52 protein-coding genes and 1 tRNA gene (2 of these 53 running past the window's edge) are annotated in these 57671 nt (G+C 63.9%); 28 read left to right on the top strand and 25 right to left on the bottom strand.

Annotation, left to right across the window (positions count from 1 at the left end; all coding sequences use genetic code 11):
• Both LB564_RS08690 and LB564_RS08685 read right to left on the bottom strand, forming a co-directional pair.
• A protein-coding gene (locus LB564_RS08690) for a caspase family protein (protein WP_224536623.1) crosses the window boundary here: on the bottom strand, positions 1-2241 show its 5' portion. Its footprint begins 378 nt before the window's first position; only the first 2241 of its 2619 coding nucleotides appear in the window; its start codon is at positions 2239-2241; its stop codon lies off the left edge, out of view.
• A gap of 81 nt (positions 2242-2322) precedes the next feature.
• Complete coding sequence (locus LB564_RS08685; RefSeq protein WP_224536622.1) at positions 2323-2892, bottom strand: NADPH-dependent FMN reductase; 570 nt, start codon at positions 2890-2892, stop codon at positions 2323-2325.
• A gap of 209 nt (positions 2893-3101) precedes the next feature.
• On the opposite strand from LB564_RS08685, the gene LB564_RS08680 reads away from it, so the two are divergent.
• Positions 3102-4475: a cytochrome P450 gene (locus LB564_RS08680; protein ID WP_224536621.1), complete on the top strand. Its 1374-nt coding sequence runs from the start codon at positions 3102-3104 to the stop codon at positions 4473-4475.
• 20 nt (positions 4476-4495) lie between these two features.
• Here the strand turns inward: LB564_RS08680 and LB564_RS08675 are convergent, their stop codons facing one another.
• From LB564_RS08675 to LB564_RS08640, 8 genes are all read right to left on the bottom strand, one after another.
• Entirely contained in the window at positions 4496-5473 is a 978-nt protein-coding gene (locus LB564_RS08675; protein ID WP_224536620.1) for a complex I NDUFA9 subunit family protein, read from the bottom strand.
• A 223-nt stretch (positions 5474-5696) separates the two neighbouring features.
• Positions 5697-6149 carry a DoxX family protein gene (locus tag LB564_RS08670; RefSeq protein WP_224536619.1) on the bottom strand — a complete coding sequence of 151 codons (453 nt, stop codon included), beginning with the start codon at positions 6147-6149 and terminating at the stop codon, positions 5697-5699.
• A gap of 196 nt (positions 6150-6345) precedes the next feature.
• Positions 6346-6627: a hypothetical protein gene (locus LB564_RS08665; RefSeq protein WP_140702781.1), complete on the bottom strand. Its 282-nt coding sequence runs from the start codon at positions 6625-6627 to the stop codon at positions 6346-6348.
• A 244-nt stretch (positions 6628-6871) separates the two neighbouring features.
• On the bottom strand, positions 6872-7873 hold the full coding sequence (locus tag LB564_RS08660; protein ID WP_224536724.1) for an Ldh family oxidoreductase: 1002 nt from the start codon (positions 7871-7873) through the stop codon (positions 6872-6874).
• A 145-nt stretch (positions 7874-8018) separates the two neighbouring features.
• Positions 8019-8828, bottom strand: a complete 810-nt coding sequence (locus tag LB564_RS08655; protein WP_224536618.1) for an ABC transporter permease — start codon at positions 8826-8828, stop codon at positions 8019-8021.
• Entirely contained in the window at positions 8828-9493 is a 666-nt protein-coding gene (locus LB564_RS08650) for an ABC transporter permease (protein ID WP_224536721.1), read from the bottom strand. The genes LB564_RS08655 and LB564_RS08650 overlap by 1 nt, the downstream gene beginning before the upstream one ends.
• A gap of 204 nt (positions 9494-9697) precedes the next feature.
• Entirely contained in the window at positions 9698-10495 is a 798-nt protein-coding gene (locus LB564_RS08645; protein WP_224536617.1) for a transporter substrate-binding domain-containing protein, read from the bottom strand.
• A 57-nt stretch (positions 10496-10552) separates the two neighbouring features.
• The gene (locus LB564_RS08640; RefSeq protein WP_140709361.1) at positions 10553-11368 is read right to left on the bottom strand and encodes an ABC transporter ATP-binding protein; all 816 of its coding nucleotides are present in this window, start codon (positions 11366-11368) and stop codon (positions 10553-10555) included.
• Positions 11369-11581: 213 nt separating this feature from the next.
• Here LB564_RS08640 and LB564_RS08635 point away from each other — a divergent pair, with 213 nt between their 5' ends.
• From LB564_RS08635 to LB564_RS08620, 4 genes are all read left to right on the top strand, one after another.
• On the top strand, positions 11582-12454 hold the full coding sequence (locus LB564_RS08635) for a dimethylarginine dimethylaminohydrolase family protein (RefSeq protein WP_224536616.1): 873 nt from the start codon (positions 11582-11584) through the stop codon (positions 12452-12454).
• A complete protein-coding gene (locus LB564_RS08630; protein WP_140709363.1) occupies positions 12424-13095 on the top strand; it encodes a TetR family transcriptional regulator C-terminal domain-containing protein in 672 nt (223 codons plus the stop codon). The genes LB564_RS08635 and LB564_RS08630 overlap by 31 nt, the downstream gene beginning before the upstream one ends.
• 15 nt (positions 13096-13110) lie before the next feature.
• Positions 13111-14691 (top strand): 5-guanidino-2-oxopentanoate decarboxylase, encoded by a 1581-nt coding sequence (locus LB564_RS08625; RefSeq protein ID WP_224536615.1) that lies wholly within the window; start codon positions 13111-13113, stop codon positions 14689-14691.
• Positions 14692-14925: 234 nt separating this feature from the next.
• On the top strand, positions 14926-15633 hold the full coding sequence (locus LB564_RS08620) for an SDR family NAD(P)-dependent oxidoreductase (protein ID WP_140709365.1): 708 nt from the start codon (positions 14926-14928) through the stop codon (positions 15631-15633).
• On the opposite strand, the gene LB564_RS08615 is transcribed toward LB564_RS08620, so the two are convergent.
• The 4 genes from LB564_RS08615 to aroA all read right to left on the bottom strand — a co-directional run bounded on the left by LB564_RS08615 (position 15618) and on the right by aroA (position 21790).
• Positions 15618-17588, bottom strand: coding sequence for a hypothetical protein (locus LB564_RS08615; protein ID WP_224536614.1), 1971 nt, complete (start codon positions 17586-17588; stop codon positions 15618-15620). The genes LB564_RS08620 and LB564_RS08615 overlap by 16 nt on opposite strands.
• A 28-nt stretch (positions 17589-17616) precedes the next feature.
• Positions 17617-19314 (bottom strand): 30S ribosomal protein S1, encoded by a 1698-nt coding sequence (rpsA, locus tag LB564_RS08610; RefSeq protein WP_008872513.1) that lies wholly within the window; start codon positions 19312-19314, stop codon positions 17617-17619.
• 206 nt (positions 19315-19520) lie between these two features.
• Positions 19521-20171, bottom strand: coding sequence for a (d)CMP kinase (cmk, locus tag LB564_RS08605; protein WP_224536613.1), 651 nt, complete (start codon positions 20169-20171; stop codon positions 19521-19523).
• Between the two features lie 260 nt (positions 20172-20431).
• Positions 20432-21790: a 3-phosphoshikimate 1-carboxyvinyltransferase gene (gene aroA, locus LB564_RS08600; RefSeq protein WP_224536612.1), complete on the bottom strand. Its 1359-nt coding sequence runs from the start codon at positions 21788-21790 to the stop codon at positions 20432-20434.
• 207 nt (positions 21791-21997) lie between these two features.
• Here aroA and LB564_RS08595 point away from each other — a divergent pair, with 207 nt between their 5' ends.
• Together LB564_RS08595 and LB564_RS08590 are read left to right on the top strand one after the other, a co-directional pair.
• Positions 21998-22390 carry a TIGR02300 family protein gene (locus tag LB564_RS08595; protein WP_224536611.1) on the top strand — a complete coding sequence of 131 codons (393 nt, stop codon included), beginning with the start codon at positions 21998-22000 and terminating at the stop codon, positions 22388-22390.
• A 172-nt stretch (positions 22391-22562) separates the two neighbouring features.
• Positions 22563-22638, top strand: a tRNA-Ala gene (locus LB564_RS08590).
• A 14-nt stretch (positions 22639-22652) separates the two neighbouring features.
• Here LB564_RS08590 and LB564_RS08585 read toward each other — a convergent pair.
• Complete coding sequence (locus LB564_RS08585; protein ID WP_224536610.1) at positions 22653-23699, bottom strand: hypothetical protein; 1047 nt, start codon at positions 23697-23699, stop codon at positions 22653-22655.
• A gap of 139 nt (positions 23700-23838) precedes the next feature.
• Positions 23839-24648: a competence protein CoiA gene (locus tag LB564_RS08580; protein ID WP_224536609.1), complete on the bottom strand. Its 810-nt coding sequence runs from the start codon at positions 24646-24648 to the stop codon at positions 23839-23841.
• Positions 24649-24791: 143 nt separating this feature from the next.
• Here LB564_RS08580 and LB564_RS08575 point away from each other — a divergent pair, with 143 nt between their 5' ends.
• A complete protein-coding gene (locus LB564_RS08575) occupies positions 24792-25181 on the top strand; it encodes a hypothetical protein (RefSeq protein WP_224536608.1) in 390 nt (129 codons plus the stop codon).
• Positions 25182-25431: 250 nt separating this feature from the next.
• On the opposite strand, the gene dgoD is transcribed toward LB564_RS08575, so the two are convergent.
• Positions 25432-26580 carry a galactonate dehydratase gene (gene dgoD, locus LB564_RS08570; RefSeq protein ID WP_224536605.1) on the bottom strand — a complete coding sequence of 383 codons (1149 nt, stop codon included), beginning with the start codon at positions 26578-26580 and terminating at the stop codon, positions 25432-25434.
• Between the two features lie 8 nt (positions 26581-26588).
• Complete coding sequence (locus LB564_RS08565; protein ID WP_140709541.1) at positions 26589-27278, bottom strand: FadR/GntR family transcriptional regulator; 690 nt, start codon at positions 27276-27278, stop codon at positions 26589-26591.
• A 252-nt stretch (positions 27279-27530) separates the two neighbouring features.
• Between LB564_RS08565 and LB564_RS08560 the strand changes: the two genes are divergently transcribed.
• The 6 genes from LB564_RS08560 to LB564_RS08535 all read left to right on the top strand — a co-directional run bounded on the left by LB564_RS08560 (position 27531) and on the right by LB564_RS08535 (position 34512).
• Positions 27531-28520 (top strand): arabinose ABC transporter substrate-binding protein, encoded by a 990-nt coding sequence (locus LB564_RS08560; protein WP_013891527.1) that lies wholly within the window; start codon positions 27531-27533, stop codon positions 28518-28520.
• Between the two features lie 71 nt (positions 28521-28591).
• Positions 28592-30103 (top strand): L-arabinose ABC transporter ATP-binding protein AraG, encoded by a 1512-nt coding sequence (araG, locus tag LB564_RS08555; protein ID WP_224536602.1) that lies wholly within the window; start codon positions 28592-28594, stop codon positions 30101-30103.
• A 9-nt stretch (positions 30104-30112) separates the two neighbouring features.
• Entirely contained in the window at positions 30113-31063 is a 951-nt protein-coding gene (gene araH, locus LB564_RS08550) for an L-arabinose ABC transporter permease AraH (RefSeq protein WP_224536600.1), read from the top strand.
• A 25-nt stretch (positions 31064-31088) separates the two neighbouring features.
• Positions 31089-31868 (top strand): SDR family oxidoreductase, encoded by a 780-nt coding sequence (locus LB564_RS08545; protein ID WP_224536598.1) that lies wholly within the window; start codon positions 31089-31091, stop codon positions 31866-31868.
• A gap of 14 nt (positions 31869-31882) precedes the next feature.
• Positions 31883-33595 carry an IlvD/Edd family dehydratase gene (locus tag LB564_RS08540; RefSeq protein ID WP_224536596.1) on the top strand — a complete coding sequence of 571 codons (1713 nt, stop codon included), beginning with the start codon at positions 31883-31885 and terminating at the stop codon, positions 33593-33595.
• Between the two features lie 11 nt (positions 33596-33606).
• The gene (locus LB564_RS08535) at positions 33607-34512 is read left to right on the top strand and encodes a dihydrodipicolinate synthase family protein (RefSeq protein WP_224536594.1); all 906 of its coding nucleotides are present in this window, start codon (positions 33607-33609) and stop codon (positions 34510-34512) included.
• A gap of 6 nt (positions 34513-34518) precedes the next feature.
• Here LB564_RS08535 and LB564_RS08530 read toward each other — a convergent pair whose 3' ends face one another.
• The 3 genes from LB564_RS08530 to LB564_RS08520 form a co-directional block, all read right to left on the bottom strand.
• The gene (locus LB564_RS08530; RefSeq protein WP_224536592.1) at positions 34519-35265 is read right to left on the bottom strand and encodes an SDR family NAD(P)-dependent oxidoreductase; all 747 of its coding nucleotides are present in this window, start codon (positions 35263-35265) and stop codon (positions 34519-34521) included.
• Positions 35266-35325: 60 nt separating this feature from the next.
• On the bottom strand, positions 35326-36837 hold the full coding sequence (locus LB564_RS08525) for a UxaA family hydrolase (RefSeq protein WP_224536590.1): 1512 nt from the start codon (positions 36835-36837) through the stop codon (positions 35326-35328).
• A 110-nt stretch (positions 36838-36947) separates the two neighbouring features.
• Positions 36948-37622, bottom strand: a complete 675-nt coding sequence (locus LB564_RS08520; protein WP_140709382.1) for a GntR family transcriptional regulator — start codon at positions 37620-37622, stop codon at positions 36948-36950.
• Between the two features lie 332 nt (positions 37623-37954).
• On the opposite strand from LB564_RS08520, the gene LB564_RS08515 reads away from it, so the two are divergent.
• The 14 genes from LB564_RS08515 to LB564_RS08450 all read left to right on the top strand — a co-directional run bounded on the left by LB564_RS08515 (position 37955) and on the right by LB564_RS08450 (position 53735).
• Positions 37955-39457 (top strand): sugar ABC transporter ATP-binding protein, encoded by a 1503-nt coding sequence (locus LB564_RS08515; protein WP_224536588.1) that lies wholly within the window; start codon positions 37955-37957, stop codon positions 39455-39457.
• Entirely contained in the window at positions 39454-40449 is a 996-nt protein-coding gene (locus LB564_RS08510; RefSeq protein WP_224536585.1) for an ABC transporter permease, read from the top strand. Before LB564_RS08515 ends, LB564_RS08510 begins: the two co-directional genes overlap by 4 nt.
• Positions 40449-41444 (top strand): ABC transporter permease, encoded by a 996-nt coding sequence (locus tag LB564_RS08505; protein WP_224536583.1) that lies wholly within the window; start codon positions 40449-40451, stop codon positions 41442-41444. Before LB564_RS08510 ends, LB564_RS08505 begins: the two co-directional genes overlap by 1 nt.
• Before the next feature lie 32 nt (positions 41445-41476).
• Complete coding sequence (locus LB564_RS08500; protein WP_224536581.1) at positions 41477-42412, top strand: sugar ABC transporter substrate-binding protein; 936 nt, start codon at positions 41477-41479, stop codon at positions 42410-42412.
• A gap of 229 nt (positions 42413-42641) precedes the next feature.
• A complete protein-coding gene (ssuD, locus tag LB564_RS08495) occupies positions 42642-43829 on the top strand; it encodes an FMNH2-dependent alkanesulfonate monooxygenase (protein WP_224536579.1) in 1188 nt (395 codons plus the stop codon).
• On the top strand, positions 43826-45274 hold the full coding sequence (locus tag LB564_RS08490) for an FAD/NAD(P)-binding protein (RefSeq protein WP_224536576.1): 1449 nt from the start codon (positions 43826-43828) through the stop codon (positions 45272-45274). Before ssuD ends, LB564_RS08490 begins: the two co-directional genes overlap by 4 nt.
• A 159-nt stretch (positions 45275-45433) precedes the next feature.
• The gene (gene sfnG, locus LB564_RS08485) at positions 45434-46537 is read left to right on the top strand and encodes a dimethylsulfone monooxygenase SfnG (RefSeq protein ID WP_224536574.1); all 1104 of its coding nucleotides are present in this window, start codon (positions 45434-45436) and stop codon (positions 46535-46537) included.
• 117 nt (positions 46538-46654) lie between these two features.
• Positions 46655-47608, top strand: coding sequence for an ABC transporter ATP-binding protein (locus LB564_RS08480; RefSeq protein ID WP_224536572.1), 954 nt, complete (start codon positions 46655-46657; stop codon positions 47606-47608).
• Positions 47605-48504 carry a branched-chain amino acid ABC transporter permease gene (locus LB564_RS08475; RefSeq protein ID WP_224536570.1) on the top strand — a complete coding sequence of 300 codons (900 nt, stop codon included), beginning with the start codon at positions 47605-47607 and terminating at the stop codon, positions 48502-48504. The genes LB564_RS08480 and LB564_RS08475 overlap by 4 nt, the downstream gene beginning before the upstream one ends.
• Positions 48505-48507: 3 nt before the next feature.
• A complete protein-coding gene (locus LB564_RS08470; protein WP_224536568.1) occupies positions 48508-49548 on the top strand; it encodes a branched-chain amino acid ABC transporter permease in 1041 nt (346 codons plus the stop codon).
• Between the two features lie 72 nt (positions 49549-49620).
• On the top strand, positions 49621-50958 hold the full coding sequence (locus LB564_RS08465; RefSeq protein WP_224536566.1) for an ABC transporter substrate-binding protein: 1338 nt from the start codon (positions 49621-49623) through the stop codon (positions 50956-50958).
• A gap of 66 nt (positions 50959-51024) precedes the next feature.
• Positions 51025-51816 carry an ABC transporter ATP-binding protein gene (locus LB564_RS08460; RefSeq protein ID WP_140709401.1) on the top strand — a complete coding sequence of 264 codons (792 nt, stop codon included), beginning with the start codon at positions 51025-51027 and terminating at the stop codon, positions 51814-51816.
• A gap of 24 nt (positions 51817-51840) precedes the next feature.
• Complete coding sequence (locus tag LB564_RS08455; RefSeq protein ID WP_224536564.1) at positions 51841-53088, top strand: SfnB family sulfur acquisition oxidoreductase; 1248 nt, start codon at positions 51841-51843, stop codon at positions 53086-53088.
• A gap of 161 nt (positions 53089-53249) precedes the next feature.
• Positions 53250-53735, top strand: a complete 486-nt coding sequence (locus LB564_RS08450) for a hypothetical protein (protein WP_224536561.1) — start codon at positions 53250-53252, stop codon at positions 53733-53735.
• A gap of 16 nt (positions 53736-53751) precedes the next feature.
• Here LB564_RS08450 and LB564_RS08445 read toward each other — a convergent pair whose 3' ends face one another.
• The 4 genes in view from LB564_RS08445 to LB564_RS08430 are tightly spaced (at most 27 nt apart) and all read right to left on the bottom strand, a layout consistent with a single transcriptional unit that may run on beyond the window.
• Positions 53752-54285: a hypothetical protein gene (locus tag LB564_RS08445; protein ID WP_224536558.1), complete on the bottom strand. Its 534-nt coding sequence runs from the start codon at positions 54283-54285 to the stop codon at positions 53752-53754.
• Positions 54278-57151, bottom strand: a complete 2874-nt coding sequence (locus tag LB564_RS08440; protein ID WP_224536557.1) for a sarcosine oxidase subunit alpha family protein — start codon at positions 57149-57151, stop codon at positions 54278-54280. Before LB564_RS08440 ends, LB564_RS08445 begins: the two co-directional genes overlap by 8 nt.
• Positions 57148-57414, bottom strand: coding sequence for a sarcosine oxidase subunit delta (locus LB564_RS08435; RefSeq protein ID WP_224536555.1), 267 nt, complete (start codon positions 57412-57414; stop codon positions 57148-57150). The genes LB564_RS08440 and LB564_RS08435 overlap by 4 nt, the downstream gene beginning before the upstream one ends.
• Positions 57415-57441: 27 nt before the next feature.
• Positions 57442-57671, bottom strand: the 3' end of a protein-coding gene (locus LB564_RS08430) for a sarcosine oxidase subunit beta family protein (protein ID WP_224536553.1). It continues 1024 nt past the right edge of the window; only the last 230 of its 1254 coding nucleotides appear in the window; its start codon lies beyond the right edge, outside the window; it ends in the stop codon at positions 57442-57444.

Here is a 57671-nt window from a genome sequence, read left to right as displayed (position 1 = left end):
ATAGATCTTGAGCGCTCCCTTGCGGTCGCCCTGGATGGCGAGCACGCCCGCGACCTTCTCCAGGCTGACCGACAGGTCGCGCTGCCAGTCGCTGTTGTCGGGATCGCTGTCGGCCAGCGCCTGCGCCTGAGACAGCGCCTTCCGGTAGGCCGAAAGGGCCGCCGGCCAGTTCTCCTGATCGCTGAGGGCGTTGCCGATCTTGGCGTTGCCGACCGACAGATCGCGTTTCAGTTCCGTATTGTCGGGATCGCGGCCTGCCAGCCCCTCGACGATCGCAAGCCCCTCCTGGTAGGCGGCGAGCGCGCCGGCGGGATCGTCGCGCTCGCGCTTGAGGTCGCCGATCGTGTCGTGGCTCACCGACACGTCGCGCTGCCGCTCCGCGTCGTCGGGCGCCTTGGCGGCCAGCGCAAGGCGGATCCGCAGGCTCTCGTCATAGGCTGTCTGCGCATCGTCCAATCGGCCGGAGGTACGGGCAAGGTTGGCGACCTCGTCATAGGCGATGGTCAGGTCGCGCTGCAGGTCGACGCGCTCCGGCTCGTTGGCGGCCAGCTGTTGCTTGACGTCGAGGCTCTCCTGATAGGCGCGCGCGGCGCCGGCCAGGTCGCCTTGTGTCGTCAGCACGTTGCCGATCTTGTCGTCGGCGCTGGCAAGATCGCCGAACCAGTTCAGGCGGTGGCGTTCGGCCACCACAAGGTCCCTCAGCATGGAGCGCGCCGTCTCGTAGTTCCGCAGCGCCGCCGGCAGGTCGCCCAGCGCCACCTTGATGTTGGCGAGCTTGGTGTGACTGACCGCGAGGTCGCGCTGCACGCTGGGGTCGCTCTCCCGCCTGACGCGCTGCTCCAGATTGGCTTGCAGCGCCTCGTAGGCGCGTCCGGCGGCGGTGATGGCACCCGTGGTGACGTAGAGCTTGCCGAGTTCGTCCAGCGTGCGGATCTGCCGGTCGGCATCGTCCAGCGTGAGCGAGGACTGCCCGGTCTCGCCATAGAGCGACAGCACCGTTTCATAGTCCTTGATGGCTGCGGCGTAGTCGAGATCGGCCCGCGCCGCGCCGCCCGACAGATAGAGCGTCGCCGCCTCCGACATGGTGCGGCGGACGAAATTGGCCTTCAGCGCCTGACGCGAGTCGTTGTCGATACTGGCAGCCTTGGCAAGGATGGCGCGCGCACCGTCGAACGTACCGAGCGACAGCTGTTCCTCGGCCTGCCGGCGCAGTTCCGTCACTTGCGGATCGTCGGAGCCGAGCGTCTTCATCTCGCCGCGCACCTTGACGAAGGCGTCCGCCGCCTCGCGAAGCTTGGCATCGAGGCTTTCCGCCGACAGATGGCTGGTATCGGTGCTGATCAGCGCGCCATAGAGCGGCGCCAGCGGCATGTCGGCATCGCTGGCGATCCGCTCGACCTCGACGCGCATGTCCGGCGTCACGTCGGCCATGGCCAGCAGCAGCCTTTCGCGCTCCGGCAATTGCTCCTTGGCCACGGCGGCGAAGAACAGTTTCGGCAGTCCGCTCTCGACATAGGGCAGTTGCTTGCCGCGGCTGAGGTCGTAGACTTCCTGCTGCACCAGCGTCAGCACCGAGCGGATTTCGAGCCCATCGGTGCCGAGATATTTGGTCAGCGCCGTGGTGAAGGGCGAGTTCTGGCCGCTTCCGTCGGCAGCCGTCTCTCCGGGGGCGGCCGAGAACGCGAACAGGATGTTTTCCGCCCGCCCGACGCGCCCGAGACCAGGCTTGACCTTGTCGGCGACATCCTTGGCCAGGGACGTCGCGCCGCGCCCGTCGCCACCCGTTCCCGAGAAAGGATCGCTGCGGCAGGCATCGAGCACGATCAGCCCGACCTTGGCGGTGGCGGCGACCGCGTCGCGCACCTCCTCCAGTGGCAGGCTGGTCTTGTCCAGTTGATCGAGCGAAGAGGCATCGGCGTCGATCGGCAGCAGCCGGTTGTCGCCCGATATTTCGACGCCATGGCCCGAGAAGTACACCAGCGCCACGTCGGCGCCCTTGGCGTCCTGGCGGAAATCATCCAGCGCGCGGCGCATCCGCCTGAGGTCGCGATTGGTTTCGAGCACCACCTCGAAACCAAGTTTCCTCAGCGCCGTTTCCATCACTTCGCCGTCATGGACGGGGTTGGCAAGCGGCCGAACCAGCCGGTAGTCGTCGTCGGCGATAACCAGCGCCACGCGCCGCTCCGCCACCGCGACAGTGGTGGTCACGAGCATCAGCAGCAAGGCAAACAGCAAACGCAAGTCGAACCGCCCCCGGCTCAGTCGTTTGCCGACCATTCCATCTCTTTACGGCGCGAGCAAGCCGTGCCGACGCAGCTCCCTTCAGCGCGCGCGCATCGGCTTCAGCGCTTCGCTCCAGGCCAACAGCTCGTCCAGCATGGTTTTGGTCCCGCCACGCACCTGCTCGCTGGCCTCGAAGGCGCCATTCTCGCCGAGCAGTTTCTGGTAGAGCGGCAGCGCCACACCTTCGGGGATCGGCATGATCCCGACGGAGGTCAGCAGCGGCTTCAGCGCCTGCGCCGCGCGCAGGCCGCCGGAGACACCGCCATAGCTGAGAATGGCGGCGGGCTTGTACTTCCATTCGCGGGAGAGATAGTCGATCGCGTTGACGATCGCGGGTGCGGCGAAATAATTGTATTCCGGCGCCACGAAGACAAAAGCGTCGGCGCCGTCGATCGCCTTCGACCAGGCCTTGGTGTGGTCGTTCTGATAGTTGCCAAGCCTTGGATGGTGCGGTTCGTCCAGCACCGGCAGGTTGAACGCGGCGATGTCGGTCAGCACCGGCTCGAATTTTCCGTGCTCGCGCGCGAACGTTTCCAGCCATTCGGCAAAAACCGGACCGGCGCGGCCGGGCCGCGTGCTGCCGATGATGATGTTCAACTGGTGCTTCAAGACAGGCTCCCTTCTCGGACGGTATCCATTGGTGACTGTCACTACGGCAGAGCGTTCAAGTGGGCAAGATCGGACCCCTGAGGAAACGGTCACGATCGGATGAACAGACTGTCCCCTGGCGTTCCCGCTGTCATCGTTCAGTCTGCCGTTCGGTCACATGGACGCCCGGTGTGCCAGCCACTACATTGATGCCAGCAGCGGAGCATTTCATGGACACACAGCCCGCCCCCTTCGTTCCTCCCGCCCCGAAGCCGCGCACATCGCCGCCTTCGACGCTGGAGATGATCCGCATCGTCTACCGCAACCCGCTCGAACTGTGGGGTGAGCCGACCTACAACGAACCCTGGATTTCGGCCAAGGGCGCCGGCGGGCCTCTGGTCATCGCCAATGACCCCGGCCTGATCCGCCATGTCCTGGTCGATAACGCCAAGAACTACAAGATGGCGACGGTGCGCCAGAAGATCTTGCGGCCAATCCTGCGCGATGGCCTGCTGACCGCCGAGGGCGAGGTGTGGAAGCGGTCGCGCAAGGCGATGGCGCCGGTGTTCACCCCGCGCCACATCTTCGGCTTCGCGCAGCCGATGCTGAAACGCACGCTGGAGTTCGTCACCCGTTACGAGGCGGGCGGGACTTCGGACATCGCCCATGACATGACGCTGCTCACCTACGACATCCTGGCCGAGACGCTGTTTTCCGGCGAGATCGCGGGCGAGCCGGGCAGCTTCGCCAACGAGATCGACCGCCTGTTCGAAACCATGGGCCGCGTCGATCCGCTCGATCTGTTGCGCGCGCCCGACTGGCTGCCGCGGCTGACCCGCATCCGCGGCCGCAAGACCATGGCCTATTTCCGCAAGATCGTGACCGACACGGTCAAGATGCGCGAAGAGAAGTTCAAGCGCGATCCCGATGCCGTGCCGCAGGATTTCCTGACGCTGCTGCTGAAGGCCGAAGGCCCCGACGGGCTGACGCGGCCGGAAGTCGAGGACAACATCATCACCTTCATCGGCGCCGGCCACGAGACCACGGCGCGCGCGCTCGGCTGGACGCTTTATTGCCTGGCCGAATCGCCCTGGGAGCGCGACCGGGTCGAACAGGAGATCGACCAGGTGCTGGCGCGCGAAGCCGATCCGACGAAGTGGCTCGATGCCATGCCGCTGACACGCGGCGCCTTCGACGAGGCGCTCCGGCTCTATCCCCCGGCGCCGTCGATCAATCGCGAGCCGATCGAGCCCGAAATGTGGAAGGATCTTTATATCCCCAAGCACGCCGCCGTGCTGGTGATGCCGTGGGTCGTCCACCGCCACAGGAAGCTGTGGGACCGGCCCGACGCCTTCCTGCCCGAACGCTTCCACCCGGGAAACCGCGAGAAGATCGACCGCTTCCAGTATCTGCCCTTCGGCGCCGGCCCGCGCGTCTGCATCGGCGCCAGCTTCGCCATGCAGGAGGCGATCATCGCGCTCGCCATCCTGTTGTCGCGCTTCCGTTTCGACGTTACCGCCGAGACGAAGCCCTGGCCGGTGCAGAAATTGACCACGCAGCCGCAAGGTGGCCTGCCGATGCAGGTCACGCCTCGCCATCGTTGAGGGCTGACAGCTCTCCCGAATTAGACCGCGGGTTTGCGCTGCTGGAACTGGCCGGCGGCGCGGAAGCGCCAGAGATAGCTGGGCAGGATCGTCGCGATCGATTGCGGCTGGATGCCGAGCCCCGCCAGAGTCCGGTTGGCCTTGGCGGCTTCCTCCGAGACGATGTTGTGCTCGCGCAGCTGCATCACCTGGTCCTTGGTCAGCAGCGGATTGGGCAACAGGCCGAGGATCGAGGCCTGGATGTTGGCCACCCACCACGGCACCGGCACCAGCAGGCGCTTGCGCTCGATCACGGTCAGCAGTTCCTGCATGCACTCCTTGAAGGTGAGCACGTTGGGGCCGCCAAGCTCGTAGGTCTGGCCGCCATCGATCTTGCCGTCGACCGAGCGCGCCACGGCCTCGGCGACGTCGCCGACATAGACCGGCTGGAACTTGGTCTGGCCGCCGCCGATCAGGGGCAGCACCGGCGAATAGCGCGCCATGTTGGCAAAGCGGTTGAAGAAACTGTCCTCGGGTCCGAAATTGATCGACGGCCGCAAGATCACGGCATCGGCGATCGTCTCCAGCACGGCCTTCTCGCCAAGCGCCTTGGTGCGCGCATAATCCGATTCGGAGTCGGGATCGGCGCCCAGCGCCGAAATGTGGGTGAGCCCGGCGCCGACGGAGCGCGCCGCCTCGGCGACGGCGCGAGCACCGAATTCATGCACGGCCGAGAATTTCTGCCGGCCGCTCTCATGCAGGACGGCGACGAGATTGACGACATGGTCGGCGCCTTGCACGGCGCGGTCGACGGACCAGCGAACGCGCACATTGGCCTGCACCGGCTGGATCTGGCCGACATTGCCAAGCGGCTGCAAATGGCCGGCAAGATCGGGCCGGCGGCAGGCGACCCGGATGCGATAGCCGCGCTTGGCCAGCGCCCGCACGACGTGGCGGCCGACAAAACCCGATCCGCCAAAGACGACGACGAGTTTCGGGGTCTGCAGGATTTCGGTCATGGCGGGCTCCGGCGCACGTTCCAGATGGCTTGGCTGAGCCGTTTCATAGTCCGTTTTGCGCCAAAGGCAAAGGGTGACGCGTCGTCGCGTCACCCTTCTGCGCAAAGCAATTCCAGGAAAAGTGTGAAGCGGTTTTCCGTCCGGAATTGCGTCAAAACAAAAAAGCAATTCCAGGAAAAGTGAGAGGCGGTTTTCCGTCCGGAATTGCGTCGAACAAAGCTTGTCAGAATGCCTTGCCGAGGCGGGCGTCGACCGAGTGCCGGTTGCCGCCGCGAATGACGAAGAACAGAAGGATCGCGGCCCACAGGAGCGATTTTTCAGCACCCGAGAAACCCTGGCCCATGGTGACCCAGTGGAACCAGACGGTTACCAAAAGCACGAACAGGCCGGCAAAGGCGGCCGGACGCGTCAAAAACCCGATGGCGATCAGGATGCCGCCGATGAATTCGGTGCAAGCAAGCAGCAACGACCAGAAGGCACCAGGATAGAAGCCGAGGCCTTCGACCATTTCGGCGGCGCCGAAAGGGTTGACGATCTTCTGCGAGCCATGGACGGCCAGGAAGATGCCGGCCACGGCGCGCATCACTGTTTCGCCGGCGTCGTGCAGTGAGGAATACAGGCGGCCAAGCGCCGGAATAATCAGCTTGCCATGGGGGGCGTCGGTGGTCGCGGACATCGGAGCTCCTGTTTTTGTGATCGTGCCTTTCGCAAACGCCCGAGGGTTCCAGCCAAGTCAAGTTAACAAAAGTTAACATCGTAATCATGTTTGGCGTCACGGACGACAAACGCAGAAAACCCCGCCGAAGCGGAGTTTTCCGGATGACATCCATGCGGTGCCAGGGGCCGACGGAGCGGCCTGACCTGAGACGGTATCAGGAGGGCGTGAAGCAAGTACGCCCACCCCAGCCCTGAACATCCGACATGGTGCCACCAACCTTCTTGCAGGCGGCGATGAAATCGGCGCTGCAATTGGCGAATTTGGCATGGCCGTTCTTGCAATAGTGGTCTTCGGTGGCGCCGCCGCTCGGCGCGGTAATGACGCCGGGGTTGGCCGGCTTGACCGGTGCGGCCTTGAGGTTGGCCGCCTGCGTGGCGCCCATGAAGGAACCGAGCAGGAGCACGGCGGTGAGGATGGTGGTCTTGGTGTTGGTCATGATGATCTTCCTTTGATTTGAGGTTGTGTTTTCCGGGACGCGAAGGGCGATGCCTTCACACGGAGCAGATTTTCGATTTGATTTGCTGTTCCCCCGGTCTGGATCGGGCAAGCTCGCCTTGCCCTGGACAAACATTGGTCGTCCGGGCGTCAGAAAAGGTTCAGGACGCACGCAAAAAAACCGCGCACAACCGCACCGCAGGCAAGGAAGGGTCAGGTAACTATCTGAAAATAAGAGAAATTATTCAGGCCGAATAGCGCTCGGCAAATTCGGAGATGCGCTGGATCACCGCCTTGGGCGCGGTGATGCCGCGCGCCTGGGCCTTCTCGGCCGCCTCGGCGCGGGCGCGGCCGGGCACATGCACGCCATAGCGCCGGCGCAGCCGGTCGAGTTGGTCCTTCATGCGCTGCTCGAAGTCCGGATCGAGCAGCTTCGGCTCGACCGCGAGCACGAACAGGCCGGTTCCCGGACTGTCGGGGCCGCCACTGAACCACGGCGCGTCGAGCGACCAGTTGGCGCCCGACAGGCCCGCCGCCAGCACCTCGACCATCAGCGCGATGTTGGCGCCGCGCTGGCCGCCAAAGGCAAGCATGGCGCCCTTCATGGCGGCGGCGGGGTCGGTCGTCGAATTGCCACTGGCATCCAGCGCCCAGCCTTCGGGGATTTTCTTGCCGTCTTCCGCCGCCTTGCGGATGTTGACGAAGGCGGTGGCGCTCGACGACTGGTCGATGACCAGCGGCGCGCCATCGGCGGCGGGCGCGGCGAACGACATCGGATTGGTGCAGTAGACCGGCTTGACCGAACCCGAGCCGGCGAGAACCGCCGGTCCATTGGTGGCGGCAAAGGACACCAGGCCCTGCGCCGCCATCCGGCCGGTGAAATAGCCGAGCGCCCCGCAGGTGTAGGCGTTCTTCTGCGAGAAGATGGCAACGCCGAACAGTCTCGCCGCCTTGGCGAGGTCGTCGATGGTGCGGTCGAAGCCGGTATGCGCCAGGCCGCCGCGTGCGTCCGAGAGATAGATGGCCAGCGCCGGCCGGGTGATTACGGGGTCGGCATTGCCGTCGATGCGCCCGGCCTCCAGCGCTTCGAGGTAATCGATGAAATGCGAAAGCCCGACGGCTGCCAGTCCCTCGGCCTCGGCCGCGATGATCGAGGCCGTGAGCGATTGCGCCGCTTCCTCATTGGCACCGGCGCCAAGTGCCGCCATCCGGCACAGTCCTGTTGCCTGGTCGAGACTGAGTTGCATCATGGTCGTCCTGAAAGAAGGGAGTAGGGGAATACGGGAGTAGGGGACTTGTGCGCAGTGAATAGCCAATAGGGCTGGAAATGTGAATGCGGAAGTGACCGGATACTCCCCTACTCCCCTACTCCCCTACTCCCCTACTCCCCTACTAACCGATCTTGACCGGAATCCGCGCCTCGATCCGGCTGAAGGCGAAAACCAGAATGCCGGTGATCGCCATATAGATCAACGCCAAGAGCAGCAGGGGCTCGTAGGTGAGGTAGGTGTCCTGCCGCACCTTGGACGAGACCGCGAAGACGTCGATCACGCTGATGGTCGCCACCAGCGGTGTCGATTTCAGCTGCAGCACGGTTTCGCCGGTCAGCGTCGGCAGCGCCCGGAAGAAGGCCTGCGGCAGCCATATGCGCCGGAAGATCTTCCAGCGGCTCATGCCGAAGGCGCGGGCGGCTTCCAACTGCCCCTTGGGCACGCCGGCGAAGGCGCCGCGCATCACCTCGCCCTCGTAGCCGGCGAAGGACAGGGTCAGCGCCAGCACGCCGTACGGCCAGGCCTGCCTGAGATAGGGCCACATCCAGGATTCGCGGATCCATGGATATTGCGGAAACAGCGACCCCAGCCCGTAATAGAGCAGCCATAGTTGCAGAAGCAGCGGCGTGCCGCGAATGATGGTGCAGAAGACTTTCGCCGGTGCGGCGACCCAGATCGAGCCGGCTGCCTGCGCCAGCCCGACCGGCACGGCGATCGCGAAACCAAGCGCGCAGGTGACGGCCAGGATCCACAGGGCGCGCCAAATGCCCATCAGGCCCATTTCCCAATATTGCGGCAGCCAGTCCCAGCGCATGAAGAAGGCAGCCGATGCCACCAGGCCCAGCGCGATCAGCATCAGCACGATGCGATGCGGCTGCAGCCACAGCGATGCACGCGCCACCGTGTCGATGATGGCTGTTTCGCTGGCCATCAGCGTGCCTCCTTGAGCGAAGGCATGCCGCGCCGCGCCCATTTCTCGGCACGGCCGAGCAGGAAGTTCGAAACCAGCGTCACGCAGAGATAGAGCACGCCGGCGGCGAGGAAGAAAACCAGATAGGCCTTGGTGACGCCCGCCGCCTGTCGTGTCGCCAGCGTCAGTTCGAAGAAGCCGACGACTGCCAGCAGCGCGGTGTCCTTGGTGGCGATCAGCCACAGATTGGCGAGGCCCGGAATGGCGAAAGGCAGCATCGCCGGCAGTGTGATGCGCCGCAGTAGAAGACCGGGAGACATGCCGAAGGCGCGGGCGGCTTCGATCTGGCCCTGCGGAATGGCGAGGATCGCGCCGCGGATGACTTCCGTCGAATAGGCGCCCTGGACGAAGCCTAGCACGGCGATGCCGGCCACCAGCCCGCTTATGTCGACACGCTGGTAACCCATCGCGGTCAGCACCTGGTTTATCAGGTCGGTGCCGGCATAATAGAGCAGCAGGATCAGCACCAGTTCCGGCACGGCGCGCACCACGGTGGTGTAGACCGCGAACAGGTCGCGCACCACGGGTCCGCCGTAAAGCTTGCCATACGCACCCCATGTTCCAATCAGCAGGCCGACGATGGTGGCGCCGACCGCAATCTCGAGCGAATGCAGGAGCCCGACCAGGAGCGTCCCGCCCCAGCCGACGGGCGCGGGCGAGAGAAGTTCGATGATGCCGGCCGCCGAGGCCGGAAGAAAGGATTCGATCAGCGTCGCCCCCGTATTGCTGGCTCGGTCCGCCGGTCCCTCACGGCCGGCGGCAAGCATGCGTGGACAGGCCGGCCGAAGAACAGGGCGTCAGCGCCCTGTCCTCCAGCCATGCGAGGGTCGTCAGTTCGACTGCGTGGCGCCGCCGTAAATGTCGAAATCGAAGTATTTCTTCGAGATTTCGTCATATTTGCCATTGGCGCGGATCGCCTTGATGCCGGCGTTGATCTTCTCTTTCAGATCGGTGTCTTCCTTGCGCACGCCGGCGCCGACGCCCGGCCCGAGCACTTCGTCATCGGGGGCAACCATGCCCTTGAGGTCGCAGCAGGCCTTGCCCTGGTCGGTCTTGAGAAATTCCTTGAGCGCGATGGAATCGGCCTGCACCGCGTCGAGGCGGCCGGCGGCGAGGTCGTTGTTGGCTTCGTCCTGCGTCTGGTATTCCTTGATCTCGGATGCGGTCGGGCCGAAATGCTTCTTGGCGTAGACGGCATGCACCGTCGACACCTGGACGCCGAGGACCTTGCCCTTGAGATCGTCGGGCGTGGCGCCGAACTTCTGGTCCTTCGGGCCGATGATCGCGGTCGGCGTGTTGTAGTATTTGTCGGAGAAGTCGATGGTCTTCTTGCGTTCGTCGGTGATCGACATGGACGAGACGATGAGGTCGATCTTCTTGGTGGTCAGCGCCGGGATGATGCCGTCCCAGGCGACAGGGGTGATGACGCAGTCGAGCTTCTCCTCGGCGCACACGGCGTCGATGAATTCGATCTCCCATCCGACCCATTTGCCCGAAGCGTCGGGCGAGGTGAAGGGCGCGTAGGGTTCGGCGGCGACGCCGATCTTGACCGGATCGGCGTTGGCCACGCCCATGGCGGCGACGCCGAGCAGCAGTGCCGCGGCGAATGTCTTCAGAACAGTCTTCATTTTCAGAACTCCCAGTTTGTTGTTGGTTCCCGGTTTTCTTCCGTCCCGGCTTGTTCCCTAGCCGATGTTGCGGATGAACTGTTTGAGCCTTTCGGACTTGGGCGCGCCGAAGATCTGCTCCGGCGGGCCTTCCTCCTCGACCAGCCCGTTGTAGAGGTAGACGACGTGGGTCGCGACCTCGCGGGCGAATTTCATTTCGTGGGTGACCAGCACCATGGTGCGGCCTTCGCGCGCCAGGTCGCCGATCACCTTCAGCACTTCCCCGACCAGTTCGGGATCGAGCGCCGAGGTCGGTTCGTCGAACAGCATGACGCGCGGATTGATGGCGAGCGCGCGAGCGATCGCGGCGCGCTGCTGCTGGCCGCCAGAGAGATAGGCCGGATAGACATCGCGCTTCTCGGCGAGCCCGACGCGCGCCAGCAGCTTTTCGGCCTGAGCGATAGCTTCGTCGCGCTTCACGCCCAGCACGTGCACGGGAACCTCGATGACGTTTTCGATCAGCGTCATATGGCTCCACAGGTTGAAGTTCTGGAACACCATGCCGAGCTTGGAGCGGATTCGTTCGATCTGCCTGCGGTCGGCCGGAATGGTGTGGCCGTGGCTGTCCGCCTTGAGCTTGATCTCCTCGCCATTGACTCGGATGATGCCGCTGGTCGGGTTTTCCAGGCAGTTGATGCAGCGCAGCAGTGTCGATTTGCCGGAGCCTGAGCCGCCGATGATGGCGATGACCTCGCCGTCGCGCGCCGACAACGACACGCCCTTCAGCACATGCAGCTGACCGAATTTCTTGTGCAGGTTCTCGACATGGATGGCTTCTGCGGCGCCGTCCCGCGCCTCGCCGGATGGGACTTTGGCAGCTGCCACAGCGCTCACCAAATGACCTCCACATGACCGCCGGCGGTTCGTCGAACGTCTATCCGGCTAATCAACATACGCTGTACTGCCCCGCTCCAGACCTCAAGCATGGACCCAACAGAGCGAGCCCGTCAATCCCGCTCATTACGGCACTTGCGGGCTTGTTGTGCAAGTGTATAAATAGTCTCTCATGAAATTTTTTCGGTTTTTTTCAGCTAGAAAAGGGCATCGATGAGCGCTTTCGGGTCACAGTCCATGGCGGCGCCGCTGCGGCGCGTGCTGATGCGGTCGGCGGCCAACGCCATGCGCGGCGCCGACAGGGCTCAATGGCATTATGGCCCGGGGTTCGACCCGGCGAAAGCGGCCTCCCAGCACGCGGCCCTTGCTGAACTGGTGGCGGCTTCCGGCGCGGAAATCGAATGGATCGAGGACAAGGCCGACGGACTTTCGGATTCTGTGTTCACCCACGACCCCTCGTTGATGACCGACCGCGGCGCGCTGATCCTGTCCATGGGCAAGCCGTTGCGCGCCAGGGAGCCCTCGTTGCATGAGGAAACCTATAAAAGACTGGGCATCCCGATCCTTGGTCGCGTCGAGGCCCCCGGCCAGGTCGAGGGCGGGGACTGCGTATGGATCGATGGCCGCACGCTGGCGATCGGGCGGGGCGTCCGCTCCAACCAGGAAGGCATCCAGCAGGTTTCCAACCTGCTGACGCCGCTGGGCATTTCCGTCTACGGCTTTGATCTGCCGCTGTGGCAGGGCGAAGAAGCGTGCCTGCATCTGATGTCGGTGATCAGCCCGCTGGCCGACGACCTCGCTCTGGTCTATTCGCCGCTCTTGCCGGCCCCGTTCTACCAGACGCTGAAGGCGCGCGGCATCCGGTTGGTCGAAGGCGACGCCGAGGAGTTCGCCGCGTCCAACGGCCTCAGCCTGAACGTACTGCCGACCAGCCCGCTCGAGGTCATTGCCGTTGCGGGCTTTCCCAAGACCAGGGCCGCGATGGAAGCCGCCGGCTGCACGGTTGAAATCTTCGAGGCCGATGCGCTCTGCATCGCCTGCGAAGGCGGGCCGACATGCCTGACGCGGCCGATCCTGCGCCGATGAATGCGCGCCGCAAGTTCCGTCGCGAGGGCGAGGGGCGGCGGCGGCAGGACCTGATTGAGGCTACTCTCGACAGCGTGGCGGAATATGGCCTGCAGGGCGCTAGCCTGCGCACCATCGCATTGCGTGCCGGCGTCACCGCCGGGCTGATCCGGCACTATTTTCCCGGCAAGGAAGAATTGCTGCAGGAGGCCTATACGGCGCTGGTCGGCCGCATGACCGAGCAGGCGAAAGCGGCATTGGTCATGGATGATGCCTCGCCGCGCCAACGCCTCGCGGCTTTCGTCACCGCCAATCTCAACGCGCCGATCATCGACGCCCGGGTGTTTTCGCTCTGGGCAACCTTCATCGGCCGCGCCAGTGCAGACCCTGCCTTGGCCCGTGCCCACCGCGACGGCTACCTTGGCTTTCGCAACGAGGTGGAAGCAGTCGTGGCCGAAGTGCTCGCCGCCGAACGGCACCAGCCGGACGCGAGCGCGCTGCGCCACCATGCCATCGCGATCAACGCGATCATCGACGGGCTCTGGATCGAAGGCTGCCTGGCCGGCGAGATGTTCTCGCCCGGCGAATTGGCGGCGATTGGCATCAAGGCTGTCGAGGCCGAGCTCGGCCTCGTGCCGCTGAAGCATGATGCCGAAAAGTAGGAAGGGGAGAAACCAATGACCACCATCGGGGAAGCGTTGATTTCGCTGCTCGAAGCCCATGGCGTCGACACTGTGTTCGGCATTCCGGGCGTTCACACCGTCGAACTCTATCGCGGCCTGGCGCGCTCGAAGATCCGCCATGTCACGCCGCGGCATGAACAGGGCGCCGGCTTCATGGCCGATGGTTATGCGCGCGCCAGCGGCAGACCGGGCGTCGCCTTCGTTATCACCGGGCCGGGGCTGACCAACACCATCACAGCCATGGGCCAGGCGCGCGCCGATTCGGTGCCGATGCTGGTGATCTCCGGCGTCAACGCCACCGACACGCTCGGCAAGGGGCTCGGCTTCCTGCATGAGCTTCCCGACCAGCATGGCATGATGGAGAAGGTGGCGCTGTCGTCGCAGCGCGTGACCGAGGCCAGCGAATTGCCGGGTGCGCTGGCGCGGGCTTTCGCGTTGTTTTCGTCCGCGCGTCCAGGACCGGTGCACATCGAAATTCCGACCGACGTCATGGTCAAGCCAGCCGACGGTCTTGCGGCCGCGCTGAGCAATGCCGCCCCGCCCGCACCGGAAGCTACGGCAATTACCGACGCGGCAAAGCTAATCAAGCTAGCGCGCCGTCCGTTGATCCTCGCCGGCGGCGGCGCCAGGAAAGCCGAATCCCCGCTGCGGCGCCTCGCCGAAAGGCTGGGCGCGCCGGTTGTCGAGACCACCAACGCACGCGGCCTGATGCATGGTCATCCGCTCTGCGTACCGGCGAGTCCCAGCCTGAAGGCGGTTCGCGCGCTGATGGCCGAGGCCGACCTGGTGATCGCCGCCGGCACCGAATTCGGCCCGACCGACTATGATGGTTACGGTGACGGCGGTTTCGTGCTGCCTTCGAACCTGATCCGCATCGACATCGGTGCCGACCAGCTTGCACGGCGCCCGGTGACGGTCGCCATCCAGGCCGATTGCGCCGAGGCGATCGAGGCCCTGCTTGCGGCGATCGGGCCAGCCGACGGCGCCGTCGAAGACGGCCATGGCCGGGCCGCGGCCGGGCGAAAGGCCGCCTTTGCCGAGCTGAGCCCGGCCTATGCGGCGCAGGTGCATGCCGTGGAAATGATCCGTGATACCTTGCCTGGTGCCATCATCGTCGGCGACTCGACCCAGCCTATCTACGCCGCCAATCTCTATTACGACCATGACCGGCCGGGCGGCTGGTTCAATGCCGCGACCGGGTTTGGCGCGCTGGGTTACGGCCCGCCGGCAGCGATCGGCGCCGCCCTTGCCATGCCGGGCACGCCGGTCGTCTGTATCACCGGCGATGGCGGTTTCCAGTTCACGCTGCCGGAACTGGGCGTGGCGCTCGATTCCGATGCGCCGGTCATCTTCGTCGTCTGGAACAACAGGGGCTATCGCGAGATCGAAACCTCGATGCTCGACGTCGGCGTTGAACCTGTCGGCGTGTCGTCGGCGCCGCCGGATTTCTGCAAGCTCGCCGAAGCCTATGGCATATCAGCCGAAAGGCTGGCCGACATCGATGCCTTGCCACGGGCGTTGAAACAAGCCCGGGCGACGGGACTGCCGCGCATCATCGAAATCACGGTCGTTTGAATCATCCAGGTCGGCCTTGGTTCCTCAAGCGGAAGCGACCATTCGCCGGCTTATTCTTGCAAGGCGCGAGCCGCGTCTACGCGGCTTTGCTATTCGACGGCGTCATGACGCATGCAAAGACGTGACGGCTGCCATGTCGAGATATCAGTTGAGTGATCGCTCAAAAGGGGCGACGCTTCGCGTCGGCGCGGCAACCGATGACAAAAATCATAAAAATGACAGGAGCGGTCCAGGATGACGGAAACACTTGAAGGCAGGCATATCGTTGTGACCGGCGGCACCGGCGCGCTCGGTGGGGCGGTGGTCGGCAGACTGCTGGAGCAGGGCGCGATCTGCCACGTGCCGAACGCGCACGCCGCGGCGCCTCAGCACTTTCCCTTCACCACGCATGACAATGTGAAGCTGGCGCACAATGTCGACCTGTCGGACTCCGCCAAGGTCGAAGCGTTCTACAGCCAGGTTCCTGGCTTGTGGGGATCGATCCATCTGGCCGGCGGCTTTGCCATGGCGCCGGTGGAAAAGATCGAATCGGCATCCTTTGCCGAGATGATGGACACCAACGCCCGCACCACCTTCTTGTGCAGCCGCGCCGCTATCCGTTCGATGCTGGCGTCGGACACACCAGGCCGCATCGTCAATGTCACGGCACGCGCCGGGCTCGACCCCAGGCGCGGCGCCGGCATGGTCGCCTACACCGCCAGCAAGGCGGCGGTGGCGGCGATGACGGTAGCGATGGCCGAAGAGCTCAAGGCGAGTGGCATCCTGGTCAATGCCGTGGCTCCGTCGACGCTCGACACGCCGGCGAACCGCGCCGACATGCCGGATGCCGATTTCACCAGATGGGTCAGCCTTGAAGCCGCGGCCGAGGCAATCGCATATCTCGCCTCGCCGGCCAACCAGGCGATGAGCGGAACGCTGGTGCCGCTCTATGGCCGGGCTTGAGCGGCGGGGGTCGAAGTCGGGCACACCGCGTCCGATCCATCGGCGTTGCGATAGCTGTAGATTCGCAGCGACGATGAAGCGTCCGTGGGGCACTCCCGCAACCATGTCGGCGGCCGGCCTTCAATCAGCCCCGCCGTGAATGGATAGGCGGCTTCCAGCCCCGGCAATGGCGGGCCTCGCCAGGCGCAAATCGCGACATGCGTTGCCTTGGAGGCATCGAGTATCGCGCGTGGGTCGGCGGTCGCCGGATCCAGAAAGCGATAGCTGCGCTCGATTCCCTTGGCTGACGGGTGATTAGGGATCGTCACCACCTTGGGCCCTTCGGCGAGCGCCACGAAACGCGCGCCGATCAGCGGGGGAGAAAGAACGACGGCGCCAGACGGCCAGTTCTGCTTCGGTTCAAAACGGCTCGAAAAGCAGCTATCGGCGAACTCGGCGGCGGGAACCGCCGCTTCGGACGGCTTTACTGATAGGTGATACAGCAGCATCGCCCCGGACAAAACGAGACCGGGCAGGATCAATGCGTATCTGTTCGATGCCGCCGGCACCGGAGATTTCAAATAGCGACCCAACCTCGTATTCGGCAGGAGGCTCGCCAGCGCGAAAATGAGGCCGATGCCTGAGAAGATCGGAAGGTAGGGGTAGTAGCGGACATAACCGATCGCAAGTGCCAGCGAGAGCAGCGAAAACAGCGCCAAAATGACGATGGGCCGGCTTCGACCTTGCGGCTTGGCGCAGATGACGGCTGGCGCAAGCGCGCCGATAAACAGCAGCGCCATGCTGAAAAAGTCTGTCGACAGGACGACATCAGGGCGCCGGAACAGGCTCAACTCCTGAAGAATCCTGTTGATCATGTTGTCGCGAACATAGGCGTCGAGCGAGGCATAGGGGCTGGCCAGGCATTGCGGGAACAACTTCGCCAGCGCCACCGCGCTGGCCGCCGCGACCACCAGCAGAATGGCCGCGCGCATCGGCCATCCTCCACGCCGGCCTGCAAGCAAGGGCACGATGGCGAATGAAAGCCCGGCCGCCGCCAGTGCCGTCACATGCGGCGTCGAATATGTGTCGCATCTGACCGCGTCATAGGCGGAGGGCGGCACGATCGCAGCGAACAGGCCGACCGCGCCGGCGGTCAAGGCCAGCCCGAAACCGGCGATCCTGTTTTCACCACCCTCGCGGTCGAAGATCCAGTCAAAGGCATAGACCGCCATCACCAGGGCATAGAACGGCGCGAACTCGCTGCTGATGGCGATTGCCAGGGCCGTCAGCACCCCGTTGACGAAGGCGGAGAGGCGGCTCCGCGACAGCATCAACACCAGGGCCGCCAGCAGAAGCAGGATTTGCAGATTGTGGTAGTCGATCCGTCCGGGCGCGAATTCGAAAAAAGTGCGCGCGGCAAAGATCAAAGCCAACGGGAATGCAACGGCCGGATAGGCAAAGCCGATGGCGGTCATCAGCCGGTTGTAGAAATAAAGCGCGGGTGCGAGCAGCAGCAGCGGGACGGCGAAGCATGCCAGCATCAAAGCCGGCTCTGAGCCGGCAAACGGGGCGAACAGGCGCACGAACGCCGCGTAGGGCAGGTCGACGATCCACGGCCAGTGTGAGACATAGGGTTCGGGCTGGACAATACCGGGCAGCGTGCGGTCGAAGATATTGCCCGTTTCAAGCAAGGTACGGATTTCGTGCAGCTTGAGGAGATCGTCGGCGTCATTGTTGAGCCGGAAGCCCAGGGACCACAGAGCGGTCATCAGCATCGCCATTCCGAAAAAGCAGAACAGCACCGGCGAGCTGGTATAAAGGCCCGGCAACCACGAAGGTCGCGCGGCGGCGTTGGCGTCGCCATTGCTCATGGAAGTATTCCGTTGGACCGCCAGCAAATACGCGAGGAAGTTTATGTTCCGTAAAGAAAAAGACCCGCCGGATCGCTCCAGCGGGTCTTTTTTGTAAGGCGGCACGCGAGGCGTGCCGCCGATGGCGGGCGCCTTAGCTGCCCTGCTTCTTCAGCGCGGCACCCAGGATGTCGCCCAGCGAAGCGCCGGAGTCGGTCGAGCCGTACTGTGCGACCGCTTCCTTCTCTTCGGCGATTTCCAGCGCCTTGATCGAGACCTGCAGCTTGCGGGTCTTCTTGTCGAAGGCGATGACGCGGGCGTCGACCTTCTGGCCGACGGTGAAACGCTCGGGGCGCTGCTCGTCGCGATCACGGCTGAGGTCGGAGCGCTTGATGAAGGTCTCGATGCCGCTGTCGACCAGCCGCACTTCCAGACCGCCATCCTTGACGCCGATGACTTCGCAGGTGACGACCGCGTTCTTGCGCAGTTCGCCTGACGTCGCGGCTTCGCCGACCGTGTCCTTGGCCAGTTGCTTGATGCCGAGCGAGATGCGCTCCTTGTCGATGTCGACGTCGAGCACCTGCGCCTTGACCATGTCGCCGCGATTGTACTCTTCGATGACCTGCTCGCCCGGACGGGTCCAGTCGAGGTCGGAGAGGTGGACCATGCCGTCCACGTCGCCTTCGAGGCCGATGAACAGGCCGAACTCGGTCTTGTTCTTGACCTCGCCCTCGACCTGGCTGCCGACCGGATGGCTCGAGGCGAAAGCCTGCCACGGATTCTCCAGCGTCTGCTTGAGGCCGAGCGAGATGCGGCGCTTGGCCGGATCGACCTCGAGCACCACCACGTCGACCTCCTGCGTCGTCGACAGGATCTTGCCGGGGTGCACGTTCTTCTTCGTCCACGACATTTCCGAAACGTGGATGAGGCCCTCGATGCCCGGCTCCAGCTCGACGAACGCGCCGTAGTCGGTGATGTTGGTGACGGTCCCCTTGATCTTCTTGCCGATCGGGAACTTGGTGCCGATCTCGGACCACGGATCGCTCTCGAGCTGCTTCATGCCGAGCGAGATACGGTGGGTTTCCTGGTTGATGCGGATGATCTGCACCTTGACCGTCTGGCCGATGTTGAGGATTTCGGTCGGATGGTTGACGCGGCGCCATGCCATGTCGGTGACGTGCAGCAGGCCGTCGATGCCGCCGAGGTCGACGAACGCACCGTAGTCGGTGATGTTCTTGACGACGCCTTCGACCACCTGGCCTTCTTCGAGGTTCTGCACGATTTCCGAACGCTGTTCGGCGCGGCTTTCCTCGAGCACGGTGCGGCGCGACACCACGATGTTGCCGCGGCGGCGATCCATCTTGAGGATCTCGAAGGGCTGCGGGTTGTGCATCAGCGGGGAAACGTCGCGGATCGGGCGGATATCGACCTGGCTGCGCGGCAGGAAGGCCACGGCGCCGTCGAGGTCGACGGTGAAGCCGCCCTTGACCTGGTTGAAGATGACGCCCTCGACGCGCTCACCCTTGGTGAACTTCTCTTCGAGACGGACCCAGCTCTCTTCGCGGCGAGCCTTCTCGCGCGACAGCATGGCTTCGCCCAGCGCGTTCTCGATGCGCTCGACATAGACTTCGACGGTGTCACCGACCTTAAGGGTGGTGTCCTTGCCCTTGACGCCGAATTCCTTCAGCGGCACGCGGCCTTCGACCTTGAGGCCGACGTCGATGATGGCCATGTCCTTTTCGATCGCGGTGATCGTGCCCTTGACGACCTGGCCTTCGCCGGAGTGGCCGGCGGTGAATGATTCTTCGAGCAGGCTCGCGAAATCATCGCGAGTGGGATTTGCAGCTGACATTGTTTCTCCTGGAGTGCCCCGCGTTTCGAGCGGGACGGGCGCCGTGGGTTAGCGTTGCGTTGGCCTGCCGGCGTTCCGGGCTAAAAAGCCCTAGGCCGCTTTTCGAGCGGCAATTCCGGCGCATGAAGAATGCTGGCAGGCTGGTTCGTGCCCGATATGGGTATTTTCTTCGCTTCCGACAATCGGAAGCATCATGAAAACCCGGATCAGGCCTTGCTTCTCTTGGCCAGCACGTCGTCGATGACAGCCATGGCCGCGAGAAACGCGGCTTCTATAGCCATTTCGCTGGTATCAAGCAAGTGCGCGTCGGCGGCAGGCTTCAGCGGCGAGTCGGTCCGGCCCATGTCGCGCTCGTCGCGGCGCACGATATCGGCGAGGATTTCGGCGAAATTGGCGGTGCCGCCGATGCTTTCGATCTCGGCCAGCCGGCGTCGTGCCCGCACTTCGGCGCTGGCCGTCACATAGAGTTTGATATCGGCGTCGGGACATACGACCGTGCCGATGTCGCGGCCGTCAAGCACCGCGCCCGGCGGCGTCTTGGCGAAGTCGCGCTGCTTTTCGACCAGGATGCGCCGCACTGTGGGAAACACCGCGACCTTCGAGGCAGCCTCGCCTACAGCATGCGCCGACAGCACGGCCCGGTCGAGCCTTGCCAAATCGACCTGGCGCGCAGCGGTTTCGGCCGCCGAGACGTTGTCGAGCGGCAGGCCGAGCCGCAGCAGTGCATGGGCCACCGCGCGGTAGGTGAGGCCGGTGTCGAGGAGATTCAGGCGATAGTGATCGGCGAGACGCCGGGCCAGCGTGCCCTTGCCGGCACCGGCGGGCCCGTCGATGGCGATGGTGAAGACGTGAGTCATTGGCGGGCCGTCGATCCCAACGCGTTCGTCATCCCAGGGCGGAGCAGGAGCGAAGCTCCGTCGCGGAGACCCTGGGATCCATGCCGTGTCGTCAGCCGAAGGATGCGGCGGAGCAGAATATTGAACCGTTGCGGAGCGTTTGTGTCACGGCATGGATCCTGGGGTCTGCGCCGCGTCGCTCCGCTCCTTGCTTCGCCCCAGGATGACCAAGGGAGGGTTGTCGGCATCCAATCTCCGAGGTTTGCAATTGCCATCGACAATCACTCGATCTCCGCGCCCAGCCCCTTCATCAGCCCCATGAACTCCGGAAAGCTCGTCGCGATCATATTGGCGTCGTCGATGGTCACCGGCTTTTCCGTCGCCAGCCCCATCACCAGAAAGCTCATGGCGATGCGGTGGTCGAGATGGGTCTGCACGGTCGTATCCAGGCCGTTGGGATGGCCGCCCAACCCCTTGCCGCCGGGCTTGCCGCGCACGGCGAGTGAAGCTTCGCCCTCGGTGCAGTCGACGCCGTTGAGCTTCAGTCCGTTGGCCACCGCCGACAGCCGGTCGGATTCCTTCACCCGCAATTCCTCCAGCCCCAGCATCAGCGTCTCGCCCTCGGCGAAGCTCGCGGCAACGGCCAGCACCGGATACTCGTCGATCATCGACGGCGCCCGCTCGGCCGGCACGGTGATGCCCTTGAGTTCGGAATAACGCACGCGCAGGTCCGCGACATCCTCACCGCCGGCGTTACGGGGGTTCAAGATCTCGATCTGGCCGCCCATCTCCTGCAAAGTCAAAAGCAGCCCGGTGCGGGTCGGGTTCATCAACACGTTCTCGATCACGATGTCGGAACCCGGTACGATCAGCGCTGCCACCAGCGGGAAGCCCGCCGAGGACGGGTCGCCGGGCACGGCGATCGTCTGGCCGGTCAGCTTGCCCTGGCCTTCGATGAAGATATGGCGCACGCCGCGCTCGTCGGTCTCGACCGACAGATTGGCGCCGAATCCCTTGAGCATCTTTTCTGTGTGGTCGCGCGTCATCACCGGTTCGATGACGGTGGTGATGCCCGGCGTGTTCAACCCGGCGAGCAGCACCGCCGACTTCACCTGCGCCGAGGCCATCGGCACGCGGTAGGTAATCGGAGCGGCGTGCTTGGGGCCATGCAGCGTGATCGGCATGCGGTCGCCCGGTGTCGCCTTCAGCACCTGCACGCCCATCTGGCGCAAGGGTTCGAGCACGCGGCCCATCGGCCGGCCGGACAGCGAGGCGTCGCCGATGAAGGTCGTTTCCATGTCATAGGTGCCGACCAGGCCCATGGTCAGCCGCGAGCCGGTACCGGCATTGCCGAAATCGAGCGGCCCTTCCGGCTGCAGCAGCGCGCCGTTGCCGGTGCCGCGGATCACCCATTCGGCGCCGTGCTTCTCTATATGCGCGCCCATCGCCTTCATCGCCGCGCCCGTGCGCATCACGTCCTCCCCCTCGAGCAGGCCGGTGATGCGTGTTTCGCCGGAGGCGAGCCCGCCGAACATGAAGGAGCGGTGCGAGATCGACTTGTCGCCCGGCACCCGTGCCGTGCCGGAAAGGGCGGATGATTTGCGGGCGGTGGCCGGCTTGGCAGCGGCGGCGTGAGACATGGAATTTCCCTGGACGGAATGCCGGCGCGCCGGCGCTTTTTCATTTGTTGCGGCGGTCTCGTATCACGGCGGGGCGAAATGGTCATCCCCATGCTCGTCACTTGGCGCGAGGCCTTTCAATGCATGGTTTTGTGACGCCGGCTTTTGGCTTTGACAGAGCCGCAAACAGTGGTTAAGGGGACCACTCTTTTATTGACGAGGCTTGCCGTGGCAAAAACCGAACTTGGCACAAAGCGTGTCGACCCTGAAACGGGTCGAAAATTCTACGACCTGAACAAGGACCCGATCGTCTCGCCCTATACCGGCAAGACCTATCCACGTTCCTATTTCGAGGATGGCAAGGTCGCCGCCCTCGAGGAGGACGAGGAAGTGGCCGAGAAGGAAGTGGATAGCGAGGAAGAAGAGGGCGCCGAAGTCGTTTCGCTCGAAGAGGCCGATGACGAGGCCAAGGGCGGCGACGATCTTCCCGATCTGGGCGACGACGAGGACGATGTCGATCTTGGCGACGACGAGGATGACACGTTCCTCGCCGACGAAGAAGAAGAAGACGACGACGTTTCCGACATGATCGGCGTCGGCGACGACGACGACGAGGTCTGACAAGGCCGCGAAAAGCGGGCATTTGCCCGCTTTCGCAACATCGGAATAAAAAGCCGGTATTCAGGCTTGATATCTGGGAAGGGCGGGGTTAGAAGCCGCCTGCACTAACGGCGCGGTCTTCCAACCCGCGCCGATCTCTCGCCGGAAACGGCGCCGGCTGACTGCCGGGAGTGGGGCCATAGCTCAGTTGGGAGAGCGCTTGAATGGCATTCAAGAGGTCGTCGGTTCGATTCCGATTGGCTCCACCAAACAGTCTTCTTATCTAATTGATAAGAAAGCACCTTTTAAGAAGCGGCAGTGCCGTCCCTAACCAAAACCCTACCCCGTGTTTTTCCTGCGGCCTTTGATCCTGATCATCCGCAGTTGGCTTGAGCGCTGCTGGAACCGATAGATCGGTCGACAGAAAGAACCGTTGTATGGGCCGCCCTACGCCGGGGATGCTCTCAACCAAGTCCTTGACCGGGTTCTCGGCGGTATAAACCAGATGGCGTTCCTGGCTGTAGGCGTCGGTGATTGTTGGCCTATCCGCTCGATAGAAAATCTGTTTTCGCGCATGCACTTGAATTGCGTGGTTTAGCCGTTCGGCTTCATCGTCACTGATCACAAGCGTGAAGAACCTAGGAAGTGTGCGGTAGCTCATTGGCCTCACAAACAAGGCCGCGATGTTAGGAGTGAGCGGCACCAAGAGCGTCGGTGAATGCATGACATTCAGTGGGGATCTGATGTTGTGATAAAATCCGTCGCCAAAAATAAACTCCCTCGTCGGCGAATAAATTGCCACAAACTTTCCGTTGATCCCAATCTGTTTCACTGCCTCTTGATGCGTGTTTCGCATATTGAGGCCGATTAGGGCGTTCCGCTCTGCCTCCGGCAGTGAACCTCTGAATTGCTCGGCAACACTAACAGCGCCTTGCCGGTTCATAGGGCTACGAACGGCAAGCGAAATTAGGCCCTCGGCCAACATTGCTAGATTTTCGTCAGATGCGTCCGCCGGCCGAAATCGCGTGGCGAACGGCTCTGAACGCGGAGTATCATCCCTCTCCAGCCCCTGAAGCCATCGAATGACGCTCGGAAAATTGTCGTCCGCCCTAGCGAAAACGTTCTCGAAGTCCTGATCAAATGGGGTGGCTTCGCCAGCCTGTCCTAGGCGTATCTGATGGCCGTTACCGATGGCCCCAAGGTTCTTCGGAGGCATACGCTTAACCGAGCCATCTGGCAGCAACCAGTTAGTGAAACCCTCTTTATCTTTCCAAAAGGACGAAACGCCTTCCGGCCACCAGTGATGACGCGCGGATTTGAGCTCTGCCAAGGATGCCCCACCCTCTGGAAACAATTACTCAAATATAGTTCAAAAATTCCGAACCCCAAGTCTGGCGACGCGTGGGAGCCCAAGAATTTTGTTTACCCGCCGACACGATAGATGAAGGCGTCTCGTCTGACGAGGCGCTTCACGCGGGAACAAGGTGAGCAACGCGCCCGGCGGGCCAATTGTAGTCCTTCGTGCTGTATGCCTTTCGGGACGTGACCTTGATTAGGAGCCTGTCCGGTTCGTGCGGGCCATGAAGGGTTAGTTTTCTGTATCTCTTGGACCATTTGTGAAAGCCGCCGCCGTAATTCTCGTCACCCCCTTCGGAATACCAGCTTGTTTCCTCCACATAGATTTGATGGCCTTCGAGCTTTCCTAGCCAGAGGTTCTTTTGAGTTGGGTCGTACATCCACATTCCGTTTTTGCCGCTGAAGCCGTGAACCCACTTTTCGAACGGTCGCGGAGAATATCGTTCGATAAGCCAGCCACCCTCTATCGGTTTGCCATCTTTCCAGACGGACGACTTCAGGAAGGGAACCCATATTTGTGCGATGCCGGCTCGGGCATATGACGATGCTCGGCTTTCGATTTCGTCGAGACTGATCGGCGTGTGCTGAAGCTCGAAAGCGATCCGTAACCCCTTAGGCGACCACGCCATCACGTCGGCGCGGCGGTCACCGGGCAAAGTGTCAACCACGAACTCGATTTGCGCCGCTAGCTTGCGTGCGGCGAGTGCGTCGGCGACCAGCCGCTTCGCCTCTAAATGCTGTTGCGTTTCTCCGGTCGCCCACGAACACGTCATGGGTGGTTTATGGGCGAAGTGGGCGATCTTTATCCGGCCCTTCTTTAAGATCATCACGGCGTTGCATATGGGGTTGGGACAAAGGTACGCGGGGCCGCGCAACGCAACAGCGGCGTCTATTCGGTCACTACCTAGCCTCGCAACAAGCATCTAGGCTCTTGCTCTCTCAACTGAACTTTCCCCCAAACCCCAACATTATCATCGAGAGCGGCCTTGCTGATGGCCCAGCTGTGTGGCCAAAGTGTTTGCTAAGGGGCAGGGCGCCGCAGACGTTCGTTGGGATGGGGAAATTGATGAAAAGTATCGCATACGCGGCAGCGCTCGTTGCACTGTCAAGCAATTTCGCAGCGGCTGACACGATCACTGCCAAAGAGATTGCCGCCGGCATCTCCGACAGCAAAACCGAGCTTGAGCAGGAAAGTTGGTGGAAGGAAAATATGGGCGACAAGTCGCACGAAATCAGCGGCAAAGTCGTAGATGTCCAACAGGGTACTCTTTCGGGCTATTGGGTACACCTCAACATAGGCAAGGGCATCAAGGTGATGTGCGGCTTTGAAGCCGAGCAGAAAGCCGTGGTCCAGTCGTTGCGAAAGGGCGCCCCCTTTACCTGCAAGGGAAGGGTTTCGTCGACATGGACCGTGGTCTTTGGTCCTTCGTTCAATATCGACTGTTCCGCCCTGTGAGCCAGCGTATAAACGCGCTTGCGCTGATCCTGTTTGGAATCTGGCTTGGAGGGATAATCGCCCTAGGCTTAAGAGCTTTAGGCGGTTGAGAATGAAATCCTTGAACATGTTGTACGCATTCGTCGACCGCCGAGAACAGCCTTCTTCGTCGGAACGGGCGAGTGGTTTCTAGATGAAGGCCGAGCGGTAACCGCCGCCCGCTGTCTTTTTCATCAATCCCCACGCGTTTCCGCCCCTGGAAGCCGTCACATCACCACTCTGCAAAGGAGCCGTCCTTGTGACGCCAGATCGGGTTGTGCCAATTGTGGCCTTCCCTGGCCCGCTCCTTGACATACTCCTCGTTGATCTCGACGCCGAGGCCCGGGCCGTCGGGGATGGCGACATAGCCATCCTCGTAGCGGAAGACATCCTTGTTGGCGGCGTAGTCGAGCAGGTCGTTGGCGGCGTTGTAGTGGATGCCCAGACTCTGTTCCTGGATGAAACAGTTGTAGCTCACGGCATCGAGTTGCAGGCAGGCGGCGAGCGCGATCGGCCCCAGCGGGCAGTGCGGCGCCACCGCCACGTCATAGGCCTCCGCCATCGCCGCGATCTTGCGGCACTCGGTGATGCCGCCGGCATGCGACAGATCGGGTTGGATGATGTCGACGACGCCTTCCTCGAACACGGATTTGAAGTCCCAGCGGCTGTAGAGCCGCTCTCCCAGCGCGATCGGCGTCGAGCCAAGAGCGGCGATCTCCTTCAGTGCCTCGCGGTTTTCGCTGAGCACCGGCTCCTCGATGAACATCAGCCGGTAGGGCTCCAATTCCCTGACGAGGATGCGGGCCATCGGCCGGTGGACGCGGCCATGGAAATCGACGGCGATGCCGATATTGGGCCCGACCGCCTCGCGCACCATCGCGACGCGCTCGATGGCCGCATCGATTCTGTCGTGGCTGTCGACGATCTGCAGTTCCTCCGTGCCATTCATCTTGAGCGCCAGGAAACCGCGCGAGACCACTTCCTTTGCGCCCGCCGCCACCTCCGCCGGCCGGTCGCCGCCGATCCAGGAATAGACCTTGATGGTGTCGCGCAGCCTGCCGCCGAGCAGTTCATGCACGGGCACGCCGAGCGCCTTGCCCTTGATGTCCCACAGCGCCTGGTCGATGCCGGCGATGGCGCTCATCAGGATCGGCCCGCCACGGTAGAAGCCGCCGCGATGCATCACCGTCCAGTGATCCTCGATCAGGCGAGGATCCTTGCCGATGAGATAGTCGCCAAGCTCCTTGACCGCCGCTTCGACGGTCAACGCGCGACCCTCGACCACCGGCTCGCCCCAGCCGGTGACGCCGGCATCGGTCTCGATCTTCAGGAACAGCCAGCGTGGCGGAACGATGTAGGTGGTGAGCGAGATGATTTTCATGCGCGGTCTCAGTTGTTCTTGAGTTTCTTGGCGCTGACGAGGTCGCGCGCCGCGAGGTCGAGGATCCGGTTGGCGGCACCACGCGCCGCCTCGGCCTCGCGCATGCGCAGTGCCTCCACCACTTCGCGGTGCGCCGCCACGGCTTCCATGCGGCGGTCGAGCGAAATAGTCGCCGTCGCTTCCAGCGAGAATTTCAGCCCGGTGTCGATCAGATTGCCGATCTGGCGAAAGATCGGATTGTGGCTCGCGGCATAGACGATCTGGTGGAAGGCAATGTCGCTGCGCGAGAAGGCGGCGAGGTCCTCGCCGGCATTGGCCATGCCGCGCCACGCGGCTTCCAGGTCGGCGATCTCCTGCAGTGTCGCGCGCGTGGCGGCCAGTTCCGCGACCAGCGGCTCGATCGCCCGGCGTGTCTCCAGTATGGCATCGAACAGCTTGTCGTCCAATGCGTGCGGCGCATGCCAGGCCAGCACCTGCGGGTCGATGATGTTCCAGTCGTCCTCGTTGCACACGATGGTGCCGACGCGCGGCCGCGACAGCACCAGCCCCTTGGCGGCGAGAACCTTCAGGGCCTCGCGAATGACGGTGCGGCTGACGCCATACTCGACGCCAAGTTCGTTTTCGGTGGGCAGGGAGGAGCCGGCCGGATAGCGTCCGGAAAAGATGTCGGAGGCCATAGCCTTCGTCACATCGGGCATGACGCGCGGGCGGCGCGTGTCGGCTGAAGCCTTCTTAGACGTTTCGGTCACCTCAGCCCTCCTCCAAGGCGGCGAACCCACTGATTTCGCACAGCCGGCCCGGCCTTACCGGATGCGGATGATTTGCGCCAGCGATCCTTGGTCAGAGCATGTAGCTCAATTATCATACCAGATCAATTGACGAGTATGATAAAAGCGAATACAGACTCCAGCATCCGGGCCGAGCGTCCGGCCTATCGCTGGGAGGTAATCATGCGACTTTTGAAAACCGCGCTCGTCGCGGGCGCGCTTGCCGTGCTGTCCGTCACGACCATCGCTGCATATGCTCAGGACACCAAGATCGGCTTCATCGTCAAACAGCCCGAGGAGCCATGGTTCCAGGACGAATGGAAGTTCGCCGACCAGGCCGCCAAGGAAAAGGGTTTTACCCTCGTCAAGATCGGTGCCGAGGACGGTGAGAAGCTGATGTCGGCGATCGACAATCTCGGCGCCCAGGGCGCGCAGGGCTTCATCGTCTGCACCCCGGACGTGAAGCTCGGCCCCGGCATCGTCGCCAAGGCCGCCGCCAACAATCTCAAGCTGATGACCGTCGACGACCGTCTGGTCGGTGCCGACGGCAAGGCGCTGGAAGACGTTCCGCATATGGGCATCTCGGCCACCAAGATCGGTGAGGCTGTCGGCCAGGCGATCGTCGATGAGATGAAGGCGCGCGGCTGGAAGGCCGACGAAGTCGGCGCGATCCGCGTTTCCTATGACCAGTTGCCGACCGCCGTCGACCGTGTCGAAGGCGCCATCTCGGTGCTGAAGGCCAACGGCTTCAAGGCCGAGAACATTTTCGACGCTCCCCAGGCCAAGACCGACACCGAAGCAGCCCTCAATGCCGCGACCGTGGTGCTCAACGCCCATGCCGACATCAAGAAATGGGTGTCCTTTGGCCTCAACGATGAAGCGGTGCTCGGCGCCGTGCGCGCCTCCGAAAGCGTCGGCATTCCAGCTGACGGCATGATCGGCGTCGGCATCGGCGGCGCGGATTCGGCGATCAACGAATTCAAGAAGCCGACCGCCACAGGCTTTGTCGGCACGGTGATCATCTCGCCGAAGCGCCATGGCTACGAGACGGCGCTCAACATGTATGACTGGGTCGCCAACAACAAGGAACCGGAGAAGCTGATCCTGACCTCCGGCGCGCTTGCCAAGCGCGACGACTACCAGAAGGTCCGCCAGGGCCTCGGCATCGAATAATCCTCCCTGTACAAACAGGCGGCGGCTCATGCCGCCGTCTGTTTGCCGTGGCATAAGAAGGATCGACGCCCGTGTCCTTTCTCGACTTCTCGCGCATCACCAAGACCTATCCGGGCGTCAAGGCGCTGTCGGATGTCTCGTTCGGCGTCGACAAGGGCGCCGTGCATGGCCTGATGGGCGAGAATGGGGCCGGTAAATCCACCCTCATAAAAATCCTGTCCGGCGATCAGCATGCCGACGAGGGCGAGATCCGCATCGACGGCAAGGTCCAGGCCTATGCCTCGACAAGGGACGCCTTCGACAATGGTGTCATCGTCATCCATCAGGAATTGCAGCTCGTGCCGGAACTCACCGTCGCCGAAAACTTGAGCCTCGGCCGCTTTCCCGCCAGCGCCGGCGTCATCGCGCGCGGCAAGATGCTGGAGGATGTCGGCGCCAAGCTGAAATCGGCCGGCATCGACATCGATATCAGCCGCAAGGTCAAGACGCTGTCCATCGGCGAACGCCAGATGGTCGAGATCGCCAAGGCGATCATGCTCGATGCGCGTGCCATCGCGCTGGACGAGCCGACCTCTTCGCTGTCTTCTCGCGAGAGTGAAATCCTGTTTGCCCTGATCGACCGCCTGCGCGGCGAGGGCAAGGTCATCATCTATGTCTCGCATCGGCTCGACGAGGTGTTCCGTCTCTGCGATAGCCTGACCGTGCTGCGCGACGGCAAGCTCGCGGCGCACCACGCATCACTGAAAGGCGTCACCCGCGACCAGGTCGTCGCCGAAATGGTCGGCCGCGAAATCTCCGACATCTGGGGTTTTCGGCCACGGCAGACGGGCGAGATCAGGCTGAAAGTCGAAGCGATCTCCGGAGCAAAGCTGAAAACGCCGGCCAGCTTCGAGGCCCGCGCCGGCGAGATCGTCGGCTTCTTCGGCCTCATCGGCGCAGGCCGCTCGGAACTGATGCGGCTGGTGTTCGGCGCCGACGCGCGCTTGGGCGGCACCATCATTGTCGATGGCAAGGCGATCCATGCCGCTGACCCGCATGGCGCGATCCGCGCAGGCATCGTGCTGTGCTCGGAAGACCGCAAGCATGACGGCATCATCCAGGGCCGCTCGATCGAGGAAAACATCAACATCTCCTCGCGGCGCCATCACGCGCGCTTCGGCATCCTGAACCGCGCCAGCGAGATCGCCACGGCCGAAACCTTCATCAAGAAGCTCAAGGTGCGCACGCCATCGCGCAGGCAGGACATCATCAACCTGTCCGGTGGCAACCAGCAGAAGGTCATCCTTGGCCGCTGGCTGTCGGAGCAGGGCGTCCGGGTGCTCATCGTCGACGAGCCGACACGCGGCATCGATGTCGGCGCCAAAGCGGAAATCTACGAACTGCTCTACCAGCTTGCCGAGGATGGCATGGCGATCGTCGTCGTCTCGTCCGAACTACCGGAGGTGATGGGCATCTGCGACCGCATCCTGGTGATGTGCGGCGGGCGCGTCAGCGCTGAACTTTCCCGCGACCAGTTCGACGAGAGGGCGATCCTGGCCGCGGCACTTCCCGACACCAAAACCCCCGACGCCATCGCATCCTGAGGACCTGACATGACCGATCAGCTGAAGAAGATCCTGCTCGGCGAACAGGGCCTCGTCGTCATCTTCATCGTCGCTTTCGCGCTGGTGTCGCTGCTGGTGCCGAACTTCCTCACCGACCGAAACATGCTTGGCCTGCTCCAGTCAGTGGTCACCGTCGGCATCGTCGCCTGCACCATGATGTTCTGCCTGGCGGCGCGCGACTTCGACCTGTCGGTGGGCTCGATCGTCGCCTTCGCCGGCATGGTCGCGGTGATGGCGTCCAATTACACCGGCTCGATCCTGCTTGGGTTGCTGGCGGCGATCGCCTGCGGTGCCTTTGTCGGCTTCATCAACGGTGTCGTCATCGCCAAATTCCGCATCAACGCGCTGATCACGACGCTGGCGACCATGCAGATCGTGCGCGGCCTTGCGCTGATCGCGTCCGATGGCCGCGCCGTCGGCATCAACAGCCCGGATTTCTATCAGCTCGCGCTGTCGAAATTCCTCGGCATACCGACGCCTGTCTGGGTGCTGGCACTTCTGTTCTGCATTTTCGGCTTCGTGCTCAACCGCACCGTCTTCGGCAAGAACACGCTGGCCATTGGCGGCAATCCCGAAGCGTCGCGACTGGCCGGCGTCAACGTAGACAGGACCCGCATCTGGATCTTTGCACTGCAAGGCGTCGTCTGCGGTATCGCCGGCATCCTTTTGGCCTCGCGCATCACATCGGGCCAGCCCAATGCGGCAGTCGGGCTTGAACTCTCTGTCATCTCGGCCTGCGTGCTCGGCGGCGTGTCGCTTGCCGGCGGCCGCGCCACCATGTCCGGTGTCATCGTCGGGGTGCTGATCATGGGCATTGCCGAAAACGCCATGAACCTGCTCAACATCCCGGCCTTCTACCAGTATATCGTGCGCGGCGTGATCCTGCTGCTCGCCGTGCTGCTCGACAATCTGCGTTCGTCGGCCTTGGGCCGGCGTTGATCCGTCTTCCAGGGGAGTGACAGCGATGGCTGAGCGCCTGTCCGGCAAACGCATCTTCCTGACGGGCGCCGCGCAGGGCATCGGTCTTGCCATCGCCGAGGCCTGTCTGGCCGAGGGTGCGAAATTGTTCCTCGTCGACCAGGACGGTACGTTGCTGGACAAGACCATCGCGGGCCTCGCGGCACCCGAGGGCCATGTCGGGCATGTCACGGCCGACATCAGGGACGAGGCCGCGATAAAAGCAGCCGTTGCCCGTGCGAACGCCCAGATAGGTCCAGTCAACGCGTTGATCAACAATGCCGGGATGAATGTCTTCTCGACGCCGCTCGAGGCCACCGAAGAAGAGTGGAACCGCAATTTCGACGTCAACGTCAAGGGCGCCTGGAACTGCAGCAAGGCGGTGCTGCCAGGCATGCTCGCGAATGGCGGCGGGGCGATCCTCAACATCGCCTCGACCCATGGCTTCACCATCATTCCGCACACTTTTCCCTATCCCGTGGCCAAGCACGCCCTGCTTGGGCTGACCAAGTCGCTGGCGCTCGAATATGCCGGGCAGGGCGTGCGCGTGAACGCGCTGGCGCCCGGCTATGTCGAGACGCGGAAGGCCATCGACTACTGGAACAGTTTTCCTGATCCGGCTGCGGCGCGCGCCAACACCATGGCGTTGCATCCCGACGGTCGCATTGCCTCGGTGCGCGAGATCGCCCTTGCCGCCGTGTTCATGATTTCCGACGAGTGCCCGTTCATGAACGCGGCGACCCTCGTCATCGATGGCGGGCTGAGCCAGCTTCAGCATCCCGCCTGAATGCGGGAAAGACCATGACCAAGAGACGATCGCAGCATTGGTTCGGTGGCCAAGGCAAGGATGCCTTCATCCATCGCAGCTGGATGAAGAACAACGGCCTGCCCGACGATGCTTTCGACGGCCGCCCGGTGATCGGCATCTGCAACACATTCTCCGAATTCACCCCGTGTCATGTCCATTTCCGCGGCCTGATCGAGCACATCAAGGCCGGCGTGCTGGAGGCCGGCGGCCTGCCTCTGGAATTCCCGGTGTTCTCGTGCGGCGAATCCAATTTGCGGCCGACGGCGATGCTGTTCCGCAATCTCGCCTCGATGGATGTCGAGGAGGCGATCCGCGGCAATCCGATGGATGGCGTCGTGCTGATGGCCGGATGCGACAAGACCACGCCGTCGCTGGTCATGGGGGCTGCCTCCTGCGACCTGCCGTCGATCGTCATTTCCGGCGGGCCGATGCTCAATGGCCGTTTCCAGGGGCGCGCCATAGGGTCCGGCACCGATGTGTGGAAATTCTCCGAGGACGTGCGCGCCGGCATAATGAGCGAGCAGGATTTCGCCCATGCCGAGAGCGCCATGTCGCGCTCGCCTGGCCACTGCATGACCATGGGCACGGCTTCGACCATGGCCTCGATGGTCGAGGCGCTTGGGCTGGCGTTGCCCGGCAACGCCGCCTACCCCGCCGTCGACGCGCGCCGCAATCGCATCGCCCGCATGACCGGGCGGCGTATCGTCGAGATGGTCAACGAGGATCTGCGCCCGTCGGCCGTTCTGACCAGACAGGCTTTCGCCAACGCCATCCGCGTCAACGGCGCCATCGGCGGCTCGACCAATGCGGTCGTGCATCTGCTGGCGATTGCCGGCCGCGTCGGCACCAAACTTGGCCTCGATGATTGGGATGCTTTCGGTCGCGACGTGCCGACCATACTCGACCTGATGCCGTCAGGTCGTTTCCTGATGGAGGATTTCTGCTACGCCGGCGGCATTCCGGCTGTCATGAAAGAGATCGCCGACATGCTCGATCTCGACGCGTTGACGGTCACCGGCAAGAGCGTACGCGACAACATCGCCGACGCTCGGAATGACAATCCCGAGGTCGTCCGTCCGCGCGGTAGGGCGCTGACGCCGCATGGCGGCATCGCGGTGCTGCGCGGCAATCTGGCACCCGATGGCGCCATCATCAAACCATCGGCCGCCTCACCATCGCTGATGAAGCATCGCGGCCGCGCCGTCGTCTTCGAAGACATCGACGACTACAAGGCGCGCATCGACGATCCCGCGCTCGACATCGACGAGACCTCGATCATGGTGCTCAGGAATTGCGGCCCGAAAGGCTATCCGGGCATGGCCGAGGTCGGCAACATGGCGCTACCGCAAAAGATCCTGAAAAAGGGCGTCCGCGACATGATCCGCATTTCCGACGCCCGCATGTCCGGCACCGCCTTCGGCACGGTCGTGCTGCATGCCGCGCCCGAAGCCGCCGTCGGTGGTCCGTTGGCGCTGGTCAGGAGCGGCGACATGATCGAACTCGATGTCGAGGCGCGGAAGCTGCATCTCGACGTGTCGGAACAGGAGCTGGCGCGGCGGCGTCAATCCTGGCTGCCGCCCGAGCCGGCGATGCGCGGCGGTTATCAGGGCCTCTATGTCGACCATGTCCTGCAGGCCGACCGTGGCGCCGATCTCGACTTTCTAGTCGGCAACCGTGGCCACGCCATTCCGCGCGAAAGCCATTGAGGGTGCGTGGGATGCCAAAATTCCAGCCCGATGATTTCCACGGCATTCACGCCATCCTCTACGCCCTGTTCGACACCCAGGAAAAACTCGACCGCGCGGCGATGCGCAGGCAGGTCGATATCTGCCTGGCGAGCGGCGTGCATGGCATGGCGGCGCTTGGCCTTGCCACCGAAGTCGCCAAGCTGACTGAAGCCGAGCGCCGCACGATCATGGACTGGACGGCGCAGGACACCGCCGGCAAGGTGCCGCTCGCCTTCACCATCTTCGGGTCATCGGTTGCCGAACAGGTCGCGCAAATACGGCACGCGGAAAGCGTCGGCGCCGATTGGGTGATCCTGCAGCCGCCGCCAGTTGGATCCTATGGAGCGCCCGAATACATCCGCTTTTTCGGCCGCGTCGCCGAGGCGACGGACCTGCCGGTGGCGATCCAGAATGCGCCGGCCTTTTTCGGCCGTGGCCTGACATCGGATGAGATTCGCGAACTGGTCACGCTCCACCCCAACATAAGGCTGATCAAGGGCGAAGGCCCGGTCACCGACATTGCCGGCCTGATCGAGCGCACCGAAGGCCGAATCCCCATCTTCAACGGGCGTGGCGGGCTGGAATTGATCGACAATTTCCGCATCGGCTGCCGCGGCATGATCCTGGCGCCGGATTGCATCGACCACGCCGTACGCGCCTATCAGGCGTTCCGCGCCGAAGACGAAGCAATGGCCGAGGCGGCGTACGAAAGAATGCTGCCGGCGGCTGTCTTCGTCATGCAAGGCATCGAGAACCTGATCTGCTACGGCAAGCGGCTGTTCGGCGCGCGCGCCGGTATCCAGATCCACGATCGTGCACCAGCGATGCGGCCAAACGAGAGCGGGTTGGCAATGGTGCAGCACTTCGCCGCCAGCCTTGGCCGGCTGCCCGCCTGAACAGCGTCAGTAGGTCGTTCGCCCGCCGGAGAGATCGAAGGTGGAAGCAGTTGTGAAACTGTTCTCCTTCGAGACCAGCCAGGCGACCATGGCGGCCGCCTCGTCGACCTCCAGCAGGCGGCCGCGTGGGATACGCGAGCGCATGTATTCGATGTGCTCGGCCGTCAATTGTTCGAGGATGCGCGTCTGCGCCGTGGCCGGCGAGATGCAGTTGACCGCGATGTCGTATTGCGCCAGCTCCTTGCCGAGCGATTTGGTCATGCCGATGACGGCGGCCTTCGAAGCCGAATAGGCGGCGGCGTTGGGGTTGCCCTCCTTGCCGGCGACCGAGGCGATGTTGACGATGCGCCCGTAATTGCGCTCCTTCATCCCCGGCACCACGGCGCGGTTGACGTAGAAGGTGCCGTTGACGTTGACGTCGATGATTTTCTTCCACACATCGACATCGTAGGTATCGAGCGGCGCGGCGGGGCCGGCAATACCCGCCGAATTGACGAGGATGGAGATCGTGTTCGCGATCTCCTCCGTCCTGGCACGCGCGGCGTCCACAGAATCCCAGTCGGCTATGTCCACGACCAGCGTCGTGGCCGCCTTGCCGAGTTCCCGCTTGGCCGTATTGAGGCGCGCCTCGTCGAGGTCCCACAAGGTGACCGTCGCACCCGAGGCGACAAAACGCTTCGCCATGGCGAAGCCGAGGCCTTGCGCGCCTCCGGTAACCACGGCGTGTTGGCCGTCGAGATCGATCCTGTTCATGCCGGGGGTTCTTTCCGTCTGAGATATGGGAGGGGTGCGTGTTGAAAGCGGGCGGTGCTGCTACATCGTCGCGCCGAGGCTCCAGGGCACGAATTCGTTGTCGCCATAGCCGAGCGCTTCCGATTTTGTGCGTCCGCCCGATGCCACGCGCAGGATCTCGGCGAAGATCTCCTCGCCCTTGTCCGCCAGCGTCACGCCGTCGAGGATGTCGCCGCAATTGATGTCCATGTCGTCACGCATCTGCTCGAAGACGAAGGAGTTGGAGGCGAGCTTGATCGAGGGCGTCGGCTTGCAGCCGAAGGCCGAACCGCGCCCGGTGGTGAAGCACAATATGTTGGCGCCACCGGCCACCTGTCCGGTCGCCGAGACCGGGTCGTAGCCGGGCGTGTCCATGAAGACGAGGCCGCGCTCGTTGATTGGCTCGGCATATTCCAGCACCGCGCGCAGATTGGTCGTCCCGCCCTTGGCCGAGGCGCCCAGCGACTTCTCCAGGATGGTCGTCAGCCCGCCGAGCTTGTTGCCGGGAGATGGGTTGTTGTTCATCTCCATCTCGTGCCTGGCGGTATAGTCCTCCCACCAGCGGATGCGCTCGATCAGCTTTTCGCCGACGGCCCGGCTTTCGGCGCGACGCGTCAAGAGATGTTCCGCGCCGTAAATTTCGGGTGTTTCCGAAAGGACGGCTGTCCCTCCTTGCGAGACCAGCAGGTCCACCGCCGCCCCGAGCGCGGGATTGGCGCTGATGCCGGAATAACCGTCCGAGCCGCCGCATTGCAGCGCCAGCACCAACTCGGAAGCCGGCTGCGGCGTCCTTTCTGCTGCATTGACGACCGGCAGCATCTCGACGATGGCCTTCACCCCGGCATCGACCGTCTTGCGCGTGCCGCCGGTCTCCTGGATGGTCATCGTGCGGAAAATGGTGCTTTCCTCGATGTTGTAGGATTGCATCCAGCGCGGGATCTGGAAGGCTTCGCAGCCGAGCCCGACCATCAGCACGCCGCCGACATTGGGATTGGTGGCAAAACCCCACTGCGTGCGCTTCAGGAGATCGTAGGCCGGGCCCTTGGTGTCGATGCCGCATCCGGTGCCGTGCACGAGCGAGATGACGCCGTCGACATTGGGATAGTCGCGCAGCATGCCTGAGCGGTTGACCTCTTCCACGATGAAGCGGGCGACGCTGGCCGAGCAGTTCACCGACGTCAGGACGGCGATGAAATTGCGCGTGCCGACTTTGCCGTTCGGCCTGCGGTAGCCCATGAAGGTCGCCCGTTCGGCATCGGGAAGGACCGGCGTTTCCCTGGCGTCTGTGCCATGCCCGTAGTCGCGCTCGAAATCGCGCAGGTAGACATTGTGCTCGTGCACCCAGTCTCCGGCCGCGATCGGCCCACGCGCGAAGCCGATGGTCTGGCCATACTTCACGATCGGTTCATCCGCCCCGATGTCGAGCATGGCCATCTTGTGGCCGCGCGGGATGCGGGCCCTGGCGGCCACGTCGCCGGCCCTTTCGCCGGCCGCCAACGGATCGACCGCAAGCAGGATGTTGTCGGCGTGCGATAGCTTGATGAAGCGCGTCATTACCCCAACTCTGAAAAGCTCTGCCCGGAGGAGGAATCGAGAGCTGAAAGACAATAAGAATACTAATATAATAGAAAGCAGATGGTCAAGCCGTGGCGCTTCCGGTCGCTTCAGCCGAGAAGGTCGGCGGCGACTTCGAGCGTGTTGCGGAAGGAGGTTTCGAGATGGTGCTCCATCGCCTGTGCGGCGCCCTCGGCATCGTGTCGCTTCAGAGCGTCGAGAATGGCTTCGTGCTGCTCGATCGTCTGTTCGCCATAGCCGGGCTTCGGAATGGCGAGGTAGCGGCCGCGGTCCATCTGCGCCTTCGAGATGTCGACGGCCCGCCAGATCATCGGCAGGCCGCAGATTTCGGCGATGGTTCGATGGAAGACATCGTCGAGCTGGATCGCGGTGGCATATCGGCCGCGCGATATGGCAAGCCGATGCGCCGCCATATTGTCCTCCAGCAGTTCTGCCGATGCCGGTGTGAGCTTGACGGCCGCGCGCCGCGCGCTCTCCATCTCCAGCGCCCGGCGGATGACATAGGCCTCCTCGAGGTCGGCGCGGCTGATCGGCGCGACATAGGTGCCGGTCTGCGCCAGGATTTTGACCAGGCCTTCGTCGCTGATGCGCTTGACCGCTTCGCGCACCGGAGTACGCGAAACGCCGAGCGCTTCGGCGATCGCCACCTCGTTGATCACTTCCCCCGGCTTCATCTGTCCCACGACGATCAGGTTGCGGATCTTCTGATAGATCTGATCGCGCAGCGGCAGAGCCCGATTGAGGGTCGAAGGGTCCAGGTCCATGGCAAATCCGTAGCTTCGTTCACTGGAAATGATCAGATTATATTAGAATGTAAATCGGAATGCACTCGATGCGAGGGTGACGTCCGTCGAGAACGGAATGGTCGCATAAGTTCATGAAATCCAGCTTGTCAGAACTGTTATATTAGTGCAATAGTCTATCTGCCAATCGGAATTTGACCGGCAAAATGAGGTCCTGAACCAAGCCGCATGCCACGAGGCGAGCGTTCCGGGCCACCGTTGGTTCGCGTTCCAATGAGGAAGAATACTAAAATAACAATGCTGCCTAATGCCGAGACAACGGGCCGTCCTGCCAGGGAGGAACCTAGCCAGACATGACTGCCGCCGCCGATTGCGCCTTGGACATGAGAGGCATCAGCAAGATCTTTCCGGGCGTGAAGGCCCTGTCCAATGTCAACTTCGCCGTCAGGTTCGGCACCGTGCACGCGGTCGTGGGCGAGAACGGCGCCGGCAAATCGACGCTGATGAAGGTGCTCAACGGTTCCTATGCGCCGACCAGCGGCACCATCAAGGTCGGCGGTGCCGAGGTGCGCATGCGGCGTCCCGCCGATGCACAGGCGCTTGGCATCCGCATGGTGCACCAGGAAATCAACCTGGTTCCGGACCTGACTGTGGCGGAGAACGTCTATCTCGGCCGCATGCCCGGCAAATGGAGCTGGCTGCGCAAGGGCGAGATGGTCAGGAAGGCCGCCGCCGTCCTTGCCGAACTGGGCGCTGCCATCAATCCGCGCGAGCGGCTCGGCAATCTGTCGATCAGCCAGCAACAACTCGTCGAGATCGCCAAGGCCTACGCGGCCCAGCCCCGGATCATCGTCCTGGATGAGCCGACATCGAGCCTCAGCGAACATGAAACGGCGGCGTTGTTTCGCATCCTGCGCAAGATGCGCGATGACGGCATCGCCATCATCTACATCAGCCATCGGCTGAAGGAAGTGCTCGAGATCGCCGACGAGGTGACCGTGCTGCGCGACGGCTCCATGATCGAGACTCGTCCGATCGAAGGCATTACCGCCGCCCAGATGATCAGGTTGATGGTCGGCCGCGAGGTCAGCAACGTCTTCCCCAAAAGTCCGGCCGAGATCGGCGAGTCGCTGTTGCGCGTCGAACGCATCGGTGACGGCACCCGCTTCCGCGATGTCAGCTTCGATGTGCGGGCTGGCGAGATACTGGGCCTGACCGGCCTCGTCGGCGCCGGCCGCACCGAAGTGGCGCGCGCCATCTTCGGCCTGTCGCGCCTCGTCGAGGGCGCGGTCATCGTCAAAGGCCGCAAGGTCTCGATCAATTCCCCATCGCAGGCGGTCAGGGCCGGGATTGCCTACGTTCCCGAGGACCGCAAGGGCGACGGCATCGTACCCGGCATGTCGATCCGGGAAAACATCAGCCTGCCCATCCTGCGTCGCCTCAGCCGTTTCGGGCGCATCAGGCGCGGCGCCGACCGGGAACTGGCGGCGGACTATGTGAAACAGTTTTCCATTTCGCCGCCCGACGGCGAGCGGCGCATCAACCTCCTTTCCGGCGGCAACCAGCAGAAGGCGGTCATCGCCAAATGGCTTGCCGCCAGGCCGTCGGCGTTGATCCTCGACGAGCCGACGCGCGGCGTCGATGTCGGCGCCAAGGCCGAAATCCACAACATCATCGGCCAGCTCGTCGCTGGCGGCATGGCGGTGGTGATGATCTCCTCGGAACTGCCGGAAATCCTGGGTGTCTGCGACCGTGTCGTGGTCATGCGCGACGGACATGCCTGCGAGCCGCTGGAGCGCGCCGAACTCAGCGAAGAGCGCATCATGGCTCTGGCGACCGGCGAGGAAATGGCGTGACCGACGCGGCCATGGAGATCAGCGGCGTCACCCCCGACCGTTTTACGCGCGGCAGCAGGCTTGTCGACGCCCTGTCGAAGGCGGGACTCGCCTTCGCCATCCTGGCCGTGATGCTCTACGGCTCCTTCGTCAGCCCGGCTTTCTTCACCTCAGGCAATTTGCTCAATGTCCTGACCTCGATGTCCATCGTCGGCATCGTCGTCGTCGGCATGACCTTCGTGCTGGTGGTCGGCGGCCTGGCCGACCTGTCGGTGCCGGCCACGATCGCTTGCGGCGCCATCCTGTCACTCGGGCTGCAGCCGATGATCGGGCCGCTGCCGGCCTTCGTCCTGGCGGTGGGCCTCGCCGGCCTGATCGGCCTGCTCAACGGCGTGCTGGTCGGCTATGTCGGCATCAACCCCATTATCGCCACGCTCGGCATCGGCACCATCGGGCTGGGCATCGTGCAGGCCGCCGTCGGGGGCGTCATCGTCTATGGCAGCAATCCGGCCTCAGCCGAATTCGCCAAGGGCCGCCTGTTCGGCATCCCGGTCGTGGTGCTGATCTTCCTGCTCATTGCCCTCATCGGCCATTTCGTCCTGTCGCGCTCCTTCTGGGGCAGATGGACGCTCGCCACCGGTGGCAATTACAGCGCCGCCGAGGCAAGCGCGGTGCCGGTGCAGGCCGTCAAGGCCGGCGCCTTCGTCATCACGGCGCTCGCCTCCGGCATTTCAGGCGGCCTGCTCGGCCTAACTTTGCAGAGCGCACGGCCGCTCATCGGCGCCGGCTATGAATTCAGCGCCATCACCGCGGTGGTGGTCGGCGGCGTGTCGATCATCGGCGGCTTCGGCTCCGTGCCGCGGGCGATCGCCGGCCTGATCTTCGTGCAGCTTCTGACCAACGTCATGGTGCTCGGCGGCGTGCGCACGCCGATCCAGGGTTTTGTCCTCGGCATCCTGATTGTCGGGGCCGTCGGCATGGATGCGGCGTTGCGCAAACGGGGAGTGGCGTGATGCGGTTTCTGGCGCTTGCCTCGCGGCACAGGGTCGTGATCATCCTCGGCCTGACCCTCATCATTTCCGCACTTGTGGTTCCAGGCTATTTCTCCGCATCGACCCTCGGCCTCGGCCTCGACCGCGCGGCGACGATCGGCCTGATCGCCATCGGCCTGACCGTGCTTTTGATCGCGGGCCAGATCGATCTTTCCGGCGGCGCCGTGTTTGCCCTGGCCGGCATCGTATCCGTCATCCTGCAGCGCGAGATCGGCATCCTGCCTGCCGCGATCGTCGGCATCCTGGTCGGCATGCTGGCAGGCGCCATCAACGGCGCGCTGGTCGTCGGACTGAAGGTGAATTCCCTCGTTCTGACGCTGGCGACGATGCTGATCTTCCGTTCGCTTGCGCACTGGATCACCAACAGCCAGCCGGTTTCGGGCGCCGACATCATGCTGTCGCTGGCGCTGGCCAAGATCTATCTCGATGTCTTCACCATCCGCAGCGCGCTGTTCATCATCCTGATCGTGCTGCTGCATGTCTGGCTGACACGCACCATCCCCGGCCGCAACGTCTTTGCCGTCGGCTCCAATCCGGCGGCCGCCAAGGAGAGCGGCATCGCCTCGGACCGCATCGTCTTTCTCGGCTTTGTCTTTGCCGGCACGCTTGCCGGCCTGGCCGGGGTTCTTCAGAGCCTCGTCACCAACACCGGTTCGCCCGTCTTCGGCTCGGAACTGACGGTCGCCGTCATTGCCGCGGTCGTCGTCGGCGGAACCCGCCTCGAAGGCGGCAGGGGATCCGCGCTCGGCACGCTAGGCGGCGTGCTGACCATCGGCTCGCTGACCATCGCGATGGAGTTCCAGTCCGTTCCCGCATACGTCCAGCAGGTCGGATCGGGGCTCATCCTGATCCTGCTCGTCGTGCTCGATCGGGCCGTTAATACCAAGGGGAGGGCTCCGGGCACGCGCCCCGCGCTCGTTCGCGACAATCCAATCACTCAAGGAGGAAACACATGATTGGGAGGAAAAGCATGATTGGGAGGAAACACATGATTGGCAAGAGAAGCATGCTGCAGATCGCCGCCGTGGCGTTGCTGGCGTCGACAGGCTGGGCCAGTGCCAAGACGGTCTGCTACGTGACGGCGGCGGATTCTCATGCCTATGCGACGCCGGCCAACAAGGCGCTCGAGGCCCGTGCCAAGGAACTCGGCGTCGATATCCTCAGCCTCAGCCAGGATTTCGATGTCCAGAAGGGCACCGAGCAGCTCAACACCTGCGTGGCGCGCAAGGTCGACGGCATCATCCTTTGGCCGCTCGACCCGCAGGCCTACATCCCCGGTCTGGCCCGCGCGCAGCAGGCTAACATCCCGGCGATCCTCATCAATTCGCCGATGAGCGACGACGCCAAGCCGTTCATCAAGTCCTTCACCGGACCTGACGTCTATGAGGAGGGCAAGCTGGCGGCGGATTCGCTGAGCAAGGCGCTTGGCGGCAAGGGCTCCGTCGTCATAATCGCGGGCCAGGCCGGCAACGGCACGACAATCGGCCGCGTTACCGGCTTCACCGACCGCCTCAAGGAAACCAACGCCGACATCAAGGTGCTCGATACGGTCAACGCCGACTTCGACCAGCAGAAGGCGCTGGTCGTGAGCCGCGACCTGATCACCCGGTTCGGCGACCAGATATCAGGCGTCTACGCCAATGACGACACGATGGCGCGGGGCTTCATCGATGCCTGGAAGGAGGCCAACCCGTCCAAGGCGGCGCCGCCGATCGTCGGCATCAACGGCCAGAAGGACGCGTTCGAATCGATCCGCACCAACGAGATGTATTCGACCATCGTCCAGTCGCCGGTCGAGGACGGCCGCCTGGCGATAAACACCATGGCCGAGATCATCGACGGCAAGGAGGTCAAGGGCCGGCTGCCGATCCCGCTGACCGTCGTCACCAAGGACAACGTCAACGCGGTCGAGCCGGCGTTCTGACGTGCCAAAAGGTCGGCCCGGCATGACGGGCCGACCCTGCCGTCGAGGAAGAATTTTCCAGTTTGGGTGGCATGTTTGGAATAACCTAACTCTACAGAATTTATAGAATAAGCAATCTGCATCGGAGATCTGTTTCCGGACCGGACTCCGCCATGCCCAACCTTCTACGCCTGCCTGAAATCGCACCGGACATAGCCGGTCACCGCCGCCTGACAGCGGGAGCCGGGTCATGAGCAGCGATATCCCTGACCGGATCAAGGTTCTCTGGTTTTTGCCGACGCATGGCGACAGCCGCTATCTCGGGACGACGGAGGGCGGCAGGGCCGTTGACCTGCCCTACCTGACGCAGGTGGCGAAAGCCGCCGACACGCTGGGCTATTACGGCGTGCTGTTGCCGACCGGGCGGGCCTGCGAGGATTCCTGGGTGATTGCCTCGGCGCTGGTGCCGCTGACCGAGCGGCTGCGGTTCCTCGTCGCCGTGCGGCCCGGCCTGCAGTCCCCAACGCTTGCCGCGCGCATGACCGCCACGCTCGACCGCATTTCCAACGGCCGCCTGCTGATCAACGTCGTCACCGGCGGCGATCCGCTGGAGAACAAGGGCGACGGCATTTTCCTCTCACATGCCGAGCGCTACGAGGTGACGCAGGAATTCCTCCAGATCTACAAGCGCGTGCTGAGCGGCGAGACCGTCGAGCATCAGGGCAAGCATTTCAGGATCGAGGACGGAAGGCTGCTGTTCCCGCTCGTGCAGACGCCCTATCCGCCGCTCTATTTCGGTGGCTCGTCGGACGCCGGATCGCAAGTGGCGGCGCAGGAAATCGATAAATACCTGACCTGGGGCGAACCGCCCGCCGACGTCGAACGCAAGCTCGACGCCGTGCGCGAACTGGCCGAGAAGGCCGGCCGCAAGCTTTCCTTCGGCATCCGCCTGCATGTCATCGCCCGCGAGACGACCGAACAGGCCTGGGCCGCCGCCGACAGCCTGATCAGCCGGCTCGACGACGCGACCATCGCTTCGGCCCAAAAAGTCTTTGCCCGTATGGATTCGGTCGGCCAGGCGCGCATGAGCGCTCTGCATGGCGGAAGCCGCGACAAGCTCGAGATCGCGCCCAACCTTTGGGCCGGCGTTGGCCTGGTGCGCGGCGGCGCTGGTACCGCACTGGTCGGCGACCCGGACACGGTCGCCGAGCGCATCGACGAATACCGGCGGCTCGGCATCGACACCTTCATCCTGTCCGGCTACCCGCATCTGGAGGAAGCCTATCGCTTCGGCGAACTCGTGCTGCCGAGACTGCCGACCGATCATCCGGTCAAGTCGGCCAGCTCGTCGGTCAACACCGGACCGTTCGGCGAGACCATCGCCGGCGACCACCGGCCCAAATCACTGGGGCCAAAGTCGCTCGCCAGCGCCTCGTGAACGCGCTGCCCCCGGCCCGCCGATTGCGCGTCGCCATCATCGGCGGCGGCTTTTCCGGTGCCGCCTTGGCCTGGCACCTTGCGCGGGCAAATCGGCCGGAGGTGCTGTCGATCTCGGTCATCGAGCCGCGCCCCGCGCTCGGCGGTGGTCTTGCCTATTCCAGCGAAGAGCCGTCGCACCGGGTCAACGTCCCGGCCATCAGAATGAGCATGGCTCCCGAAGACCCGCAGCATTTTGCGCGCTGGTTGGCCGGCAGTGGTGAAATGGAACGGGACCCGGATGCCCTGTGGAAAAACGGCGATGTGTTTCCACGCCGGCGCGTGTTCGGCCGCTATGTCGCCGCCCACCTTGCACCTTGGCTCGGCTCCGGCGCTGTCCGCCATGTCGAAGCTCAGGCTACGCGGGTAATACGAGAAACCGATGGCGCGGGCTGGACCGTCCAGACCCCGGCCGGACCTGTCGCGGCCGACATCGTCGTGCTCGCCGCGACGCATCCTCTGCCGGCGATTCCATCTCCACTTGCCTCCCTGGTTGAAGCACCCGGCTTCATCGCCGATCCCTACGCTCCGTCGGCACTTGCCGGGATCGAGCCGGAGGCGTCTGTCTTGATCGTCGGCTCCGGGCTGACATCGGCCGACATGGTGGCGGAGCTTGACCGACGTGGCCATCGCGGCCGTATCCTGGTCCTGTCCCGCCGCGGGCTGCGCTCGCGCGGCCATCCGGATATCAGGGGCGAGCCCTTCGGTGACTTTGCGTCAGTGCCGGCCACGACGGCGCTTGCGCTGCTGAAGACCATTCGTGCGACGCTCGCGGTGGCGCGGGATGCCGGTGTCAACTGGCAGTCGGTCTTCGACCAGCTGCGCCTGCAGGGACCGGTGCTGTGGGCGGCCCTTTCTCCGCCGGAGCGGGCAAGGCTGGTCCGCCAGTTACGCGTATTCTGGGACGTGCATCGCTTCAGGATCGCACCGCAGGTAGCCGCCGTGCTCGACCGCCGCCAGACGGACGGCACGTTCGACACCATCGCCGCCAAGCTTGTCGCGTCGAACGACGAGGGCGAGAGCCTCGCGGTCAGCTTCCAACGGCGCGGACAGACGCGGATCGAAACGGCTCGCTTCGACGCCGTCATCAACACAACGGGTCCAGCCCATGCGCAGGCCCTCCAGTCCAATCCGGCTTTGCAGTCGCTGGCCGAAGCCGGGCTGATCAAGGTCGATGCCTACGGGCTGGGTATCGAGACCAGTTTGGAAAGCCGCGCCGTCGACCGAGACGGCAGGGCTGCTGCCGGGCTCTTCGTTGCCGGCCCTCTGGCGCGCGGCACATTCGGCGAATTGATGGGCCTGCCCGAAGTCGCCCGTCACGCCGAGTTGGTCGCCGCGGAAGTCGCCAAGCTGCTCGATGCGGTTCCCTTGGACAAGCCAACCAACGTCAACGCCGCATCGCACTGACAACCGAAAGCCGGTGCGGCTGTAAAAAATTGGAATTTCCGTCCTGCAAGCGCGCTAAAAACGGAAAAGCCATCTTTGTATATAAATTCCATAAACATAATATATGGACCACATCCGGCCGAGGCCGGGCCAATCAACGGCCTGAATGGGAGACAGTTCATGGCACATGCAGGAACCGACGCGGTCAAATTCGCCTATTGGGTGCCCAATGTTTCGGGAGGCCTGGTGATTTCCAACATCGAGCAGCGCACCAACCATTCGGCCGAGTACAACCGCAAGCTTGCCCAGATCGCCGAAAAGGCTGGCTTCGACTACGCGCTGAGCCAGATACGTTTCACCGCCGGCTACGGTGCCGACGAGCAGCATGAATCGGTGGCGTTCAGCCACGACCTGCTGGCGGCGACCACGACGCTGAAGGTAATCGCGGCGATCCTGCCCGGTCCGTGGAATCCGGCGCTGGCGGCCAAGCAGCTCGCCACCATCAGCTACCTCACCAATGGCCGCGTCGCGGTCAATCTCGTCTCCGGCTGGTTCCGGGGCGAGTTCCATGCTATCGGCGAGCACTGGCTCGATCATGACGAGCGCTATCGCCGTTCGGAGGAATTCATCCGCGCGCTGCGCGGAATATGGACTGAAGACAGCTTCACCTTCCGTGGTGATTTCTATCGCTTCAACGAATACTCGCTGAAGCCGAAGCCGCCGCAGCCGCTGCCCGAAATCTTCCAGGGCGGCTCCTCGCGCGCCGCGCGCGACATGGCATCGCGGGTCTCCGACTGGTACTTCACCAATGGCAACACGCCGGTCGAGATCGCCAAGCAGGTAGACGACATCAGGGGCAAGGCCAAGGCCAACAACCATTCCGTCAAGGTCGGCGTCAACGCCTTCGCCATCGTGCGCGAGACCGAGGAAGAGGCCAAGGCGGTGCTTGCCGAAATCATCACCAAGGCCAATCCGGAAGCGGTCAACGCTTTCGGCCACGAGGTCAAGAATGCCGGCAAGTCCTCGCCGGAAGGCGAGGGCAATTGGGCGAAATCCTCCTTCGACGACCTCGTCCAGTACAATGACGGCTTTCGGTCGAACCTCATCGGCACGCCGAAACAGGTGGCCGAACGCATCGTCGACCTGAAGCGCGCCGGCGCCGATCTCATCCTGCTCGGCTTCCTGCACTTCCAGGAAGAGGTCGAGTATTTCGGCAAGCATGTCATCCCGCTCGTTCGCGAGCTGGAAAACGCCGAGCAGGCGGCGTCGCTGGCCGCCGAATAACCATCTGCCCCAAGGCTGGTCGGGTTGCCCCGCCAGCACAGGTTTTCAAGCGCGCTCGATCTTTTCGGGCGGCATCGAGAATTCGTGCGCCTGCGGGCGAAATCGAGGACGATTGGAATGCCGTTGCCCAGCTATGCCATAGGAGCGATGGAAGCCTCGGTCTACGCGCCGGAAGTCTTTGCGCGCGGCCTGCCCTCCGTGCTCCAGCCTGCACACTTGTCCGAAGGCGACGCTGGGGCGGCCGGATCTACCGCCATTGCAACTGCTCCGCTGCTGTCGCTTCACGGCATCGGCCTGGCATTCGGCGGTGTCGTCGCGCTGGCCGACATCGACCTGTCGGTCCGGTCAGGCGAGATTCGTGCCATCATCGGGCCAAACGGTGCCGGCAAGAGCTCCCTGATCAACGTCATCAGCGGCGTCTACCGCCCTGACCGCGGCCAGGTCCGGCTCGCCGGCGTCGGCTATGCCCAGGTGCCGACGCAGCGGCTGGCGCATCTCAGCGTCGCCAGGACCTTCCAGAACCTTGCCTTGTTCAAGGGCCTCAGCGTCCTCGACAACGTCGCCTCCGGCCTCGCCTACAAGGTCCGTTCCAACTTCGCCGGCCAGGTGCTCGGCATTGGCCGATCGCGCGGCGAACGATACGACTTCTTGAGCCGCACCGACCAGATCCTCGAATTCCTCGACCTCACCGCCGTTCGCGATCGTCTTGCCGGCACGCTGCCCTATGGACTGCAGAAGCGGGTCGAACTCGCCCGCGCGCTGGTCGCCGAGCCGCGCCTGCTACTGCTCGACGAACCGATGGCCGGCATGACATCAGGTGAGAAAAGCGAAATGGCTGATTTCGTGCGCGCCGCGCGCGACCGTTTTTCCACCACCGTCGTGCTGATCGAACATGATGTCGGCGTCGTCATGGGCCTGTCCGACCGCATCGCCGTCCTCGACTACGGCCGCAAGATCGCCGACGGCACGCCCGACGAGGTCCGCAACGACCAGCGTGTCATCGACGCCTATCTCGGCGTCGCCTCCGCCAATGAGGCCCTCTCCCGTGATGAAGGAAGGGCGGGCATATGATCGCCGACTTCGACTACCAGTTCTTCATCGAGGTGCTCGTCGGCGGGCTACTGTCCGGGGTCATGTATTCGCTTGTCGCGATAGGCTTCGTGCTGATCTACAAAACCTCGGGCGTGCTGAATTTCGCGCAAGGCGCGATGCTGCTGTTCGCCGCGCTCACCTTCGTCAGCCTTGTCGAACGCGGCGTGCCGTTCGCGCTGGCGCTGGCGGCCACCTTCGCCATCATGGTGGTCATCGGCATCGTCATCGAGCGCGCGGTGCTCAGGCCGCTCACCAACAAGCCGCCGATTACCCTGTTCATGGCGACGCTCGGCCTCTCCTACATCATCGAGGGCGCCGCCCAATTGATCTGGGGCACGCAGGTCCACGGCCTCGACCTCGGCATCGAGGACGTGCCGCTGGAAGTCGGAGGCGTGCTGATCAGCCAGTTCGACATCTTTGCCGCCGTGGTTGCCGCCGGCATGGTTCTCCTTCTGTCGCTCTTCTTCCGCTACACCCGCATCGGCCTCGCCTTCCGCGCCGTCGCCGACGACCAGTTCGCAGCACTTGCGGTCGGCCTCAGGCTGCCATTGATCTGGGCGACTGTCTGGGCGGCGGCCGGTCTTGTCGCGCTGGTCGCGGGGCTGCTCTGGGGCGCCCGCCTCGGTGTGCAGTTCTCGCTGTCCCTGGTGGTGCTCAAGGCGCTGCCGGTGCTGGTGCTGGGCGGCTTCGACTCCATCCTTGGCGCCATTGTCGGCGGGCTTCTGATCGGCGCCAGCGAGAAGCTCGCCGAGGTCTATATCGGCGACTATTTCGGCGGCGGCATCGAGAGCTGGTTCGCCTATGTCGTCGCGCTGGTCTTCCTCTTGATCCGTCCCTCCGGCTTGTTCGGCCAGAAGCTTGTGGAAAGGGTCTGAGCCATGGCCGCCATTACAGCCGGCTTCTCCACCGCATCGGTGCTGCCGAAATGGATCGCGCCCGTGCTGCTGCTCGCCGTCGCCTATGGCGTCGTGCCGCTCATCGGATCGAGTTACCTGTTCGAGGCCATCCTGCTGCCCTTCCTGGCGCTCGGGCTCGCCGGTGTCGGCCTCAACATCCTCACCGGCTATGCCGGCCAGGTCTCGCTGGGCAGCGCCGCTTTTATGGCCGCCGGTGCCTTCGCCGCCTATAATTTCAACCTGCGGGTCGAAGGCCTGCCGCTGATCGGCAGCATCTTTCTGGCCGGGATCGTCGCCGCCGCGATCGGCATCGTCTTCGGCCTGCCGAGCCTGCGGCTGAAGGGTTTCTATCTCGCGGTTTCGACGCTAGCCGCGCAGTTCTTCGTGCAGTGGGCGCTCACCAAGTTCAGCTGGTTCTCCAACAACTCGGCGTCTGGCGTCATAGACGCACCAAGATTGTCGATCGGTGGCCTTGCGCTGGACGGCGCCGTCGGCCGCTATCTCTTCGCGCTGACCATCGTCAGCATCCTCACCTTCCTCGCCTACCGGCTGGTGTCCTCGCAGACCGGCCGCAACTTCATCGCCATCCGCGACAATGAAACCGCCGCCCGCATCATTGGCATCCCGGTGCTGAAGACCAAGCTGCTTGCCTTCGCCATCTCCTCCTTCATCATCGGCGTCGCCGGCGTCATCTGGGCCTTCGCCTATCTCAGGACAGTCGAGCCTGATGGCTTCGACCTCGACCGCTCGTTCCAGATCCTGTTCATCATCATCATCGGCGGCCTCGCCTCTATCCGTGGTGCCTTCTTTGGCGCCGCCCTGATCGTCGTGTTCCCGCTTGGCTTATCGCGCCTTGGTGGCTTCCTGCTTGGCGATGTCTTTGACTCGGGCGTGCTCGACATGAGCCAGCGCATCGTGCTGGGCGCCCTCATCATCCTGTTTCTGATCCTCGAACCCGATGGGCTGGTGGCCCTGTGGGACAGGATCCGAAGACGGCTCCTGTTCGCCTGGCAATTGACCTGAGCCGCCGCATTCACGTCTGAAAATGAACCAGAGGCCGAACCCAAGACGGCCCATACCGGGAGTACCCTAGCCATGACGTTCCTCAGCACCATCAAGGCGGCGGCTTTGTCCGCGGCGATGATCGTGTCGGTGGCCTTGCCATCAGCCCACGCCGACGAACAGTATTTTCCGCTGCAGAGCTATCGCGTCGGACCCTATGCGGCCGGCGGCACCGGCTTCTTCGGCGGCTTCATCGACTATCTCAACCTCATCAACATCCGCGACGGCGGCGTCAACGGCGTCAAGCTGACCTGGGACGAGTGCGAGACCCAGTACGAGGTCGAGCGCGGCGTCGAATGCTATGAGCGCCAGAAGAGCCATGCTGGTGCCGCCGCCTGGAACCCGCTCTCGGTCGGCATCGCCTACGCCATGATCGACCGCATCACCGCCGACAAGGTGCCCCTGATCACGGTCAACCATGGCCGCACCGATTCCACCGACGGACGCGTCTTCCCCTATGTCTTCCCGCTGCTGCTCAACCCCTACAGCGAGACTTCCGGCATCGTGAACTACATCGCCTCCAAGGAAGGCGGCATCGACAAGCTCAAGGGCAAGAAGATCGTCGTGCTCTATCACGGTTCGCCCTACGGCAAGGAAACCATCCCGATCTATGAATTGCTGGCGCAGAAATACGGCTTCACCGTGCAGCAGATCGAGGTGCCGCATCCCGGCAACGAACAGCAGTCGCAGTGGCTGACCATCCGCCGCGCCAAGCCTGATTTCGTCGTCCTGCGCGGCTGGGGCGTGATGAACCCGGTGGCGCTGAAGACGGCCGTCAAGGTCGGCTATCCCGTCGACCACATCGTCGGCAATGTCTGGTCGAACTCGGAAGAAGACGTCATCCCGGCCGGTGACGCCGCCAAGGGCTACACCGCCATCACCACGCAGGCTTCCGGCAACAGCTACCCGGTGGTGCAGGAGATCGTGAAGACGGTCTACGGCGCCGGCAAGGGCAATTTGGAAGACAAGTCGCGCATCGGCTCGGTCTACCACAATCTCGGCATCGTCAACGGCATCCTGAACGTCGAGGCGATCCGCGTCGCGCAGGAGAAATTCGGCCATCGCACGCTGACCGGCGACGAAGTGCGCTGGGGCTTCGAACACCTCAAGCTCGATCCGGCCAAGGTCGAGGCGCTCGGCGCCAAGGACCTGTTCCACTCGATCAATGTCAGCTGGGACAATCACGAAGGCGAGGGCTACGTGACCTTCCAGCAGTGGGACGGCAAGAAGTGGAATGTCGTCTCCGACTGGATCGCGCCGGACTGGGCGCTGCTGCGGCCGATCATCGAGAAGTCGGCGGAGGCCTATGCCAGGGAGAAGGGCGTCAAGCTGCGCACCGCCGATGACGCCAACGCAGTGACCACCAACTGATTTCCGGGCGGGCGCCGTGGACACCGTCCTCGGCGCCCGGCGCATCCGCAAAGCACGGGAACAGCCATGCCGAACGACGACATCATTCTGGCCGTGGACGCGGTCCACGCCACCTATGTCAACGCCATCACGGCGTTGCATGGCGTCAGCTTCGAGATCAGGCGCGGGGAGATCCTGGCGCTGCTCGGCGCCAATGGCGCCGGCAAGACCACCACAATGAAAGCCGTCTCCAACCTGCTGCCGGCCGAGCGCGGCCAGATCAACGCCGGCACCATCCGCTATGATGGCTCGGATGTCGCGCGCCGCAAGCCCGGCGATCTGGTGCGCGCCGGCCTGGTGCCGGTGCTGGAAGGCCGTCACTGCTTCAAGAGCCTCACCGTCGAGGAAAACCTGGTCGCCGGTGGCATCGGCCGCAGCGGTCGCCGCGCCGAGATCAACGCGGATCTCGAACGGATCTATTCCTATTTCCCCCGTCTGAAGGAAAAGCGCCGGACCTCGTCGGGCCTGACGTCGGGCGGTGAACAGCAGATGACCGCGATCGGCCGGGCGTTGATGTCGCGGCCGCGTCTGCTGGTGCTGGACGAACCGTCGATGGGGCTCGCCCCGCTCATCGTCCAGGACATCTTCCAGACGCTGAGAAAGCTCAACCGGGAGACCGGACTGTCGATCCTGGTCGCCGAGCAGAACGCGGCGGTGGCGCTTCGCTATGCCGATCACGCCACTGTGCTCGAAAACGGCGTCTCCGTGCTCTCCGACACAGCCGCCGACCTTCGCCAGCGCGAGGATATCAGGGCGCTCTATCTTGGCCAGCAGCCGTCGCCCGCCGCCAAGCCATCGCATCTCCATGCCGTTGCCTGAACCGAAATTTGAAGGAGCAGTGAAATGACCGTCTCGACCGTCAAGACCGACCATGCTTCCGCCGCCGTCCCGCCTGTCGCAAGGCCATCGGCGCCGGCGCATATCATCAAGAACGATGCCGAAGCGATCGCCGTCGCCCATGCGCTTGCCGCCGAATTCGTCAAGGAATCGTCCAAGCGCGACCGCGAGCGCATCTGGCCGGTTGCCGAGCTCAATGCCTTTTCGCAAAGCGGCCTGTGGTCGATCAACGTGCCCAAGGCATTCGGCGGGCCGGAAGTTTCCTATGCGACGCTGGCCAAGGTGATCGAGATCATCTCCGCGGCCGATTCCTCGATCGGCCAGGTCGCGCAGAACCATCTCGGCGTCGTCGCCGCCATCCGCACCGTCTCCGACATCGAGCAGCAGAGGCTGCTGTTTGCCGAAGCGCTGAAGGGCACCCGGTTCGGCAACGCCTTTTCCGAATTCGGCTCCAAGCGCGCCGCCGATTTCGAGACCCGCTTCACCGACGCCGGCGACCATGTCGTCGTCAACGGCCGCAAATTCTATTCCTCAGGCGCGCTGCTCGCCCATCTGGTGCCGATCGTCGCGCTCGATGACGAGGGGCGAGCCTGGTACGCCATTGCCGACCGTGGCGCGCCGGGCCTGACCGTCATCGACGACTGGTCGAGCTTCGGCCAGCGCACCACGCTGTCGGGCACCGTGATCATCGACAACGTCAAGGTGCCGAAGACCCATCTGGTGCCCGGCTACAAGGGCTATGACCGACCGACCGCCGACGGCGCCATCTTCCAGATCATCCAGGTGGCGGTGGACACCGGCATTGCCCAGGCCGCGATCGACGAGACGGTTCACTTCGTCAGGACGAAGAGCCGCGCCTGGATCGACAGCGGCGTCGACAATGCCTGGGACGATCCCTACACCATCCAGGCGGTCGGCGACCTGACGCTGCGCCTTCACGCGGCGCAGGCGCTGCTCGAAAAGGCCGGCCATGCCATCGACCGCGCGGTCGCCGAGCCGACCGCCGAGACCGTCGCGCACGCCCAGATCGTCACCGCGGAAGCAAAAATCCTGTCGACCGAGGTCGCCATCGCCGCGACGAACAAGCTGTTCGAACTGGCCGGCACGCGCTCGACACTGGCCGAGCACAATCTCGATCGCCATTGGCGCAACGCCCGCACACACACGCTGCACGATCCGGTGCGCTGGAAATATTCGATCCTCGGCAAATATTTCCTCAATGGCGAAAATCCGCCGCTGCACGCCTGGAGCTGATTTGTCCAACGGCGGTCGGCGCCGCCGCCGATCCAGTGTCGCTGGGTGCTTCGCCGCCGCCCGCTATCCTTTCGGGATGCCGGCGGCGGGGAAAGCTTACCCGCAATTTACGACCATCGGTTACACCGGTTCCTGTCTGATTCGCCCGGGACAGGAACATCATGAGCAAAGCCCTCACATCCTTCGCACTCGTCGCCGTGCTGACCGGCTTGCTCATGGCGTTGAGCCTGGCGGTAGCAAGGCACGGCTATCCCTATGGCGCGATCGGTGTAAGGCGCCTGGACGGCATTGCCGATGCCGCGACTTTCATCCCGCTGGCGGCGGTCTATTTCTTCAGCGCGATGCTGATGATGATTCTGCCGATCAGGGCCGCCAGCATCGTGCTCACCCATGCCGCCGATGCGATCTTCTGGACGGTGATCGTGCTGTTTGCGACCATTGTCGGCGGCCTTCTGGCAAGATGGGCCTTCGGCCAGAGCGGAGTTTTGGGAGCGCTGCTCAACTGGCGCTTCCTGTTTGCCGTGGCCATCATCGGCTGCCATTTCGTCATGAACGAGCTGCGCCGCAACGTGCTGCTGCGCAGCCTGTTCTTCGTGGTTTTCGCCGCCGCGACGCTCGCCTGCCTGTTCTGGTCGTTCACGCTCTGAGCGTGATCATCGCCAGCTAATCGTCGGCGGCGATATGGCCGGCGGCCTGCTCCGTCCATGTCCAGAGATAGGCTGCAAGGCCGCGATCGACATGGATGCGCAACTTGCCGTCATGGCGATAGACGATGGCGCTGATGCCGGCGAAGGACAGTGCGGCGCTTGCGCTTGACTGCCTGGGATCGAGCGTCGTTCCGCGCGCAATGAACGCGTCGAGCGCCGGGCCTTCGGCCTCGAACACCTGCAGCCCGGCGCTGATCGCCGTCACCGCGAAGCCTTCCGCGTGCCAACCGGCGGCAATGGCGAGCGGCGCGTTCGACACGACGAGCAGCCGGTCGCGCGCCAGCCGCGCGGCATAGCGGTCACCCTGAGCCGCGCCAAAGGCACCCACGCCAGTTCCGTCCATGCCGGACAGGCGCGCCCAGGCGTCGAGGTCGCCACTGACCAGCAGCTGGTCGAGCCCGAGGACAGCGCTCATCACGAAGCCGGGTGCATTGATGGTCGCCGACTGCCAGTCGGGCGCGGCAGACCATTTTTCCGCGAGATCACGCATTGAGCCGGTCGCCCGCCGGGTCGTAGGCGCAAGGGGCGGCGATCGTTGCCGACCTATGCTTGCCGAGATGTTGGATTTCGATCGTTTCGCCGTGCCGCGCCGCACCCCGTTCGATCAGGCCAAGCGCGATCGGCTGGCCAAGGGTGGGGCTCTGGTAGCTGGAGGTGACAAAGCCCTGGCTGTACAGCCTGCCATCGCGCCGCTTGATGCCATGCGCGCCGGTTGGCAGCGGCGCTTCGCCTCGCGGCACCGTCAGGCCGACAAGCTGCAGCCGGTCGCCGCGCGACGCCTCTTCGGTGAACAGCGAACGGCGGCCGACATATTCGGTCTGGCGTTTGGCGCGAGGCCCTTCGCTGCCGAGATCATGCGGCAGCGTGGTGCCGTCAGTGTCCTTGCCGATGACGATGAAGCCTTTCTCGGCACGCAGGATCATCAGTGCTTCCAGCCCGATGAGAACGGCATCGAACTTGAGGCCAGCCTGACGCAGATGCGCCCATAGCGGCTCGGCGCGATCGGCGCGGATCGAAATCTCGTAACTCCTGTCGCCGGTGAAGCTGACGCGGGCAATGCGGACCTCGTCGCCGGCATAGACGCCGCGGCCGATCGCCATATGCGGCAGGCTGGCATCGTCGAGCGAAAGCCCAAATCCCACGGTTTCGAGCAGCTTGCGGGCATTCGGTCCGGAGACCGTCAGCGTCGCCATCTCCGATGTGGCGTTGTGGATGTAGACGGCGTTGCGCCCGAACCGATCCTGGCGCCATTCCTCCAGCCGGGCATGCACGGCGGCGACATGCGAGGACGAGCACGAAACGACGAAGCGATGCTCGTCCAGCCGCACCAGCACGCCGTCATCGAAGACCACGCCGTTCTCCGACAGCATGAAGCCGTAGCGGCAGCGGCCCGGCTTCAGGGTCGACATGGTGTTGTAATAGAGGAAATCGACGAATTCGGCCGCCTTCGTCCCGATCACCTCGATCTTGCCGAGCGTCGAACCGTCGAACAGCGCGACGGACTGGCGCGCGCGCAACGCCTCGTCCTGGATGGCGCGGTCCGCATCGGCGCCACGACCGCCATAATGAGCAGGCCGCAGCCAGCCGCCATATTCCTGGAACACGGCGCCGCTGGCGCGATGGACTTTCTCGAGCGGCAGCCGCCGCACCGGCGCCATCAACTCGCCAACGCGCGCGCCGGCAAAGCTCGCCAACGGCACCGGCGTGAAGGGCGGGCGATAGGTGGTGGTACCGACCTCCGGCACCGTGCGGCCGGTGATGCCGGCCATCAGCGCCAGGCCAGGCAGATTGGAGGTCTTGCCCTGGTCGGTCGCCATGCCGAGCGTGGTGTAGCGCTTCAGGTGCTCGACCGAGACGAAGTTTTCGCGCGCCGCCAGTTCCACGTCCTTCACCGTGACGTCGTTCTGGTAGTCGATCCAGACGCGCCCTTTTGAGCCTGGCAGCGGCCAGGCGGCTACGATGCCGGCTGCTGCCTCCGGTCCGGTGCTGCGCGGCGCAGCTACCACCTGTTGGCCGGGTGCGGCAACGGCTTTCTCTGAGCTGGCGAACACGTCGGACAGGGAGACCGCGCCGGCGGCGGCGCCGGCAACCGCGATGCCGTCGACCGGATCGCCAGGCAGGAAGGCGGCGCGCGCCTCGCTCCAGGCGAGCTTGCCCCTGGCCTGGCCGAAGAGATGGATGGTCGGCGTCCAGCCGCCCGAGACCAGCACGCAATCGGCATCGAGCCTGGTGCCGTCGTCCAGCGTCACGCCCTCGACGCGCAGCTTGCCGGCGGCTGAGGCCAGCGCACGCCCTTTGATCGTCCGCACCTTGGCGTCTGGCGTGTCGTCGCGCCTGATGTCGACAAGTGTGACCTCGGCGCCCGCGTCGGCGACCGCCTCCGCCACTTCATAGGCGCTATCATTGTTGGTGGCGACGACGATGCGGCGGCCGGCCAGCACCGCATGGCGCCTGAGATAGCTGAGCGCCGCATCCGCCGACAGGATGTCCGGCAGATCATTGTTGGCGAACGGCAGCGGCCGCTCGATGGCGCCGGTGGCCAGCACGATCCGGCGTGGCCTGACCCGCCACAGCCTATCGGGCCGGCCATCGAAATGACGCTGGTTCAATCCGACCAGATTATGGTCGTAGATGCCGAAGGCGGTGGTCGAAGGCAGGATCAGATGGCCGCCGCCGACAAGCGCCGCGAGCGTCTCCTCGATCCACACGGCAGCCGGCCTGCCGTCGATCTCGCTGGCCCGGTGGCCGAGTGACCCGCCCGGCTTCCGCTGGTCGTCGACCAGAGTGACGGAGAGACCCGCGCCGTCCGCAAGCCTTGCCGCCGCCAGTCCGGCCGGCCCGGCGCCCACCACCAGCACGTCGCAATGATGATTGATCTGGTCTGATGTGCCTTGCGAGGTCCAGTCCGTGTCGACCTTGCCCAGTCCGGCCATGGCACGGATGCGCGGCTCGAACATGTGCCAGTCCGGCCACATGAAGGTCTTGTAGTAGAAGGCCGCCGGAATGAACCGCGAGAAGCGGTCGAGGAAGGCGTTGCGGTCGCTCAATGCATTGGGCGTCGCGTTGACGCTTTTCGCCACCAGCCCCTCGCGTGCCGGCTCCGTCGTGGCGCGTGTGTTCGGTGACGCTCCGCCGATATCGACGAGCGCGTTGGGCTCCTCGACGCCGGCACCCCAGATGCCGCGCGGCCGGTGGTACTTGAAGCTGCGGCCGACGACCGCGACATCGCCGGCGAGCAGTGCGGAGGCAATGGTGTCGCCGGCAAAGCCGTCCACGCTTGTGCCGTCGAAGCTGAAGCGCAGCGGGCACGAGCGGTCGATGGCGCTGCCGCCCGTGGAGAGACGCGATGCGGTCATGCCGCTTGCTCCTCGCCGAGCTCGGCCGACGAGAGGACTGTGTGCGTAAGCGTGTCGCGCTCCATGACGAAGAACTCGCCGCAGTTCATATGCACCCAGATTTCGCGCGCCGCGCCTTTCGGATTGGAGCGCAGGTAGAGATATCCGGCCCAGCGATCGATCGGCACATCGCCGCCATCCGGCCTGGCATTGCCGGCATCGCCGCCATAGTGGAATTCGGTCTCGTCGCGCGGGCCGCAGAACGGGCAAGGAAAGAGCTGCATGGCGGCTAGTCCTGGTCTTTGTGCATGTCAGTGCGCAATGCCGGAGCCGGCCGCTTCGTCGATCAGCCGCCCACTGGCGAAACGATCGAGGTCAAAGGGCCGGCTGATGTCGTTGTGCTTGCCGGTGGCCAGCAGGTTCGCCAGCAGCGTGCCGCCGGCGGGGATCGCCTTGAACCCGCCGGTACCCCAGCCGCAATTGAGGAACAGATTGGGCAGCGGCGATTCGCCGATGATCGGCGAGGAATCCGGCACGACGT

This window comes from Mesorhizobium sp. ES1-6, assembly GCF_020164775.1.
Classification (GTDB): domain Bacteria; phylum Pseudomonadota; class Alphaproteobacteria; order Rhizobiales; family Rhizobiaceae; genus Mesorhizobium.
The sequence above is the reverse complement of the archived record's forward strand: the minus strand, read 5'-3'. Positions and strand labels throughout refer to the sequence as shown.

Bases quoted from the DNA above. Each gene is read 5' to 3' on its own strand.
- LB564_RS08520 (WP_140709382.1), bottom strand. From the start codon at position 37,622: ATGGACCTGGACCCTTCGACCCTCAATCGGGCTCTGCCGCTGCGCGAT.
- LB564_RS08435 (WP_224536555.1), bottom strand. From the start codon at position 57,414: ATGCAGCTCTTTCCTTGCCCGTTCTGCGGCCCGCGCGACGAGACCGAA.
- LB564_RS08460 (WP_140709401.1), top strand. From the start codon at position 51,025: ATGCCGAACGACGACATCATTCTGGCCGTGGACGCGGTCCACGCCACC.
- LB564_RS08680 (WP_224536621.1), top strand. From the start codon at position 3,102: ATGGACACACAGCCCGCCCCCTTCGTTCCTCCCGCCCCGAAGCCGCGC.
- araH (WP_224536600.1), top strand. From the start codon at position 30,113: ATGACCGATCAGCTGAAGAAGATCCTGCTCGGCGAACAGGGCCTCGTC.
- LB564_RS08545 (WP_224536598.1), top strand. From the start codon at position 31,089: ATGGCTGAGCGCCTGTCCGGCAAACGCATCTTCCTGACGGGCGCCGCG.
- LB564_RS08500 (WP_224536581.1), top strand. From the start codon at position 41,477: ATGATTGGCAAGAGAAGCATGCTGCAGATCGCCGCCGTGGCGTTGCTG.
- LB564_RS08535 (WP_224536594.1), top strand. From the start codon at position 33,607: ATGCCAAAATTCCAGCCCGATGATTTCCACGGCATTCACGCCATCCTC.
- LB564_RS08540 (WP_224536596.1), top strand. From the start codon at position 31,883: ATGACCAAGAGACGATCGCAGCATTGGTTCGGTGGCCAAGGCAAGGAT.
- LB564_RS08635 (WP_224536616.1), top strand. From the start codon at position 11,582: ATGAGCGCTTTCGGGTCACAGTCCATGGCGGCGCCGCTGCGGCGCGTG.
- LB564_RS08455 (WP_224536564.1), top strand. From the start codon at position 51,841: ATGACCGTCTCGACCGTCAAGACCGACCATGCTTCCGCCGCCGTCCCG.
- LB564_RS08480 (WP_224536572.1), top strand. From the start codon at position 46,655: ATGCCGTTGCCCAGCTATGCCATAGGAGCGATGGAAGCCTCGGTCTAC.
- dgoD (WP_224536605.1), bottom strand. From the start codon at position 26,580: ATGAAAATCATCTCGCTCACCACCTACATCGTTCCGCCACGCTGGCTG.
- LB564_RS08660 (WP_224536724.1), bottom strand. From the start codon at position 7,873: ATGCAACTCAGTCTCGACCAGGCAACAGGACTGTGCCGGATGGCGGCA.
- LB564_RS08575 (WP_224536608.1), top strand. From the start codon at position 24,792: ATGAAAAGTATCGCATACGCGGCAGCGCTCGTTGCACTGTCAAGCAAT.
- LB564_RS08470 (WP_224536568.1), top strand. From the start codon at position 48,508: ATGGCCGCCATTACAGCCGGCTTCTCCACCGCATCGGTGCTGCCGAAA.
- LB564_RS08445 (WP_224536558.1), bottom strand. From the start codon at position 54,285: ATGCGTGATCTCGCGGAAAAATGGTCTGCCGCGCCCGACTGGCAGTCG.
- LB564_RS08515 (WP_224536588.1), top strand. From the start codon at position 37,955: ATGACTGCCGCCGCCGATTGCGCCTTGGACATGAGAGGCATCAGCAAG.
- LB564_RS08645 (WP_224536617.1), bottom strand. From the start codon at position 10,495: ATGAAGACTGTTCTGAAGACATTCGCCGCGGCACTGCTGCTCGGCGTC.
- rpsA (WP_008872513.1), bottom strand. From the start codon at position 19,314: ATGTCAGCTGCAAATCCCACTCGCGATGATTTCGCGAGCCTGCTCGAA.
- LB564_RS08530 (WP_224536592.1), bottom strand. From the start codon at position 35,265: ATGAACAGGATCGATCTCGACGGCCAACACGCCGTGGTTACCGGAGGC.
- LB564_RS08465 (WP_224536566.1), top strand. From the start codon at position 49,621: ATGACGTTCCTCAGCACCATCAAGGCGGCGGCTTTGTCCGCGGCGATG.
- LB564_RS08630 (WP_140709363.1), top strand. From the start codon at position 12,424: ATGCCTGACGCGGCCGATCCTGCGCCGATGAATGCGCGCCGCAAGTTC.
- LB564_RS08565 (WP_140709541.1), bottom strand. From the start codon at position 27,278: ATGCCCGATGTGACGAAGGCTATGGCCTCCGACATCTTTTCCGGACGC.
- LB564_RS08505 (WP_224536583.1), top strand. From the start codon at position 40,449: ATGCGGTTTCTGGCGCTTGCCTCGCGGCACAGGGTCGTGATCATCCTC.
- LB564_RS08670 (WP_224536619.1), bottom strand. From the start codon at position 6,149: ATGTCCGCGACCACCGACGCCCCCCATGGCAAGCTGATTATTCCGGCG.
- sfnG (WP_224536574.1), top strand. From the start codon at position 45,434: ATGGCACATGCAGGAACCGACGCGGTCAAATTCGCCTATTGGGTGCCC.
- LB564_RS08560 (WP_013891527.1), top strand. From the start codon at position 27,531: ATGCGACTTTTGAAAACCGCGCTCGTCGCGGGCGCGCTTGCCGTGCTG.
- ssuD (WP_224536579.1), top strand. From the start codon at position 42,642: ATGAGCAGCGATATCCCTGACCGGATCAAGGTTCTCTGGTTTTTGCCG.
- LB564_RS08450 (WP_224536561.1), top strand. From the start codon at position 53,250: ATGAGCAAAGCCCTCACATCCTTCGCACTCGTCGCCGTGCTGACCGGC.
- LB564_RS08440 (WP_224536557.1), bottom strand. From the start codon at position 57,151: ATGACCGCATCGCGTCTCTCCACGGGCGGCAGCGCCATCGACCGCTCG.
- LB564_RS08525 (WP_224536590.1), bottom strand. From the start codon at position 36,837: ATGACGCGCTTCATCAAGCTATCGCACGCCGACAACATCCTGCTTGCG.
- LB564_RS08675 (WP_224536620.1), bottom strand. From the start codon at position 5,473: ATGACCGAAATCCTGCAGACCCCGAAACTCGTCGTCGTCTTTGGCGGA.
- LB564_RS08655 (WP_224536618.1), bottom strand. From the start codon at position 8,828: ATGGCCAGCGAAACAGCCATCATCGACACGGTGGCGCGTGCATCGCTG.
- LB564_RS08580 (WP_224536609.1), bottom strand. From the start codon at position 24,648: ATGCTTGTTGCGAGGCTAGGTAGTGACCGAATAGACGCCGCTGTTGCG.
- LB564_RS08625 (WP_224536615.1), top strand. From the start codon at position 13,111: ATGACCACCATCGGGGAAGCGTTGATTTCGCTGCTCGAAGCCCATGGC.
- LB564_RS08665 (WP_140702781.1), bottom strand. From the start codon at position 6,627: ATGACCAACACCAAGACCACCATCCTCACCGCCGTGCTCCTGCTCGGT.
- aroA (WP_224536612.1), bottom strand. From the start codon at position 21,790: ATGTCTCACGCCGCCGCTGCCAAGCCGGCCACCGCCCGCAAATCATCC.
- LB564_RS08475 (WP_224536570.1), top strand. From the start codon at position 47,605: ATGATCGCCGACTTCGACTACCAGTTCTTCATCGAGGTGCTCGTCGGC.
- cmk (WP_224536613.1), bottom strand. From the start codon at position 20,171: ATGACTCACGTCTTCACCATCGCCATCGACGGGCCCGCCGGTGCCGGC.
- LB564_RS08620 (WP_140709365.1), top strand. From the start codon at position 14,926: ATGACGGAAACACTTGAAGGCAGGCATATCGTTGTGACCGGCGGCACC.